The sequence below is a fragment of the Vibrio sp. 10N.247.311.51 genome (assembly GCF_041467855.1).
GTDB lineage: Bacteria > Pseudomonadota > Gammaproteobacteria > Enterobacterales > Vibrionaceae > Vibrio > Vibrio coralliirubri.
This window is the reverse complement of sequence record NZ_JBFSVK010000005.1, coordinates 115,343-173,013: the sequence shown is the minus strand read 5'-3', so window position 1 is coordinate 173,013 and position 57,671 is coordinate 115,343. Positions and strand designations below refer to the sequence as shown.

Below are 57,671 nucleotides of genomic sequence, written 5' to 3'. Positions count from 1 at the left end.
ATAGAATTTGAGCTATGATAATCTGTTATTATTGGGATATTATATACAATAGGTGCAACTATACCGTAACTTTTGTATAATATTTTGGAAAGACCATTAGAAACCGTCATAAATTTAATATCAAGCTTAAAGACTATAGATTCCAACAAAAATAAAACGGCATAATAGATATATCCTTTCAAGGTGATATTATACTTAATTTCATTTAAGTCATGAATATCAAAAACAATCAACACATCACTCTTTCTATTAATCACTTTAGTGAAGAAATAAAAGATAACTAAATTTATTAACATTGCATGTTGATGAAAAATAAACACATCTCCTTCCTGGGCTTTTTTATATAGATTAAAATATACATAAGGAAGCTTATCAATAACAACTTGCTTCGTACTCTCGATAAAACTTTTCTGAAGAATAATACGACTGCTAAACTCAGCGTCGCCTCGACATATATGATAAATCATTAACTTTCCTAGAAGAAAACAAATAAAGAAACAACCAAACCACAGGAAGAATAAGAATCAAAATATTTATATTATTAAATCTAGCCATTTCCCCTTTAGGTAATATAAATATTATTTTCGTAATTACATAAACTATAGAAAAAACAATTATTGGACTACTCGTCCTCATTAAAAAGTAGCGTAAAAGCCAGAGAAAAAGCAGCAGCATCGTAATAAATGTAACCAGCGCTAGCATTCCGCCATTTGCATAAAAGTCCCCAAACAAACTTGGAGGAAAGCCATCCCCGGGGTCCGTCGGGAATAACTTTTGTTTAAATTCAATAGATGTTGGAGTAAAGTCAATACCTTCAGGAACGATAACTTTTAAAGGAGAAAATAAATTAAAGATAGGTGCAATTATAGTTTCACCACACCTATAATCAATTATTTGACCATATGAATGATATATTGCATAGAAGCTAGCATAGTTAGGTAAATTACCCTCATTCAACAGTTTTGCAATAACCAAGTCAAATATGAACTTTGCCTCATCAACAGATAACTTTTCAATCATTCCAACACGATACATATCCGATACATATCTAAATGTAAAAGTCAGTATTGCAACCAAAACTAGCGAAGAAAATATCACAGAGAATCGTTTTATACTTATAGATTTATTAGATACTCTGAGGTAAAAAATTACGACTAGCAAAAAATCTGTCGCGAGTTGAGTCACTCTCGCCTTGGAGAGAACAATTAAAAAGAATATAAGCAAAACGACAAATAAATGTATTTTAGATATCTTACCGGACGAATAAGCTATTATCGTAACAATCAAAGATGCATAAACAAAATTATAGCCTATTGTACTCAAACCTAGCTCAGATATACTTTGGGCATTCAGTTTTAAATGTAAGAAATATTGTAAAACTCCGCCTGAAACGACATTTGTAACATAAAGAAAATTAAGTAAAGCTAGGCTTAAACAAATAAAATTAAACAAAGCAGTGATATTTGAATCCAAATTAATCGAATCAATTTTAACTATATTCTTAGGCGGTGTATTTTGTAAAAAAAAACCGACAATCAAAAAATAATTAAATGCAAGCGTATAATTAATGTATACTTCAATTCGATTTTCAACTGTGCTCCCAATAATAAATGAAGTAATTCTAACATCCTCGAATCCATATATGGTTCTATATATTGCACATAAATAGATAAATACCAAATAAGGCATTAAATAGAGAATTGGATTATAAATCCCTTTGTTAGTGTATATTAGAACAAATACCATGAAAAAGGTTATAATACTTCCAATTGTAATTATTTCATTCACAACTCTTACCTACCATAGATAAGAGCTTTAAATCTAATCTTTTCGAGACAAAATATGTCAAAAAAACATTTTGTATTACAATGAAAGAAAGGTATGAATAAGCAGCCCCTTCAAGACCATAATTGTAAACTGAGTAAGGTAATATTAGTATGGTTAGGGCTGAGATTGTAAGAGAAACTCGCTTTACATCCTTTTCAAAGCTTGTCATGTTCAAAACAGTCCCTACAGACCCAAACAGCACATTTATCCATTGAGCTAAGCACATAATCCATAAAATATTAACGTAGGATCTAAATTCATCTCCAAACATACCAAGTATAAACTCCGGAAAAATGGCAATAGTGAATACAATAGGTAATGTAAAACATAAGCTTAAAACAATCCCATTCCTCATTAACCTGGCTAATTCCCCTAACTCTCCACGTCGATATGCATAACTAAATTTTGGCATTAATATAGAATTTAGAACCACAAGGACAAAACTTATTGTCATAGCAACTCTTTCAATAGCTTTAAAAACTCCAATATCACTTAAACTTAAAAAATATGTACAAACATAGGTAAATATAGATAGTTGAAAATAGCCAATGATTGAAATCCAAAAAAAGTTGCTTGTTTGACTTTCGTCTTTCGGAACAAGTTTAGGTTTATTTGTTTTCCTTTCTTTCGTTATTAAAGCGGTTCCTAATAATGAAAAAATCACACTTGAGCACAAAAAAAGAAAAATCACCATATCAAAACTAACACGAACGCCTGAATACATAAAAGCAAACGATAAAAGCATCGTTAAAAATGATATCATTCCTACTTCAAAAAAACAGGATACGGATGGTAACCCTGCCGCCTTATAATATGACGAACACATATAAGAAATAGAAAAGAAAGGTAAAATAGAAACGAAAATAAAAAAAACTCTTAGATCAAAGCGAACGAAAGTATCTAATTCACTCACGACGCATCCAATAAATAAAATAAAAAGAGAAATTATTATTGAATTTTTGGCGACTTTTTTCATTAATGACACATATAAAATCAAATTCATCCCTTTCGATTTTATATTAGCACCATGCTTTATATAGTAAATATCCATTCCATATCTACTCAATATTCCACACCCATTTAAAATAAGTAGGGATATAGAAAAGGCACCTAGTTTTTCTACTCCAAAAAAATTTGAAATATAAAGACTTAATAATAAGCTTCCACTCACGGCAATTATTCGAGAACACAACGTTGAAACCAGAGCTTTAATCATAACAAACTTACCATAAATTAAGTAATTTCCTAGTATTCTTTTTTGAAGAAAAATTCTCAATTACTTTTCTATGAGCGTTTACCCTAAAACTACTATCATCAAGCAATCTATTTAAGCTTCTTAAGATAGAGTCCTCTAGGTTGGAACTGTTTATATTAAAGACTAGAGATCCCGTTTCTTTTAACATGGAGGGAATTCCCCCTACATCAGATGCAATTATAGGAGTGCCATAAGACATAGCTTCCATTATGGAAACAGGCTGTCCCTCTGAAGAACTTGCGTTTATAAATAAATCAAAGTAATTATCTTCATACAGCTTTTCAATTTCTTTATTAGTCTTATACCCTAGAAATTCACAAGTTAAATTACTAACTTTATCAAAAGCAACCATATCTTGAACACTATTAAGGGTAGGCCCATCTCCAATATGAATCCAAGTCACTTTTTTATTCGTGTTATTTTTGGAAATAATTTTAACAATGGTGTATATAATATCAATATTTTTGTTTTGAGTGCAAAACGAACAAGATAATAATCGAACTTCGTCATTATTCTTTTCTATTTTTATACCTTTTGGAATATTGCTAATTCCTAAAGGAATAATTTCAATGTTCCTTTCACTAACATTGTACTCTTCCATAAGATAAAATTTGGATTCTTCAGATAAGCATACATATTTATCAACATAATACTGAAGGTGATTTTTAAATAGCATGTGATTCTCAACTTGAACTTCTTTATAAAGATCGAAGCCATGAACTCGAGACACCAAATTAAAATCTAGACCCTCTTGTTTAAGAAGGCAACAAGCATAAGATTGAACATCATTCCAAAATGAGTAAACGACTTTTATATCATTTCTAACAACTATTTTCTTTATCTGGCGCTTTATTTTTAAAATGTGTGAAAATTTTAATACAAGGTTACGAATTAACCTTACATTAATTTTTGGTAATTTACTCACCTCAGACCAAAATATGGGGTAGACTATACATTGAATAACGTATATTAGAATATCATAATTGCATTTTTTAGTCGGATATATATTTAATTCACTTATAGCATCTCGCTTTTTCCCTTTCGTTGACATTGGAGAAAGAAATATGTCAACTTGATTACTATTGATTACTTCTTTTAACTCACCTTCAACGAAGGTTTCTCCAACCCCATATGGATAAGAACTAACAAGATATAAGATTTTTTTTTTAGAGCTCATCAATCAATGCCTTTATGCTTTTTTGATATTCTCCATGAGTCATATTAATGGGAATAGAGACCTTATAAATTTTAATATTTTTAAGTGCTGAATCAAGAACTAAACTCCAATAATTCAAAACCCCTTCTATAGTAAGTAATGGTTTCTTTCCTAATGCTATTGAATTGTAATTATGCCATTCAATAAAACGATGAAATTCTATATATTCAGCTGAAATAACAGATATCGCCATATCTCTAGCCATCACTAAATCATTTATTTCTGAGACACAAAACTCGTTGACATCTTCTCTAAATAGATAGAACATCTTTTGCGCTTCTGCTGATAAGCTTATAGAACCATTAAATAGTTCTTTAGGGCAAATTTTTCGCCTAACTTTACTCGGGTTATATTTGTTCTTTAATAAAAAATGTGCTTGATCTAGAACATTCCTATCTTTTAGGATCAACTTTTGGATGCTATTACCTGCACAGTTGTACCCATATATCTTAGGTTTAGCCATATTGCCAAAAGTAATACCATTTTTGTTAATAAGAACAATATCATCACTATGAAAACTATACCCTGCGTCCTTTAATGAAAGCAAAGCAGAAGATTTTCCAACTCCTCCTGTACCTGTAAATAGGTACGATCTATTGTTTTTACAAACTGTCGCAGCATGAATTGGAAAGCAATCACCAAAGAAATAATTCATCGGAACCAATACCAATTCATGTAATATCTGCCCAATCATTTGACTTTGAGTGGCAAACTCCATTGAGATCACTTTGCTAACAACGTCTCTTAATTTGCTTTTCTCTTTCAAATTAACATATACATTGAGAATACTATCTATATACCCCCAAGATATTTCAATATTTCTATATCTTGTTATAAAGCCACTATCGCAATTTGAAAGCAATTTGGGATTGGTAGACTCAATATTAAATAAACTTTTTTTACCAACATTTATAACAATGTCAGTGTGTTCAGATTTACAGTCATGGTATAGGTCAACGCTATCTAATACCAAACCTTCATATTTTTTTGAGGAGTTTATAACTACAGATTTTCCAAAGATTTCTTTTTTCATATAATTACGACTTTAAGTATGGGTGCATTGGTAAACTAAAAACTTCTTTTGCTAATTTTTCAGCCACAGGGAATGCTCCAACACCGTAGCCTAAATACTCGAAGGCAGATTGTTGATGCATACATGTTCGATAATAAATCATAGTTGGTACACCTTTTCTCTGATATTCTTCTATATCATGATCTCGATTTTCAGATCGAACAGTATATTGTGCCCAACTACTTTTATATCCATCAGGAACTTGGGGCAAATTAAGCTTATTGAACAAGTCAAAGGTGTACTTTTTTGCAGTTCTATTTCTTGCTTTCAACTCTTCAGGAAAAACTATTAATTTTTCTAGGAGTATCGCAGCTTGAATAGTGTCTAATCGGCTGTTTACACCAATTCGAATGTTATCGTATTTGTCAGTGCCTTTTCCATGGACACGGAACGAACGAAGCAAGGCCGCATACTCATCATTATTAGTGAATACAGCCCCACCATCACCGTAGCAACCCAATGGCTTAGCTGGGAAGAAACTTGTGGTTGCAATGTCACCAAATGCTCCAGCCATCTTACCATTCAACGACCCACCAAAACCTTGAGCGGCATCTTCAATCAACTTTAAGTTGTACTTCTCAGCAATCGCTTCAATCTCAACGTAGTTTGCAGGTAGACCAAACAAATCCACAGACACAATCGCTTTCGGCACTAGTTTACCTTCAGCAATCACTTGTTGGATGCGCTTTTCTAAGTCTACTGGACAAATATTGAATGTGCTTTCTTCTGAATCCACAAATACTGGGGTTGCGTTCGCGAACGCTATCGTCTCAGCTGTGGCAAAGAAAGTAAACGTTGGGCAGAAAACCGCATCACCCTCTTTAATGTCCAGTACCATCATCGCCAGCGTTAAAGCATCGGTACCATTGGCGCAAGTAATGGCGTGTTTTACGCCAACATACTCAGCTAATTGTTCCTCAAGCTCGAAAACTTCAGGTCCCATAATATAATGACCATGGTCAAGAACTTTATGGATGCGAGCATCAATCTTAGTTTTTAAATGTTGGTACTGTGCAGCTAAATCAATAAATTGCATTGTTATTTTTACTCTTCAACAACAGTTAATATCGAACCATCAAGCTGATAAACAGTTTGAGTGTGAGGGCAGGTAATAGTTAAGTGACCTTCTAATGGCAAATCAAGTTGCTCACCATATTGGCTCATCCAACCAATTTGCTTGGCTGGAACACCCACCATCAGAGCAAAGGGCTTTACATCTTTGTTCACGACAGTACCAGCGCCAATGAACGCGTACTCACCAATCGTAATACCGCACACAACCGTACAGTTCGCACCCAAAGTGGCGCCCTTTTTCACGACAGTGTCACGGTATTGGTCTTTACGTTCAATAAGGGAGCGAGGGTTATAAACATTTGTAAAAACCATGCTAGGCCCACAAAAAACGCCCTCTTCTAAGTGAACATTGTCATAAACAGAGACGTTGTTTTGAATTTTACACTGGTCACCAATGGTCACCTTATTACCAACAAAGACATTTTGCCCCAGAGAGACGCCACGACCAATTTGAGCACCGGAACACACATGCGCCCAGTGCCACACTCGTGAACCTTCGCCGATGTTAGCACCATCATCTACAATGGCAGTTTCATGCTGAAAGAAGCTCATAGCTACTCCAAATGATTAAAGGGAGCATTCACCCCCTTATTATGGATTAAAGACGGATATCTGCTTCGCTGACACTTAAGACATGTTTCACATCGTATAAAACGTGGCTGTCTTTTCCTAAACGACGCAAAGCCTCTGCGCCCATAGCTTTCGTCTCACTATGGTCAACCGCCAGCACGATACCGTCATAATGACCTTCTTTCAGCTCATCAATGAGCTCAATACCATATTCATGACGAACTTCTTCTTTTGAAGCCCAACTATCGTACACATCAACCGACATATTAAAGTCTTGCAGCTCTGTGATGATGTTGATGATTTTTGTGTTACGGACATCAGGACAATCCCCTTTAAAGGTAAAACCTAATATCAGTACTTTTGCTTCATCAATATGAATTTTTTTACTCGCTAGCTTTTTCACTAATTGTGTCGCGACATATTCGCCCATACCATCATTGATACGACGCCCTGCCAAAATAACTTCTGGACGGTACCCCACCTCTTGAGCTTTATGAGTTAGATAGTATGGGTCAACACTAATGCAGTGCCCACCAACCAAACCAGGCTTAAATGGCAAGAAGTTCCACTTGGTACCTGCCGCTTTCAACACTTCTTCAGTATCAATGTCTAAACGGTTAAAAATCTTCGCGAACTCATTAATGATGGCAATGTTCAAATCGCGCTGAGTGTTTTCAATAACCTTAGCCGCTTCAGCAACTTTGATTGAAGAAGCCTTATGTGTACCAGCAGTCACAACTGACGAGTATACCGCATCCACAAAATCAGCAACGGCACCTGTCGAACCTGACGTGATTTTCGTGATAGTTGTGAGTCGATTAACTTTATCGCCTGGGTTGATACGCTCAGGGCTGTAACCCGCAAAAAAGTCTTGGTTAAAAACCAATCCTGACATTTTTTCAATGATAGGAAGGCACACCTCTTCTGTCGCCCCTGGATATACTGTTGATTCAAAAACAACAATGTCACCTTTCTGAATAACTTGAGCCAGAGCTTCAGAAGCTTTCTTTAATGGAGTCAAGTCGGGCGTGTTTTCTTCTGTGATTGGCGTTGGTACCGTTACCACATAGAAATTACATGCTTGCAAATCTTTCAATTGATGGGTGTATTGCAAAAGAGGCGCGCTTGCCAACTCTTCTGGCGAACACTCTAGAGTAGAGTCTTTACCACTCTCAAGCTCTTGAACACGAGCTACATTGATATCAAAGCCCAACGTTGGGTATTTCTTACCAAACTCAACCGCAAGCGGTAAGCCTACATAACCTAGACCGATGATACCGATATTCAAATTATCTAATTTCATTTGTTATCCAAAGTATTATAAATTCAGTGGTAAACCGATTTCTTTACCATCACGGGCAGAGCGATAAGTGCTAATAAGCAGCTCTAGTGATTTTAAGCCTTCACGTCCATCGGTTTCTGGCTCCGCTTTACCTCGTAAAACGTCAGCCACATTTTGGAAATAAGATGGGTGACCAAAACCGTAAACTGATGTGGTCTGATAGTTCGCGCTGTGAATATCTTTGTCGTAGTCGCGCTCATCTTCAAACGTCCACTCTTGAATATCATTCACCGCAACACCACCGATTCTTACCGTGCCTTTTTCACCAAGAATAGTTATCGAGCCTTCAAGGTTTTTCGGATAAGTACACATGGTCACAGCCATAGAGCCCAGCGCACCATTACGCCACTTAATATTCACCACACCCGTATCTTCAACATCAATGTCGCGGTGGGTCGACGTCATGGCGTGGAGTTTCTCTACCGGACCAATTAACCAATGCATTAAATCCACATAGTGTGTAGCTTGATTCATAAAGGCACCGCCATCCATATCCCATGTGCCGGACCATGACGCGCGATCATAATACTCTTGTGGTCGAGTCCAGAATACGTTCAGATGCACCATGTGAATTTGACCAAAACGTTTATCATTTACAGCACGCTTTAATAACTGTAACGTTGAATTGCGGCGATTCTGCTTTACTACGAATAAACGAACGCCTTCTTCATCACACGCACGGACCATATCAAGTCCGTCTTGCCATTTGGTGGCCATTGGCTTTTCGGTAATGACATGTACTTTTGCTTTTGCTGCTTTAATCGCTTGCGAGGCGTGCAAACCACTAGGCGTACAAAGTGTTACTAGATCCAGCGATTCCGAAGCAAGCAGTTCATCAATGGAAAGATAGCCAGATACCCCGTACTGCGACATATGCTCATCGAGTACTTTAGGGTCATTATCGCATACTGCGACCAACTCATATTCCGATTCAAGTTGCTCAATTGAACCAAAATGGTTTTTGGATATACGCCCACAACCTACAACTGCAATGCGGATCTTTCTATCTTTTATCATCAATCTGTCCACTTAATTTATGATTCCTCACCTCAGCCCCATTTAAACCACTGAGACACTTTTTATTCATTTTGAGACAATCTACTTTAGACAATCCCTTATAAAACCTAGATTCTACTTACTTTGTTAAAACTGCCCCAATAGGCCGCAAAAAATACTCACTCAACAGCTTTTAGTGCTATTTCATTGAGATTCATTCTACTTTAGGTACGCTACCGCCCTTAGGTTTGGCTCCTAAAGGCAAGGTGAAACTACTTTTTATGCTGTTTCACACGGTTCTAATTAGCGATAATTTTAGCAAAATAGGCGCATGTTAACTAGTAAAAATATTACCTTGATTGGTCAGCCTGTTACCACGCATTTAACCACCGGCAGCATTGTACGTATTGCAGGTGCTGAGTGCCTATGTGGTAGAGATTTTCTTGTGCTGCGTCGCAGTAGCGCTTTTCTATATCAATGAAGGTGTTGCCGTTTCGGCACAGCGACACGAAGCTGGGGTTGTTGTTCACCACCAATAACGTTTTAAGTTCAGTACGTGTTAGCCCTTATGTGTAGTGGTTAACCAGCGGTTTCAAGAACTCGTCAATTCGCCTTTCCGAATTCGATTCGATCTTTTCATCTTCGTTATCTGTGTTTTCAGTTTTGATTGGCTTAGGTTTTACATCGCTTACTTCGTTGCCCGTAATACTCATTGCAACACTACACCGCCGAAGCAAGATATTGATGTAGCTGAGATTAACACGTGGCATAAAAGGAAAGGTTGGAGCCATATGGGGGATCACTTTGTTATTATTCGCAATGAGGAGGTCGAACTTGGTAAGCCGTTGTCGCAAACTGACTCGCATTTGAAAAGACTCAGAGCAGATGGAGGGGCGGCAAGTGATAGTTAAGCAAGAGATAAATAGCTACGCTAGGCTGAGAATAATATGACAAGATGCTTCGCTCCTCAGTTTTGGAACAACGAAATGACGGCATGTGAAAGAGACTATTAGGGATTGGGTTTGGGTGAACGAGATGCGAAGTGCTAAGAAAGAGAGATAACACTGAGTTCCACAACGCCTCCCTCTGTATTCTCCTATCCTTTCTCGCTATACTCCTCGCCTATAGTTTTTCGCCCAATAACGAATAAGAGTTCAAGATATGCAAGAGTTAGTTCCATTTGTTCAAGAGAATATGATTTTAGCCATCGTATGGATCGGCTTGGTTGTTGCCATCATTGCGAACGTTATCAAGACATCAAACGCAGCCTACAAAGAGATCACGGCAGCGCAAACCACACACATGATTAACCGTGAAAACGGTATTGTGGTTGATATTCGTACTAAGGATGAGTTCAAAAAGGGCCATATTACGGACGCAGTTCACATTTTGCCGTCAGACATCAAAGCAAATAGCTTTGGTAGCCTTGAAAGCCACAAAGCAGACCCAATCATCGTAGTATGCAAGACAGGTCAAACTGCTCAAGAAAGCGCTAACCTACTGGTTAAAGCAGGTTTCGAAAACGTAAGCGTGCTGAAAAGCGGCTTAGTGGCTTGGAGCGAAGCTAACTTACCTTTGGTTAAAGGTAAGAAGTAATTAAAGGCAATACCCGTTAACGACAAGCAGCAAGCTGACCTGATTACACGAATATAACTTTAAGGTTTTGTTCGGCTGATATGACGAACAAAACCTAATTATAAATTTTTAAGGACAAGAAAATGGCTGAAGCAGCACAACAAGACGCACAACAAAACTTCGCAATCCAACGTATCTTCCTAAAAGACGTATCTTTCGAAGCGCCTAACTCTCCGGACATGTTTCAAAAAGAGTGGAACCCAGATGTAAAACTGGACCTAGACACTCAAAGCCGTGAACTTGGCGAAGGCGTTTACGAAGTAATCCTACGTCTAACGGTTACCGTTAAGAACGCAGAAGACACTGCATTCCTTTGTGAAGTTCAACAAGGCGGTATTTTCTCTGCAAGCGAAATGGAAGCTGGCCAACTGGCTCATTGCCTAGGTGCGTTCTGCCCGAACATCCTATTCCCGTACGCTCGTGAAACAATTTCTAGCCTAGTAGTTAAAGGTACGTTCCCACAACTGAACCTAGCACCAGTAAACTTTGATGCTTTGTTCATGAACTACCTACAAAGCCAAGCGCAACAAGCTGAAGGCGAACAGGCTTAAGTCTCACAGTAGAACTTAACTCTAACGAACGCTTAAATAGCTTATGTTATAAGAAGCTTAGCTTTTAAATGCACATCGCAGCTTCTGCGATGTGCATTTTTTATTTACACTGTATTTTGATAGAGAGCTTTTTCTTCATAATTTAGAAAACATCTCAAGAACTCTTCGATTTCCCTCATTATTTTTAGGTGGAAGCATGACAGAAACAACTCGCGCGACAGACGCTTACGGTAAAGACATTGCGATGACAGTGATTGGCGCAGGTTCTTATGGGACATCTTTAGCGATATCTCTAGCGCGTAACGGTGCCAATGTTGTTCTTTGGGGGCATGACCCTGCTCATATGAATCGCCTTGAATCAGAGCGTGCGAACAATGAGTTTCTACCAAATATAGAATTCCCAGAAAGTCTGATCATTGAATCTGACTTAGAAAAAGCCGTGACTTCGAGCCGAGATCTTTTGCTTGTCGTCCCGAGCCACGTATTCGGCGTTGTGCTTAACAGCGTTAAACCTTACTTAGCCTCAGACTCTCGCATCTGTTGGGCGACCAAAGGCTTAGAGCCAGAAACTGGACGCCTGCTTAAAGATGTCGCGCACGATGTGCTTGGTGATGGTTACTCGTTAGCGGTTCTATCAGGACCAACCTTCGCCAAAGAGTTAGCGATGGGCATGCCAACGGCTATCTCTGTAGCTTCACCTGATGAAGTTTTCCTAGAAGAGCTTCAAGAAAAAATTCACTGCGGCAAAACATTCCGAGTGTACGCAAACTCAGATTTCATTGGTATGCAGCTTGGCGGCGCAGTGAAGAATGTTATCGCAATTGGCGCAGGCATGTCGGATGGTATTGGCTTTGGTGCTAATGCACGTACCGCACTTATCACTCGCGGCTTAGCTGAGATGAGCCGCTTAGGTGCAGCTCTTGGCGCACAACCAGAAACCTTCATGGGTATGGCTGGATTAGGCGATCTAGTACTAACCTGTACTGACAACCAATCACGCAACCGTCGTTTTGGTTTAGCGCTTGGTGCAGGCAAAGATGTAGATACCGCACAAGAAGAAATTGGCCAAGTCGTTGAAGGTTATCGCAACACCAAAGAAGTTTGGTTATTATCAGAACGCATGGGCGTTGAGATGCCAATTGTTGAACAAATTTATCAAGTGTTGTATCAAGGGAAAGATGCACACTTGGCAGCACAAGATCTACTTGCACGAGACAAAAAGTCAGAAAGATAATAAGAGCAGATACGCGATTCGAGTAAACGAGATACGAAAATAGTAAAAGCGGATACGAGATACGGGTAATCGAGATGCAAAAAGATGAAGAGCGCCTTCAAACGTTCGACGACAATGCTTTTCGTGACTCGTATTTCGCTACTCTAATCTGTTCTTGTCGCTCTTCGTACCTCGAATCTCGGTTAGTCGCATCTGCCCCTTAAAAATAATGGATGGTAAAATGAAACACTGTGAACAACAAAAAGTTTGGCAATGCATTGTGAAGGAAGCTCGACAGCAGTCGGAGCAAGAGCCTATGCTTGCGAGTTTTTATCATGCCACGATCATCAACCATGAAAGTTTAGGCGCAGCACTTAGCTACATCCTAGCAAACAAGCTAAAGACGGCTTCAATGCCAGCAATGGCAGTGCGAGAAGTGGTTGAACAAGCATTCAAGCAGGACCAATCGATTATTGATGCTGCCGCTTGTGATATCTGCGCGACGGTAAATCGAGATCCTGCGGTCGAGATGTACTCGATGCCTCTGCTTTATCTAAAAGGCTACCACGCCCTTCAAGGTTACCGAGTGGCTAACTGGTTGTGGAAGCAAGGTCGTATTGCTCTTGCCACTTACCTACAGAACCAAATCTCGGTTGCTTGCCAAGTGGATATTCACCCTGCAGCTCGTATCGGTAAAGCGATCATGCTCGACCACGCTACTGGCATTGTGATTGGTGAAACCGCTGTCGTTGAAAATGATGTATCTATCCTTCAAGACGTGACCCTTGGGGGTACAGGTAAAGAAGGCGGCGATCGTCACCCTAAGATCCGCGAAGGCGTAATGATTGGTGCCGGCGCTAAAATACTCGGCAACATTGAAGTGGGTGAAGGGGCGAAGATTGGCTCTTGCTCTGTGGTTCTGCAAGCCGTACCACCTCATACAACAGTCGCAGGGGTTCCTGCCAAAATCGTCGGAAAGCCTAAAACAGACAAGCCATCTTTAGATATGGATCAAGGGTTCAATGGTCGCTCTCAGAACTTCATCCATGGTGATGGGATTTAAGAGCAGATTCGGGATTCGAGTAACCGAGATGCGAAGAACTTAAAAGCAGATGCGGGATTCGATTCAGCGAAATTCGAAAAATTAAGAGCAGATGAATACAACTAAATGACGATAATGATGAAACAAATTCGAGCCATTAGCCGGACTCTTCTGATATCTGCCAGCCTTGGTGTTGCTATTTTGTCTACATCGTCATTTGCCGCCTCTCAAGGGGAACTGAAAGGCGTATCAAGCGAAATATCTCGCCAACAAAAAAACCTGTCCTCACAACAGAAAAAACTCGATAGCCTACAAGCAAGCCTCAAGAAACAAGAGCTATCCATCGCTTCGCTTGAAAAAGCGATTCTAGACAGTAAAAAGCAACTCAATACGGCTAATGCAAATATTGCTAACTTAGACACTAAGATTAAAGCGCTTACTGCTCAGAAAAAAGTCCATACCGATAAGTTAGAGCAACTGATTCAGACTTACTACATGACAAGTCGAGCCAAAGCGTCTTCTCACATCCTCAACACGGGTGTCGAAGAAGATCGTATCAGCCACTATTACCAACACCTTGCCAAAGCTCGCTCCGCAACAATCAAAACGATTGAACAAACTCAACTTGAGCTAGAAGAGAGCCATAAACAGCGTCAACTCGAACAAGAACAAATTGCTACCCTGTTAAAACAGCAAACCACAAAGCGCGATACGTTGGCCAAAACCCAAACACAACGTAAGAAAACCGTTGGTAGCATCAAGAAGAACATCTCGGGTGACAAGAATTACTTGGCAGAGCTCCAGCGAAATGAAACTCGCCTCAAAGCTGAAATAGCGAAAGCCGAAAAAGCGGCTCGCGAAAGACGTAACGCCGTTCCTATGGATGGTTTAGCTAAACGCAAAGGCAAACTACCTTGGCCAATCAAAGACAAAGTTCTGCATAGCTATGGTTCAAGTCAAACGGGTCAAGTTAACTGGAAAGGCATGGTGATCAATGCCAAGTACGGTCAGCAGGTAAAATCGGTTTACTCAGGTACGGTTGTATTTGCCGAGTATCTGCGTGGCTATGGTTTAGTGGTACTGCTTGACCACGGTAAAGGTGATATGACGCTCTACGGCTTTAACCAAGCGCTTTTAAAGAAAGAAGGTGACAAGGTTAAAGCAGGTGAAGCCATCGCGCTTGCAGGTGACACTGGCGGCCAAACACGCCCATCACTGTACTTTGAGATTCGCAGAAACAGCCAAGCTCAGAATCCAAAGAGTTGGCTGGTTCGATAAAGAGCAGATGCGGGATGCGAGTAACCGAGATGCGAAGAGCTTAAAGCAGAATCGGGGGCGAATGTTCCAGAGACAGAAAGGTTAAGAGTAGGTTCGAGGAAAAGGTGCTAATTAATCTTGAGCAACCCAAAAGAGTTAAGAGGCCTTGAACTAGTCACTTACAAAACCTCGTCATTCCAGAATTGAGGAACGAAATATCTGGAATCTCAGTCTCATATATTATTTGTCGTGTTTAATTCACCACAACACAAAGATTCCCTATCGCGCTCGTACCTCGCTGTAGGGAATGACGCAGCTCACCATATACCGCTACTCGAACCTGCTCTTTCCCGATCTTCGTAACCCGTATCTCGCTTACTCGTCTCTTTCTATTTAGAATTCAACGCCCTTACACCATCTTCCAATAATGTCAGTTGCTCAAAACCTTGTGTTGTCGCAATTGGTTTAACGGTCGCTATCATCTGCAACATACCTTGATGTACCACTTGCTCTGTAATTTGCGCTTTTGGAGACATCGCAGACTGATACGCTAACCAGCCCGATGCGATCAAGTGAAGCGACGTGACCATCGACTTCATCTCTGAGTCTGTCGCTTTAAGCAAGTTCAACTCAACAAAGGCTCTCATGATATCCACAAGGTTGGTTTGTAATCTTTCTTGTACTGCCATGTAATCAAGGTGGAGTTTTTCATCACGTGACAAAATTTCAGGTAGGTTTGCATAGAAGAATCGGTACTTCCACATCAGCGTGAAGATAGAATCTAAGTAGGTCTTTAGTAGCGTCAGGCTTTCTTGCTGCCCTTGAATCGGCGTGAACCTTTCGAGCAACTCTGTCGAATAGAGAGTAAAGATATCACGGACAATTTCTTGTTTGTTGCGGAAGTGGTAGTAGAGGTTGCCAGGGCTAATCTCAATATGTTCAGCAATATGATTGGTCGTAATACTACGCTCGCCGTGCTCATTAAAAAGCTCTAGAGCAGCGTAAACAATCTTGTCACGTGTTTTCATTAGTTATTAGTATCCCTATCCGTTTAGAGGTTCAGTATATCGCCACTAAACGGATAGATCGAGCTGTTAACATCTGGTCTAATTAGCATTAGCTAAAATAAAACCAGATCAATCACTGCCAAAGAGGTCTCGCGTGTAAACCTTATCTGCAACGTCTGCGATCTCTTCTACCATTCTGTTAGATACAATCACATCTGATACGGCTTTGAACTCTTCTAGGTCAGAATAAACCTTCGAGTTAAAGAAATGCTCTTCCTCTAATACAGGTTCGAATACGACTACTTCTATGCCTTTAGCTTTCAAGCGCTTCATAATCCCTTGAATCGACGACGCACGGAAGTTGTCCGACCCGGCCTTCATGATCAAACGATAAATACCTACAATTTTAGGCGAGCGCTTAATAATTGAATCCGCAATGAAGTCCTTACGAGTACGGTTAGCATCGACAATAGCACCCACAATATTGTTAGGTACATCTTGATAGTTCGCTAACAGCTGTTTGGTGTCTTTTGGTAAGCAGTAGCCACCGTAACCAAATGAAGGATTGTTGTAATGATTGCCAATTCGAGGATCTAAACCCACACCTTCGATGATCTGACGAGAATCCAAACCATGCGCTTCGGCGTAAGAGTCGAGCTCATTGAAATAAGAAACACGCATCGCCAAGTAGGTATTTGAGAAGAGCTTTACTGCTTCCGCTTCTGTGGAGTGAGTAAACAGTACGTCGATATTCTCTTTTTCTGCGCCTTCAACAAGAAGATTAGCAAATACTTTCGCTCGCTCAGAACACTCACCAACAATAATGCGTGATGGCTGCAGGTTGTCGTACAGGGCTTTGCCTTCACGTAAAAATTCTGGCGAGAACATAATGTTTTCACAGTTTAAATCTTGCTTAACACGCTCAGTATAACCAACAGGTACCGTTGATTTGATCACCATGACGGCATTCGGGTTAACCATCATTACGTCACGAATCACCGACTCTACAGAACTGGTATTAAAGTAGTTCGTTTTAGGGTCATAGTCGGTTGGCGTAGCGATAATGACAAACTCAGCATCTTTGTAGGCCGCTTTATCTGTTGTCGCTCGAAAGTTCAGCGCCTTAGTTGCTAGGAAAGATTCAATCTCATTATCCACAATCGGCGATTGTTTATTGTTCAACATCGCTACTTTGTCTTCAATAATATCAACCGCGACCACTTCATGATTCTGCGCTAATAACATCGCATTGGATAAACCTACATAACCGGTACCCGCAACTGCAATTTTCATGATAATACCTATAATTTCGAGTGCTTACTGTGCACTTACCTAAGACTAATCTGCTCATATCATACTCCGCTTAAGGAATTATTCCACTATCCCGTCTTTGTCATTCCTTGCTATACTCGCGGTAGTTTTATATTCAAAAGAGTAGGAAAAATATGATTATCGTAACTGGTGGTGCTGGTATGATCGGCAGCAATATTGTGAAAGCACTCAATGATGCAGGCCACAACGATATTCTAGTTGTCGACAACCTCAAGAACGGTAAAAAGTTCAAGAACCTTGTAGACCTAGACATCACTGACTACATGGATCGCGACGACTTCCTAACTCAAGTTATGGCTGGCGATGATTTCGGCCCTATTGAAGCTATTTTCCATGAAGGTGCGTGCTCGGCTACCACTGAGTGGGATGGCAAATACATGATGCTCAACAACTATGAGTACTCAAAAGAGTTACTGCATTACTGTGTTGAGCGTGAAATTCCCTTCCTATATGCCTCTTCAGCTGCGACTTATGGCGAAACCGATACTTTCATCGAAGAGAAAGAGTACGAAGGCGCATTAAATGTCTACGGTTATTCTAAACAACAATTTGATAACTACGTTCGCCGCCTAACCGCGGATGCTGCAGCGCATAACGAGACGTTACCTCAAATTACTGGTTTCCGTTACTTCAATGTTTACGGACCGCGTGAAGATCACAAAGGCAGCATGGCCTCTGTTGCTTTCCACCTAAACAACCAAATGAACGCTGGTGAGAATCCTAAACTGTTCGCAGGTAGCGAAACATTCCAACGTGATTTTGTGTATGTCGGTGATGTTGCCGCAGTAAACCTATGGTTCTTAGAAAGCGGGGTTTCAGGCATTTTCAACCTTGGCACCGGCAATGCAGAGTCTTTTGACGAAGTTGCCAAAGCGGTAATTAAGCACCACGGTAAAGGTGAAATCGAAACGATTCCTTTCCCTGAGCATTTAAAAGGCGCTTACCAAGAGTTTACTCAAGCTGACCTTACGAAACTTCGAGCTGCAGGCTGTGATGTGGTATTTAAAACCGTAGCGCAAGGCGTTGCAGAGTATATGGCACTTCAAAACAAATAAGCTTTAATGTTCTATGTAACTTTAATGCTCGATATAACTTTGATACTCAAGAATAACAGCGGTTCAGACAATGAACTGCTGTAGTAGTGATTATGACCCAAAGAAACGATTTTGATCCAAAAGCTTATAATCCCACATTCAACCGAAGTTTCCTAACGCCTAAATTTTGGGGAACTTGGTTAGGGGTTATTGCTGGCTTCCCTCTTGCAATATTACCTCTCAAAGCTCAAAAATGGCTTGCTAAAACCATTGCAGCTAAACTCGCAAAATCTCAAACCGGGCCTGCGCACCGCAGCCGTGTTAACTTTGAACTCTGCTTTCCAGAGAAGACATTTGAAGAGCGCGAAGCCCTGATTGAAAAAACACTGTTTACTGCATCGCTATTTTTCATCCGCTTTGGTTTATTGAGTTTAAAATCCGCTACCTGGCTAAAGAAGCGCTGTCATATCAAAGGCTTAGATATATTACAAGGCCACATTAACGCCAATGATAATGTCATATTGATGGTGCCTCACTCCTGGGCGATTGATGTACCAGCCATTCTTCTTGCGTCTATGGATATGCCAGTGTCTGCCATGGCAAAAAAACAAAAAAATGATGTTACTGATTGGCTTATGCACAAACAACGTGTTCAACACGGTGGCCGTGTATATGAGCGTTCTGGTGGAATAAAACCATTTTTGAAATCAATTCGTGATGGCTATGTCGGATACTACCTGCCAGACCAAGACCATGGCCCCGAACATAGTGTTTTTGTCGATTTTTTCGCGACAAGAAAAGCGACTCTGCCAGGCTTGGGGAAAATAGCGAAGCTATCTCGGGCAAAAGTTCTCCCGTTGTTTGCGTCAATGAATACCGAAGACGGCTCTTTTAATATCGAGATATTACCGGCTTTTGAACTCGATAAAGGCGAAGAGCAAGACGCAAGAACGTGTAATCAAGCTATCGAATATTTCGTTGGAGGCAAGCCTGAACAGTACATGTGGATACTTCAGCTTCTGCACTCTCAAGAAGATGGCAATAATTACTACAACCTCTTCAAACCAAGATACAAAACAGACTGGCGCATAAAGTAATGAAAAAGATCCTAATTATTGGTCCTTCATGGGTTGGCGACATGGTTATGTCTCAATCACTCTATATTGTATTGAAGAAGCTTCACCCTGAAAGCCAAATAGATGTGATTGCTCCTGGCTGGTGTAAACCAATCCTTGAACGTATGCCAGAAATACACCAAGCAATCGAGATGCCTATTGGCCATGGAGCATTTAATTTACTTGGTCGTCGAGAGATAGGTAAATCTTTGCGCGCAAATCAATATGACCACGCCTATATTTTACCGAAGTCTGCTAAGTCTGCCCTTATCCCTTGGTTTGCCAATATCCCACTGCGTACAGGTTGGAAAGGTGAAATGCGCTATGGCCTATTAAACGACCTGCGACCAAATATGAAGTCATTTCAATTCATGGTTGAGCGCTATGTTGCCCTAGCCTATACCGAAAAAGAGATGATTGACTCTTCATCATTGGGTGGCCTAGATACTCTTCCTCGCCCTCAATTATTAATTAATGAAACGGAACAAACAGCAACCATTGCCAAGTTTAACCTAGAGAATGACAGCTCAATTATTGGCTTATGTCCAGGTGCTGAGTTCGGCCCAGCCAAAAAATGGCCGGAAGAACACTACGCAGAGGTTGCTACCAACATGAGCCAAGCGGGCAAACAAATATGGCTATTTGGTTCTCAAAAAGACTTGGAAACTTGTAACAACATCAGAGCATTAGTACCTAAAGAGCTGCAATACCGTATTCATGTTTTAGCTGGTCAAACAAGCTTAATTGAAGCTGTTGATTTATTAGGTGCGTGTGACACCGTGGTTGCCAACGATTCAGGTTTAATGCACGTTGCTGCTGCAGTCGGTTGCAATGTCGTTGCGGTTTACGGTTCTACTTCTCCCAAATACACCCCGCCGTTGGCTGAGAAAGTCGAAATCGTCCATACTGACATCGACTGTCGCCCGTGCTTCAAGCGCGAGTGTGAATTCAAGCACCTGAAATGCCTTACTGAGCTATCTCCTAAGCAAGTGCTCGGTAGCATTCAAAAACTGGAAGCCATTTCGGTCAGCGCATGCTAGTCCGCATCCTTTATACAGCTGTGCTAACACTAGCAGCACCAATCTTGCTGTTTGGCTTATATAAAAATAAACCCAATAAGCCTAAGTTTGGTGCTCGCTGGAAAGAGCATTTTGGTTTCACTCCAAAGTTAGTCAGTGACGTATCTCCCATCTGGATTCATGCGGTCTCTGTTGGTGAAAGCATTGCCGCTGTACCTCTGATTAAAGAGCTAAAGAAACAAGCCCCTAACCAACCCATTTTGGTCACCACAACTACAAGCACCGGGGCTGAGCAAATCAAAAAGCTCGGCGATCTTGTTGAACACCGTTACATGCCTATCGACTTTAGCTTTGCTGTAAAAGGTTTCCTAAAAGCGATAAAACCAACACAGATGCTGATTATCGAAACCGAGCTTTGGCCAAATACGCTTAACGTGGTTAATAAAGCAGAGATTCCAATTACCGTCGTTAATGCTCGTCTATCAGAAAAGTCATGTAACAACTATGCCAAGGTTCAGCCACTATTTAATTTGCTGCATCCCTGCCTAACCAAAATACTTTGCCAAACTGAATCTGACGCTGCACGCTTCGAATGTTTAGGTGTAGATAAAAACAAATTGGCTATCACTGGTTCAATTAAGTTTGATATTCAAATTTCAGACGAAGTAAGAGAAAAAGGCAAAGCACTAAGGACTGAGCTTGGTGCAAACCGTCCTGTATGGATAGCGGCCAGCACTCATAAGGGTGAAGATGAACAGGTGTTGGATGCCCATCAGAAGGTTCTAGAGGCACACCCAAATGCACTTCTTATTATAGTTCCTCGCCACCCAGAGCGATTTGATAGTGTGTTTGAGCTGTGCCAAGCACAAGGCTTTGAAACCGTCCGCCGCACAAGTCAGTCATCACAGTCCGAATCAGCCCAAGTTTATCTTGGCGATACGATGGGAGAAATGTTGATACTAATTGGTGCTGCCGATATCTGCTTTATGGGTGGAAGCCTAATCGGAGATAAAGTAGGTGGGCACAATGTATTAGAGCCTGCCGCTTTAGGGGTGCCAATTATCACTGGACCGAGCTATTTTAACTTCCAGTTAATTATAGAAAAGATGCTTCGAAAAAAGTGCATTGCAATCTCGTTCTCAGACCTTAATTTAGACATAATTCGGCTGATTGAAAACCCAAAACCTCGAAGTCTAATGACTCAAAAGGCTTATTCAATAATAAGCGATAGCATTGGCTCTATCGATAAGACAGTCAAGTCATTGCAACTTTAAAATCTACAACTACCGATGAGGACATCATAGTGCTAACTTACGCGATAATACCCGCTCGTTCTGGTTCAAAAGGACTACCAGATAAAAATATCAAAGAGATTGATAACAAACCTTTGATTTCATACTCAATTGAATTTGCTAAAAGCATTACAGAAATCGACCGCGTATTTTGTAGTACGGATTCTAGTCATTATGCGGAGATTGCCAAACAGTATGGGGCAGAGGTTCCATTTCTTCGTAGTGAGCATGCAGCGGCAGATACTGCGATGGAACAAGACATTCTTGAAGATTTGCGCACATCATTTGAGCAGCAAGGCATTCCTGAACCGGACTTTATTGTATGGTTACGCCCAACGTTTGTTTTTCGCTCAAAATCAGACATCGATAATGCAATTCAGCTAATCAAAAATGATGTAAGTATTTCATCAGTGAGAACTGTTGTAGAATCAGAAAATAGGCTTTATGAGATAGAGAATCATAAGCTCAAAGCCTCATTTGATGATTTAGGCAAGTCAATGATGAGAAGACAAGACATGCCACAATCATACAAAGTATTCAGTACTGATGTGTTTAGGTTTAAAAACAATTCATTTAGGGAAGCATTCTTAGGTAGCAATGTTGTAGCTATAGAGTCCCATAAAATATGCGGTCTAGACATAGATGACCTAATTGATTTTCATATCGTAAAATCTCTAGTAGAAAATTCAAAGGAGCTTGTTAATGAGTTTTTGTCAAAAAATCGTTGATTTAATCAACCTAAACCTCGATAAAATCACCTCGCTTAAAGCGACCAAAATGGAAAAGGCAGATGGTAGTTTCGTATCAAAGGGGGATCTACTAGTTCAAGAATTAGTCTTTGAATATTGCAATGAGAACTTACCTGAGCATCAACTCATTTCTGAAGAGTTTGCGCCCTTCGACAATGCCGAATGGGATGAGTCCGCTTCTTTTGTAGTTTTAGACCCGATTGACGGTACTGAGAACTTTGTAAGTGGACTTCGTGAATGGGGTGTTGGTATATCTATTTATACCAACGGGATGCATCAGGAATCTTGCATCTATCTACCTGAACTAAGAGAAGTAGCTATAACCGGCCAACCATTAGAACGCTTTAATTCAAGAATTCATGGACTGTCCTCATCGCTTAACAAGCAAGATTTAGAAAAGCTTCCAGAAGGATTCGAATACAGAATTATAGGGTGCTCGATGTATAATATGCTTAGTGCGGTTAAGGGAAGCTATGCACGCTTTGAAAATGTGAAAGGGGTTAACTGTTGGGATGTATTACCTGGCTTAAACCTTGCTCTTGAACACAATGTTAAAGCATTTGTAGATGGTGTTCCGTATCAAGGGCAAATACTATTCCCTACAAAGAAATACAAAATTTTACTTGAGGCTTAATATGTCAAATATTACTGATGTACTCCGATATTTCGCTCTCACAGGCAAAAAGAAGATAGCGATCATCGGTAAAGGTCCGTCTTTAGATAACATAGACTTAACTAAGTTGGATGACTTTTTTATTGTAAATATCAACGACTCAGAGAAAGCACTAGCTGGTGATGTCGGCCTATATCATCAAGCTTGGGTAAATGATTATTTACAGAATAAAGGCGGAGAATGTCACTTCTATATTAGTTCTTATGAAGGCTCATTACCGGAAGGTAATTATGTAAAAGTAGAACATGTTTACGAAAACCCTGAACACGCCCGTCCACTTCAAGACCGATTCTTCGACTCAAAATTTATCATAGAAGATGCAACGGTAATATCTGCTCTGAAGCTAGCAAATATGTGTGCTGACCACGTGCGTGAAAAGCTAGATGTTTACCTTCTCGGATTTGATTTTTCTGTTTCTACGGGCTTTTCAAAAAAGTCAGGTGGTCACATTGAGTTTGGTGAACAAGATTATGTAGAGAGTCTGCTAAACAATCAAAAATCTTATTTAGAACTGATACTCTCTCATGAATCAGACTTATCGATAACAGTAAACCACGTGGGCGAAAAAAGTTTCAGCTCGATGAGTGACAAGCAGTTTAACTTTCTTATCGAAGGAGAGACTAACCTCAGCAAAGTATGCGCAAAGGACTCGTCTAATGACAGTTATAGGGGGCCCAATGCAGTAAAAATTGTAGCAGAAATCACGACAAACCATTTTGGCGATCTTGAATTACTCCAAAAGATGATAAAAGCAGCAGCGGAAGCAGGCGCTGATTACATCAAGCTGCAAAAAAGAGATGTCGAGACTTTTTATTCGAAGAAAGAATTGGAAAAACCTTACACTTCACCATTCGGTTCTACATTCAGAGACTATAGGCATGGTTTAGAGCTAGACGCTTTTGGGTTTAAAATGGTTGACAAGTGGTGTACAGAATATGGCATTAGTTGGTTTGCTTCCGTTTTGGATCTTCCTTCCTATGAATTTATGAAACAATTCGAGCCAGAGTTAATCAAGTTGCCATCGACGATCTCGGAACATACAAACTTCCTCAAGTCGGTAGCAAAAGACTTCAAAGGAGACGTGGTGCTTTCTACGGGTATGACCGATAAAAACTATGAGGAATTTATCCTCGAAGAGTTCAAAGCATGTAGACATTTATATCTGCTTCAATGCGTGTCGTCTTACCCAACAATGAATGAAGATGCGAATGTCTCTGTTGTTCGCCATTATCATAACCTGAGCAAATTACACCCTAAAGTCAAACCTGGCTACTCTAGCCACGATGTTGGCTCTTTGTGCTGTCAACTTTCAGTTGCGGCAGGTGGCTTAATGGTTGAAAAACATGTTAAGTATGGCAATACACCATGGGCTCACTTTGACAATGTAGCTATTGACATGCTCACAGGTAATTTCAAAAAGTTTGTCGATGATATGCGTTTGGCTGAACTTTGCTTGGGGAATGAAACAAAAAAAGTTTTGGCATCAGAGCATCATAAGTACCGAAAGTCTTAGATCTTTTCTTACTGCACTAAAACACTATGGCTAGCTAATATATGTATAATTTTAACGATTTATTCAATTTTGACCGACAACAAGCTGCAATATTTTTAATTGATACTGTTAAAAATGGTGAACTGAAACTAATACATCCAACCAAAAGCATAGTTACATATTGCCGCCAAAGCTCTAGATATAGAAAAGCAAACATTCTGCTTTTTTCTGATGAGAACTTACAAAATCACTGGTATTTAGTGCAGATCTATAACTTGGTTGATGGGTATATCTGTGATGGAGATGTATTTAATCCACTAGGTGCTGGCGAGTTATCAGAGCTGGAGAAACTACTTCAAGATACTAATGATTTTTTTGACTTAAAGAGTATGAATACTAAAGTTGAAGGCTTCCTCTTCTCGCAAGAGCGTCCATACCACTATATTTATGACCAATTTGTGAGTTATTTCTACCTATCAGAAATCGATAATATTGATGAGTACGCCTTTACAGATAAGTTCTGCTTTTATCGAGATCTCCCAAGTAATAAAGAGCTACTAATTGCAAATCAAAATGGTTGCTATTTATTTCCTTGCACGAAAGGAAGTCTTTACAATGATAAATCAGCAAAGTCGATGCACAGTTTTATCCGAAGTAACTCGGCCAAAATTGAGAGTAAAAGTTCATTAACCCTTTGGGTTGGCATCACAGCACAAAAGCGCTCATGGTTAGAACAAACAGATGGATTATGTAACATCGCAATAGAGCTATCCAAACACTATTCATCCATAACCGTGCTTGTCGATGGTTGGACTAGTCTTGCCGGTGGAATACCAGATAGCATAAAAGACATTGCCCGTGACAATGCCGTTTTTGATGCGATATCAACAAAACTAAGCTCGCACGACAAAGTTGAATTGGTAAACTTAATTGGTAAAGACTATAAATACAAAGTTGGTTACGCCTTAAGCGCTGATGCTTACATTGCTAACTCTGGAGCAGGAAGTATGGTTCCTCTAATGTTTGCTTCCAAAAAAGGGGTATTGCATTCAAATGGCCAGCTTTACACCTTTGAAAATGCATATGACCAAAGAACTATTCTTGTCCCAAAAAACAAGATTTATTCTGAAAAGAAATCTAAGGATAGTGGCATCTACTCTATAGATTGGAAAGTAATGTATAACCTGTTAGCAAGCCTACTTGAAATAGATGAGAGATTAACCGAAGTAACAGGCCATAGAAGCAAACACTATTTCAATATTAAGAAATTTATATTTAAGAAAAGTATTCAAATCGAAACATTCTTAAAAAAAATAAAATCTAAAATTTCTTAACCTTTTAAACAGCAATCTCGTATAATTTTACGAGATTAATTAGGTATCAGGAGCATTATTTTGAACCTTTTCTTGGTAACATCACCTTTTCAATACATATGTGCTGTCGAAGCAAGATCACACTATAAAACTGAAAATAATATTCTACTGCTTGTTGAGCAACCCTCTGAGCCTGGCCTAAGTCAACAAAAAAAATTGGTTAATGAAAACGACTGGGAACATGTAATAAAAATCCCAAGAAAGAATAGAACTCGAAATCTACCAAAAGTTATAAAAGAAATTTGGAAAATAACAAATAGAGAACAAATCAATAATTTTTTCCATGCTGAATATAATGGGTGGCGCACTAAGTTATTGTTACGCAACTTAAACATAGATAAAGAAGTATATTTTGATGATGGGACATTAACTCTCCATGAATATGAAACGTTAATAAGACCTAAAGTCCCTTATGAAAGAAAACGTTTACTGCAAGACTTCTTACTAAAATTAAGAGGTTGTAAACCTATTGGACTTTTGCCACAATCAAAAAAACTTGAAGTATTTACAATTTTTAATATACCAAACGCTCGACATAAAATAGTAAATAATAGCTTTTCATTTTTAAAAAGCTCTTACGGCTATCCTAATTTATATTCAAAAGATTCTCCTATAGGCTTCATAGGTCAAGGAGCTATAGGACATAAGAGAATGAAAACTATCGATGAATACATTTCAGAATTGAAGGCTTTTAAGAAAAATTACAATAAAGAAATTATTTACTTCCCCCATCGAACTGAGACCATAGAAATAAAAAACAGAATAATTGCGTTAGGTGGAATTACTTATCATGAAAGTGAATATCCATTGGAAATCGAATTAATAGACAAGAAAATAAAGCTATCTGGATTAGTGGGAATAAATTCAACAGCACAATATACCGCGATATTCATCTATGATGGAATGCCTATTTACAATATAGCATCAGAGTTAGATTTAAACTCTCCAAACACATCAATTATAACTAAAAGGGTATATAACACCTTTAAAGAAAGCGGTATTTTAGATATGAATTTATAATAAAAGCTCTCCCTTGGAGAGCTTGTAATTATTCTTTTATATGCTTCATTGCTAACGCAGTTCCAAAGGATAAGTCTTGACTTGCCTTCTTACCTATAACTTCGTCATAATACTTTGGCTCTAAACCGAACCCCGGACGTACACTGCGAATGTTGTCTTCAGTAAATAAATCACCTGCGCTTATATCTTGCGTAACATAAAGAGAGCGGCGAGCTCTAACATTTCCTCGTTCTGCTTCACTTCGTTCGTAACTTACTTTACCCAAAGCCTGCCATACCACCGATGTTGCTTTACAAAGTTCGGTCAATTCTTTAGGTTCAAGTGAAAAGCTATCATCAGGTCCTCCCCCGCTACGATCAAGAGTAACGTGTTTCTCGATAACGCATGCCCCCACGGCAACACTTGCTATCGCGGTAGTGTTATCTAATGTGTGATCAGATAAACCAGCAACAACATCAAAGCGAGAAGAAAAGTCCGGTATAGTCCTGAGATTATACTCTTCTGCAGGTGCAGGGTACCCACTTACGCATTGTAACAATACTATTTCATTACAACCGTTATCCCTTGCTGTATTTACTGCTGCTGTAACTTCTTCAAGAGTAGCCATACCAGTAGATATAATCATTGGCTTACCCGTTTTTGCAACACGTCGAATCAAAGGTAGATCTACAATTTCAAACGAGGCAATTTTATAAGCAGGAGCATCAAGCTCTTCTAGTAAGTCAACAGCTGTAAAATCAAAAGGCGAACTAAAGATTGTAATATCTAATTCCTTGGCCTTATCAAAGAGCAATTTATGCCAATCCCAAGGCATATGTGCATCTTTGTACAATTGATAGAGCGTTTGTCCGCCCCACAACCCGCCAATGATTTGAAAATCGTCCGTATCACAATCGAGGGTTATTGTATCAGCTGTATAACTTTGTAGCTTTATTGCATCAGCTCCAGCTTTCTTTGCCTCTTCCATTATTTTATAAGCACGATTAATATCGCCATTATGATTGGCTGATAGTTCAGCGATAATATATGGAGGATAATTTAAACCAATTTTCCTTCCAGCTATCGAAATACATTTACTCATAATTATTCACTAAGTTGTTAATATTATTAAAGAAGATATTTTCTAACTTTTCCTTGGTCAGGCACAAATCATCGCGAGATAATATATATTTTTTCACCTCTTCTTTTAACTCAACTGGCGAATACTCTGGATAATCAGTTCCTATTGTCAACTTTTTGTCTAAGGTTTCAAATAAGTAACCAACATCTAACGCAAGAGAGGACTTTCTAAAACGCATAAAAGTGAATGATAAGTCTAACATTGCATTAGGGTAATCACGTATGATTTCACCCGTTGCAAAGAGATCTGTATATCCACCATGCAAAAATACGAAATTTGTACCCGGACACAATTCACATAATTTAGCTATATGATAGTGCACCGTATTTTTTACAGGACCTACAGGTTTTCTTAAAATCGTACAGACGTAGACAATGAGACCTACAGACGCCGCTAATTTAGCAACCCTTTGTAACTGAGGGCTTTCTATGTCAATGCTACTAAAACGTGGATGAACCTTAATACCAACTGCACCGTATTGCTTCTTCAAGTTCAGTAATAAGCGCTTGATTTCGCAATCCGAACGTTGGAGCCACTCTTTTTTTACACTAAAGACTAACGAACAAAAAGGTAATTCTTTTTTAACAGTATTACCAATATAATCATAATCATCATCGGGCATGGCAGCTATTATAGCTTTTTCTACATGCCCGTCCTGATAATACCCTTTAAGCCTTGAATAGGACGCTACTTTATCTGTTTTATACCAAGATTCATCTTCTTTAATATGCGTCAAAGAATCAAAAAACCGTATCTCATTCAACACTGATCTTCACCTTTACAGATTCCTCAACTTTCCTGAGCAATTCTTCATATTTCAGCTGCGTTTTACCTTTCACCATAGCATATCCCATTCGATCAGCATCAGTAGTAGCCTGTTTCATCACCGTACCTTTTTCAAAAAGGCTCGCACTTTCTACATTTTCAATCGAAGGGATATAAAACTCTTCTAAAGTGCCTTCAATGCTCTCAAAAAAACGAATACAACTTGGTAAAACCTCTAACTTTGTTGGCGCATCTATATTATCGGAGAGTGAAAAATCGATGCTTGTTTTTAAATAAGGGTAGCCGGTACAAAACTCAATGTATTTTTCTGAAACGGCAAAGCCAGCTCCTCGCCCCGCAATCTCGACAATCCAAACTTGCTCGCACTCATCAACAATAACCTCGGCATGACTGACACCATTTCTGTATTCCAACAGCTTATGCCCTTTTGACACTGTATCAACAATTCTCTTTGACATAACGTCACTTAGGTTAGCTGAAGCTAGCTTGTTAGCCACAGTACCGTTTGTGCCGTGAACTTTATGCTTTTCAGTGATAACTAGAGGATAAGTCTGACCATCAACAACAATACTTTCGAGTGTGTATTCTTGCCCGTCAATGTAACGTTCAACAATGGCTTTTTTAGATTTAGAATAATCAGTAGCAAACTTAATAGCGTTTTCCAAAGCCTGCGCGTTAGGCTCCTTGATTACAGTGATCCCTCGACTTCCAGCTGAATCCACTGGCTTGACGATTACCGGTTCAAACTGTAAATCCACTGGAATTTCAAATCTCTTCTCCAAGTCAATAATGACAAATTCTGGGGAAAAAGGTTCTGAACTCCAAAAGCTTCTCTGTAATGACTTATCTGTAAGTTTTTTTGCCATTTCGAAGTTTAATCCAGGGAGGTCATAATGGTCTCGGATTAGAGCAGCAGATAATTGTCCAGCTTCACTAGCGATACATAGAACTCCTTTTGGAGAAATACCTTGTTTTTCAAAAAACTTAATGACTGCCCTTAGTGTTTTTTGCTCATCGGTTATATCTACAACTAAAGCCTCATCCGCAAGCTCTAGACCCTCAGCTTTATCATTGCCATCGACAGCTAAAGTTAGATAACCTCTTTTTTTTGTTGCCGTAATCGCAGCTAATTGCCAACGTCCAGCCCCAATATGTACAACCCATCTGGACATTGCTTATAACCCCTTGCAACTCTGAGAGATCGTCTTTACTGCATATTCGATATCAGCCAGACTCTCTGTTCCAAAAGACAATCGAATAAATCCATCTGTAGTGCGTCCGTATGCGCTACCGGGAACTACAGCAATATTATTCTTGTTAAGTAACTCTAAAGAAAACTCTTCAGAGGATTTTCCACTCTCTGAAATATCTACAAAGAAGTAAAAAGTACTAGAACCAGGCAATGTTTTTAGATCGTACTTTTTAAATAGTTCAACAACATGGTCACGCTTATTAAGAAGTTTTTCAATTTCTTTGGTGCATACTTTATGGATATCTCTCAAGTACTTCGCTAAATACATCTGTAATGGTGTTGGTGCGCAGGTTATTATGTGTTGGTTGAGCTTAACAACTTGTTTAACAAGCTCTCGATTAGCCACAAGATAGCCAACTCTCCAACCTGACATACCAAAGTTTTTCGACATAGAATTAACAACAATTAAGTTATCAAATTCATTAACCCAATTACATGCAGAAATAAAGCCACTATTTGAACGTACAAAATTACTGTATGCTTCATCTACGAGCACATAAATATCACGCTTTTTAGCTGCTTGAATTAGGTAACGTAAACCTTCTTCATCATAAACCCATCCAGCTGGATTATTAGGATTATTAATCACAACCAATTTACTATTTTCAGTAAAATAGTCTTCGAATTCATTAATAGATACTGTGTATGGAATATATGTAGTTTTAGCGGAACACAGAGTTGCCTGGTCCTCGTAACTTAGCCACGCAGGCTCATGTAGCAAAACTTCATCGCCATCGTTCAACACAGCTAGCATTGAAGCATAAGTTAAAACCTTTGAGCCCGCAGAGATAATTATGTTATCAATTATCAAATCTGAAACTTTATCAATCTCTTGCATGTAGCTCACGAGATTTTCTCGAAGTTCAGGCCAACCAATAGAATCCGAGTAATGATAGCCTCGGTCAAAATCGATAGTTTCAAAGCCAAAGTCTGGAATATCGAAAAAAGCTTCTCCCAAAGACAGAGTTATAACTTTTTCTCCATTCCTTTTTTTTTCATAGACTTCTTGATTAATTGCAATAGACTTTGCTTCTCTAAGCTGACTTAATTTACGGCTAAACATTGTTAAATACCTTTTCCAACTGTGTAATAAAACGCTCTACACCTTTTCCATCCACATAACATTGTGCTCTACAAGAATAATCGCTCAACAAAGCAGCATCATGACTAACTTCATAATACCTTGTGATGGCTTGCTCTACAGAGCATGCCAACCAAGCAATGCCTTCGTTATCCAAAAATCGACCAACTCGTAACTGATTATCCGCAATAGCGACTAATACACTAGGCACTCCCAAACAACAACGCTCCCAAGTAGAACCGCCAGGAGCTCCTATGGCTAATCGCGAGTTGAGGTATAGTTCTGCTATATTAGTGGGATTTACAAATAAGCGCCCATGGGGTAAAAATTGCATTAATCTTTCCACATTATTTTTATGTGAATTTATTGGCCCGATGATGACATCAACTTTTAATTTGTCTCGGTTGTCACTTTCTATGAGAAGTTCGAGGAGCTTTCCTGTGTAATTAAACTCATCACCACCACCCATAAATATAATAAGATCACGACGCCTAGCACCTATGGGAAGAGGAGATAAAGAAATAAACTCATCTCTTAACAAGATGTAAGAGCTACCCACCAACAACTTACAATCACTTGGAGTAAGTTTTTTATATTTGGTTGACCAACCGTCATATATGTTTTGATCAAGTAATAGATCTGCATCATGTTCTCGGTCTGCTAGATCATCAATAACTGCGATGTTTCTAACTGAACGTCTAAGTTTACTTTCCCACTCTATATCTATACCGTAATGGTCAACAATCAACCAATCAGCAATACCAAAATACTTCGTAATCACCTTTGAAGTTTCTAAAGCATCGCAATACGTTCCCCCCTTCAACCAATTACTATGCTTGAGATTAGAGCTGCTGGTTTCGTTTACCGACAAAGCAAAACTATCTACCTTACAGCCTGAATTTATTATTCTTTCTACAAATGTTGAGGGTATGTCATTCCCAATGAATAAAACATCATGCCCGAGTGAAGACGCTTTTGTTGCAATAGCCAAGCAACGCATAATATGTCCCATTCCAATCTCATTAGAACAATCTACTCGGATAGCAATTTTCAATTAACTTCCTTAAAAGCACTAAAGAGCTTTAAGGCAATATCCCAATCTTCAGGATTATCTATGTCAATCACCCTGTAGCGCGGTATCAAGTAAGGGATTGATTGTTCAGAAAATACAGGTATACCATCAAGAAATGACTCTGCTCTTCCCCAATAGAAAAGCCCAGTATCATGATAGCCCTCTTCTAAATCTTGAGATCGTGTATTTAGGTGTTCCGGTTGAAACATTTGGACACGATTCTCTTGATTAAGCTTTAGAGCTCTTTGGATAGGGTAAGCAAAGGAACAAACAGGAAAGCAAAAGTGTGCGTTTGATTCTTCAAGCTCTCTAAATGAACGACTAATATCGTTACTTGATATCAGTGGTGCTGTAGGGTAGATACAACATAAATACTTTACCGAATAGCCTTCGGACTCAAAGTACTTTAGAGCATGCTCAATAACTGCTGCTGTAGTTGCATAATCATCAGATAACTCACTAGGGCGAATGAAAGGCACAGCTGCACCATAGGATACAGCTACAGCTGCAATTTCATCATCATCTGTTGATACGATGACCTTATCGAAGCATCCAGATGCCAATGCGGCTTCTATAGAGTACGCAATGATCGGCTTTCCGTTAAAATCTTTAATATTTTTTCGTGGGATGCGTTTGCTACCCCCACGAGCCGGAATAATCGCTATTTTCATTATTCACCTTTTAGAATATCAGTTAATACTTCCACAACGGTATTCTGTTGCTCTTCCGTCATCCCATGGAACATAGGTAAAGAAATCGCTTCACAATAATACTGTTCTGACTCTGGGAAGTCACCTTCAGAGAAACCTAAGTCTTGATAGTAAGGCTGTATATGCACCGGGATATAGTGCAGATTCACACCAACACCGCGCTTGCGCAACGTATCAAACACTTGTGGGTGACTGAGCGATATGTCGTCCAGTTTCAAACGAATAACAAATAAGTGCAATCCCGAATAGGTATCAGGAAGCTGATAAGGCAGGATTAATGGCAGGTTCTCTAACCTAGTATAATAACCTTGTGCTAACTCATGACGAGCAGAAACAAACTCATTCAAGCGCTTCATTTGACTTACACCCAACGCAGCTTGCAGCTCGGTCATGCGATAATTGAATCCAAGATCAAGTTGTTGGTAATACCAACCACCGTGAGACTCACCACGCATCAACTCTGGATCACGCGTAATACCATGACTACGCAGCAACGCCATTTTATCAGAAAGTTCTTTACTATTAGTAAGAGCAGCACCACCTTCGGCAGTAGTCACAATCTTTACTGGATGGAAACTAAACACCGTGATATCTGAATGTTCGCAATTACCAATCGGTTGGTCTTGATATCGGCCGCCAATCGCATGCGAAGCATCTTCAATAAGCTTAAAGCCGTACTCTTTGGCTAACTTACCAATAGCGCCCATATCACATGGCTGCCCGCACAAATGCACTGGTACAACGACCTTTGGCAGCTTGCCTTCGGCTTTTGCTTTAATTAACTTCTCTTCAAGATGTTTAGGACACATGTTGTACGTCTTAGGATCAATGTCGACGAAATCTACTTGCGCACCGCAGTACAAGCCACAATTTGCTGATGCTACAAAAGTAATAGGAGATGTCCAAAGCCAATCTCCTTTGCCTAAACCCAAAGCGAGACTAGCAATATGTAGAGCAGAGGTTGCACTATTCACTGCTAACGCATACTGAGCACCAGTATGTTCTGTTAACGCTTTTTCAAACGCAGGAACTTGTGGTCCCTGAGTTAGGAAATCAGATTTAAGAACATCAACTACACTATCGATGTCTTGCTGACTGATATCTTGCTTGCCGTATGGAATCACTGTTTTACTCACACTGTAAATTTAGGGTCAACATGTTCTTTGATTAGGTCGCGTAGACCTTCAATCGTTTCCCACTCAGTATTGGTGCCTGAGTTGTATTTAAAGCCAAACGGCACTTTTTCAGCTTTATGATGGTCCATATACTCTTTTTCTGTATAAGTGAATGAAACAGAAGGTAGAATCGCGTAATAACGACCTAGATCAATCGTATTAAGAGAGTCAGTGTCAGTAATCATTTCTTCATGTAGCTTCTCACCTGGACGAATACCAACTACTTTTGTTTCAATTCCTGGAGCAATCGCTTCTGCGATATCTAAGATTTTATATGATGGAATTTTTGGTACGAAAATCTCCCCTCCTAGGTGGTTTTCCAGTGCATACATCACCATATTGACACCATCTTGAAGAGAGATATTAAAGCGGGTCATCTCTTCATGGGTAATCGGTAAAACGCCTTCTTCTTTCTTTTGCATGAAGAATGGAATAACAGAGCCACGAGAGCCCATCACATTGCCGTAACGAACTACACTAAAACGAATATCTTTCGAACCTTTAATATTGTTCGCAGCAGCAAACAGCTTATCTGAAGCCAGTTTTGTTGCCCCGTACAGATTGATTGGTGCACAAGCTTTATCGGTAGAAAGTGCTACAACATCTTTGACACCACACTTTAATGCAGCATTGATTACATTTTCTGCACCATCAACATTCGTTCTAATACATTCTGTCGGGTTGTATTCTGCTGTATCGACCTGTTTAATTGCCGCCGCGTGAATAATTACATCAACACCTTCACACGCCTGTATCATGCGCTCACGGTCACGCACGTCACCAATAAAAAAACGTAATTGAGGAAAGTCCTTGTGTGGATATTGCTGCTTGATTTCAAACTGCTTCAGCTCATCACGAGAAAAGATAATGATCTTTTTTACTTCAGAGTAACGCTCTAAGATTGTTTTAATAAACTGCTTGCCAAATGAACCCGTGCCACCTGTGATTAGGACCGTTTTTGAATTCAACATAATATTGTTCTTCTCCGCTCAGGCCTAAAGCCTGTACCTCAAATAGTATTGGATGATAATTGCGATATGCTAGCACTTCCCCCCACCTCTTGCACTAGGTGAAACCGCCTAAACAGTATTCTAAAATGCTAGCCTACGAAGTAGTAATCGGGCTAACTAAAGTTTCAAAATCTGCTGGATGCCAATGAATTTTTCTATTATTTAGCTCTTTCTCAAAAGAGCGCCTTAATCTCTCTAAATTTTGCATTTTCCACTCACCATGCTCCTGTTGAGAACACTTATCGAAATCGATAATCCACACCTTTTCTTGTTCATCAATTAAGATGTTATGAATGTTCAAGTCAGTGTGGTTCACATTAGCATTATGCATCTTGGCAATTTCTTGCCCTATTTTCTGATACATATCTTGTGACAATGGTTTTTCACGCAAAATACTAACCAAATCTCTGGCATTAGGAATTCTTTCACTCAAAAGGTCCGCTTGATAGGTTAAACCATTTTTTACCGCTCTGGCGGCTATAGGGCGAGGTACGCTAACCCCAGATTCAATCAAAGTCAGAAGCAGGTTAAGTTCTTGAGCGCTACGAGTTTGCTCCCATCCGGAGAACCAGTAATCTTCTTTCACAAGTTTGCCAAACAAACCACCACGGCGATAATGACGAAGGGCAGCTTGCATTGTATCAAGCTGAACAAACCAAGTAGTTCCTCGCCCTGAAGCACTGCCCAGAACTTTTTTTTGATCTTGCCAATAGGCAACATCGAACAATTGTAGCGAAGGATCTTGAATGATTTCATCATCAAACCAAATCATACGATTATCTTGTCGATAACTCTGAATCATGACATCAACACTCGCGGTTTATGTAAATATAGATAAATGTTAATCACAGTATACTACCTGTAAATCTAATAAATTTTGGGGCACTATGATAATCAACAGGACTAATAATTCTCAATAAACTTGTAGTGTGCGACTCCATACAAAACTATTTAACTCTTAAGCCCAGCTCACACCTGCATAGTATCCAGTTGCTTTGATAATACATATTAAGCTTGTATTACTCATTTACCGAGTTCGATGCCTACAATCACTTTGTTTCTAACATAATAAAGAACTCATTAGCACTCAGTATAGCAGCTGTGTATTTTACATTTCTCAGGGATGTCTGCATAATTTACATGCACCTATTTATCGAATCAGACAATAACTATGCTCACTTCAACCCCGTCTTCACTTTGTATATTGCGTTTATCTGCACTTGGTGACGTATGCAACACCATCGCCACAGCCCAAGCGATTCAAAAACAATGGCCAGACACTAAAATAACCTGGATTACAGGTAAGCTAGAAGCTCAACTACTCAAAGCGATAGATGGCATTGAAGTGATTGTTTTTGATAAGAAGCGTGGAATTGAAGGCTATAAAGCTCTGTGGAAGCAGCTAGGGGATCGAAAATTTGATGCCTTGCTTCATATGCAATATGCGATTCGAGCAAGTGTAGCTACCTTGGGTATTAACGCAAAGTATAAGCTGGGGTTCTCCCCTGAACGCAGCCAAGATTTTCAAACGTTGTTCACCAACGTCAAAGTGCCTTCTCCAGCGTCTCTTCATGTCGCCGATGGTCTAATGGCATTTGCTCATAAAATTGGTGTACCTCAATCTGAGCTATCTTGGTCTTTGTCTTATTCTGAAGAGGACAAGGCTTGGGCGGAAACAAAACTAGACTCAGAGAAACCCAACTTATTATTGGTTCCCGGAGCGAGTAAAGCATACAAGAACTGGAATGCTGAAGGCTATGTCGATGTCATTAATCATGCGCGAAATAATGGCTGGAACGTCATCCTGGCAGGTAGCCCAGCAAAGATAGAAGTTGACCTAGCCAGCGATATTCAAACACTACTTCAAGAGCCTTGTTTAAACTTGGTTGGTGAAAGCTCCATCATGCAAATGTTATCGTTGATAGACTTAGTGGATATTGTTATTGCCCCAGATACTGGTCCAGCTCATATGGCAAGTGCGATGAAAACGCCAATTATTGGCTTATATGCCCACCATAACCCTATTCGTGTAGGTCCTTATAACTACTTGAAGTATGCCGTATCTGTCTATGAAGAAGTTATCTTTGCAGAAACGGGAAAAAATAGTCAAGAATTAGGTTGGCGAACTCGAGCAAAAGATGAAAAGGCAATGGACAGGATTTCCAGCGATAGCGTTGTGACTATGTTTGATCAAGTTGTCGAAGATTTGTATCCGCAATACCTGTAAACTCTACCTTTAGAATAGTGTTCAAGAAGGAATCTACCTTGTCTAAACCCACTTTAGCCGTTGCCTTAATCGTAAAAAATGAAGAGAAGCACCTTAAAGCTTGTCTAGACACAGTAAAAGATTGGGTCGATGAGATTGTTCTTCTAGATTCAGGTAGTACTGACAGCACTGAAGAAATCGCTAGGCAATATACCGATAAGTTTTACACCAATTTAGAATGGCCTGGGTTTGGTAAACAGCGTCAACTTGCTCAAAACTATGTAGAATCAGATTTTATACTTTGGCTTGATGCCGATGAACGTGTCACAGATGAATTACGTAAAGGTATACTCAATGCAATCAGCCAACACAGAGATAAAAACATTTATCGTGTGAACCGACTGACAACAGCCTTTGCTAAAGAGATTCGTTACTCAGGCTGGTCACCTGATTGGGTTGTACGTTTATACAAAACATCAGAAACGAAATATAACGATGCGCTAGTTCACGAAAGCGTTGTGATTCCCGATGGCTTTAAAGTAGTTTCATTGAATGGCCGATTGAAGCATTTTACTTACGAAAAATTGGGCGAGTACACGCGTAAAACCCAACTGTATATGCAATCTTGGGCAGATCAACGTGAAGGTAAAAAGTCGGCCTCACTTTTTAGCGCATTTACACACGGCTTCTTCCGTTTCTTCAAAATGTACATTATTAAACGTGGCTTCTTAGATGGTCGACATGGTTTTTTACTTGCTGTACTGAGTGCAAACACAACCTTCACTCGCTATGCCGATCTGTGGTTGCGTGATTACGTCAAAAAACACAATTAAAGAGCAATAACATGAACATTTGCCACGTTAACTTAGCTTCTGGATACCATGGCGGCGAGAACCAGACACTGCAGCTCATTAAGCAGCAAGTAAAGCTCGGCTATCAACTGACTGTCGTTGCAAACCCGAAGAGCCCTTTCGTCGATGCGATAAAAGCGCTAGGTGTTAAAGTGGTATTGGCTAACCATTTTACCAAAGTACACTCAAAGTCTATTACCAACGACTGTGCTTTGATCCATGTGCATGAAGGGCGAGCTATCTATTGGGCTTTGATTCAACATATGCTTTACGGAAAACCATATATTGTTACTCGCCGAATAGATAACGCATTGAAAAAGAAATGGCTGGCAAACTTAGCCTATTCAAAAGCATCCGCTGTAATAGGTTTAAGTACTGAAATAGTTCAGAGAGTGAAAGATGCTTACCCAACCTCAGTAACATACAAAATCCCAAGTTCACCAGTTACATACCCTGTTGACGCACTCGCTGTACAAGCAATTAAAGACCGCTTCGCAGACAAGTTTGTAGTGATACATGGAGCAAACATGCTGAAACATAAAGGTTTCAATGTCACTGTCGACACAGCAAGACTATTGGAGAAGTCAGCACCCTTTATCCATTTTTGTTTGCTAGGTGATGGCTCAGAGAGACAAGCACTTGAGTTACAAGCCAAAGGTCTGACTAACATCAGTTTCGAGGGCAAACAAAGCAACATGGGCGACTGGTTTGCCGCGGCAGATTTGCAAGTGCACCCTTCCTATACCGAGGGGCTTGGTTCTGTCATTTTAGAAGGCATGGGTTCTGGTTTGCCTGTTATAGGCACTAGTGCAGGTGGCATCCCTGATATTATTGACCACAACTCCAACGGCTTACTTGTAGAGCCAGGTAATGCACAAGAGTTATCGAATGCAATAATGAAAGTAGCACAAGATGAAAAGCTTAAACAAGACTTCATCACCAAAGGGCAAGAGAAGCTGAAGTTGTTTGATATCAACTACACTGCTAATCAATACGTAGACGTTTACGAGAAAGCTTTACGATGAAAAAAGTCATATACCCTGGAACGTTCGATCCAATCACTAACGGCCACCTGGATATCATCACGCGTGCTGCAAACATGTTTGACCAAATTGTTATTGGTGTCGCGGCAAGCCCTTCTAAAAAAACACTTTTTAGTCTGGAAGAGCGCGTAAAACTAGTTGAAGAATCAACCGCACATTTAAGTAATGTATCGACAGCTGGTTTTTGTGGTTTGCTCGTTGATTTTGCACGCGATCAAAAAGCAAATATATTGGTGCGAGGATTAAGAACAACTGTCGATTTTGAATATGAGTTTAGCCTAACAAGCATGTATCGTAAATTATTGCCTGGCGTTGAAAGCGTGTTCCTAACACCAGCAGAAGAGTACGCCTTCCTATCTTCAACCATCGTCCGCGAAGTGGCAATCCATGGTGGAGATGTGGAACAGTTTGTACCGAAATGTGTTCACATAGCTATCAAGAAAAAGGTGGCCCAATGAGTTTTAGAAAATTCAAATACTACTTATCTAATGGCCTTCAGGTCTTGGTACCAAATACGATCCGAAGAACACTGGCTAACAGCCTCATACAGGCAACACCATTAAACTCTTACATCCGAGATAGAGTCGATTACTACAACAAGCTTGATACACCGTTCAAACTGCCTGAGAGCGAGTCTACTTACGTGGGAGAATATAAAAAGATTGGCGGAACTACGTATTACTTTGATCTTCATAAAGTTGTGAAGTCTTTTCCATCAAAGCATTTTTTTCAGTTTTTGAATGGGGACATTCGTCATATTCCAGATCATCCTTGCTTTCTAAAAAGTCGCCCGGTAATTGAAGGTAATAAAAACGCTGTATTGCTGAAACTAAATGAAGTACGCCATTTCTATTTTATTGATGACAAACTTTCTTATAGACAAAAGAAAGATATTGCAGTCTGGCGAGGCGCCGGTCAGAAAAAACATCGAAAGGTCGTCTTAGAACAGTTTCACAGTCATCCGATGTGCGATATAGGGAGAACACACCCAATTGAAGATTCTCCTTGGGAGAAAGGCTTTTTATCTGTCGAGCAGCAACTCGAGTGTAAATTCGTTTTGGCGATAGAAGGAAATGATGTTGCTACAAACCTTAAATGGGCAATGTCTTCTAACTCTCTCGTGATCATGTCAAAGCCGAAATATGAGACTTGGTTTATGGAAGGGCGGCTCGAAGCAGGGATTCATTACGTCGAAGTTGCAGATGATTACTCTGACTTAATTGAAAAAATGGAGTACTACATCGCACACCCAGAAGAAGCTGAAAGCATTATCAAAAACTCACACGCATGGGTCGACCAGTTCCGAGACCAAAAGCGAGAGCGTCTAATTTCATTATTGGTCGCAAAGAAATACTTCGAGAAATCAGGACAAATATAACCAGCCCTCTTCCCTCTCAAGCACTATTTCTGACATTCCTTGCAAAAAAACGTATTGCGCTGCCCTATTTTAAGCTCTTGAATCAGAGCTTCACAGTTAGGGCATTTTTCGCCTGCTTTGCCATAAACTTGCAGTTCTTGAGCAAAATACCCCGGCTTGCCATCTGCTTGTGCGAAATCTTTTAGGGTAGTACCGCCTTGCTTGATGGCGGTAGCGAGCACTTGTTTGATCTCTTTGGTTAACAAGGCCCACTCTTCTTTTGTCACTTTACTTGCCGAGCGCAAAGGACTAATACGTGAAGCAAATAGCGCTTCGTTGGCGTAGATATTTCCGACACCCACCACCACTTTGTTGTCCATGATGAATTGCTTTACGGCAACTTTGCGTTTTTCTGCCTTCTCAGTTATGTAGTCGGCATTGAAGTCGTCAGTGAGCGGCTCAGGGCCAGATCCCAGTAGCACAGGATGAGTTTCGTCAGGAGCAGACCATAACCACGCACCAAAGCGGCGAGGGTCGTTATAACGCAGCACTTTGCCGTTGGTGAGCTTAAGATCCACATGATCGTGTTTGGCTGCCGGGAAATCGGCATCTAATACGCGCAGTGAGCCAGACATACCAAGGTGAACAATGGCAGTGCCAGTATCCGTCTCAATCAATAAGTACTTTGCGCGACGCGAGATAGAGCGAATCACCTGCCCTTCTAATGCTTTTAGCTCTTGTGGGATATCCCAACGCAGCTTCGGCGTGCGAAAGGTAAGCGTTTTAATGGTCTCACCGACTAAATGAGGCGAGATCCCCATGCGGCTTACTTCGACTTCGGGTAATTCAGGCATAGTCAGTCGTCCGATTTAGGTGGTTTGTCTGATATAGATAGCTTGTCTGATTTAAATGAAGGTTTCGAGCTAAAACTTGGAAACAGGTAGCTCTCTTCGATAGACACCGCCAACCACTGATCATTCCAGTTTTTTAACAACCAGAACTCAGGCAATTGATAATAGGTAATACGCTGGGGCTCTTCTTGGTCTTCATACCATACTTCGATGGTGTGTGGTGTATTTAACCGAGGCGTAAGGTCTGTGTAGGTCTGTGAGTCGACTTCCGTACCCACAAGCTCTTTCCAACGTTGTGACAGCTCTTGTGCATTGGTAGCTTGAGGGAAGTCTGTACCTTTGAACTGGTAAACCCATTGATTATCTTGTTGAATGACAGACCACTTAGTAAAGTGCAACGCTTGAAGCTCTGCTTTTGGATTCAGGAGATAAGGATAAGGGCTATCAACCTGAGGCTCAGGTTCGATAAGGTACGCTTTGATCAATGTTGGAAGGTTTAACACGCCAATAAAAGCGATCACACTGAACATGAGTATGTTGTTCCACCGGCGTCCACGATATCTCATCTGATTCTGCTCATCTAACCTATTGAGTAATCAGTATATCGTGAAAGTGGCAGTACTTTCTATGTTACGCGGTTTTCTATCTATCAGGCGCTATATTAAGTAAGAATAATAGAGTTACTCAAATTTTAGATATAAAAAAACCCAGCGATTAAACTGGGTTTTTCAATTCTTTCTTCTACTGAAGAAGAGCAAAAAAAGCATCAATTACTTGATTTTAGCTTCTTTGTACATAACGTGTTGGCGAACTACTGGATCAAACTTTTTGATCTCAAATTTGCCTGGCATGTTACGCTTGTTCTTATCAGTTGTGTAGAAGTGACCAGTACCTGCAGAAGATACTAGACGAATTTTCTCACGAATGCCTTTAGCCATTGCTTAATTCCTCTTAAACGTTTTCGCCACGTGCACGGATATCAACAAGAACAGCATCGATGCCTTTCTTATCAATGATACGCATGCCTTTAGCAGTTAGACGTAGTTTAACAAAACGTTTTTCGCTCTCTACCCAGAAACGATGAGTTTGTAGGTTCGGCAGAAAACGGCGCTTAGTAGCATTGCGTGCGTGTGAACGGTTGTTACCCGTTACTGGACGCTTACCAGTTACTTGGCATACTCGGGACATGAATGTCTTCTCCAATCGTTTCAGCTCGATATCAACCTTGGTGGCCGAACCTCTCTATCAATTAAAATAGAAGGTAAAAACCGTTATGGAAAATCCATACAAGGCTATCAAAGGTCGCGCATTATACTAACTTGACACGCATTGCTCAAGACCCGAACAGATCCTTTTTACGGATTTCGTGATCTTTTTTTGTGCAGCGCAGCTTGCTTGAGTAATCAGAGCTGATTTTAGGTCTAAAAATGTGGGCGGAATAATAGCAGATTTAACGCAACTAACAACCTAAAATGTGATTCAAATCCATCCACGCTCTGCAAAAGAGACAACTTCGCCATCTCCAACGACAAAATGGTCGAGAACTCGGATGTCCACCAGCGCTAATGCGTCGGTTAATCGGCGTGTAATCCGCCTATCCGCTTGGCTGGGCTCAGCAACACCCGAGGGATGGTTATGAGCCAAGATTAATGCCGCCGCATTGTGATGAAGTGACCGTTTAACCACTTCCCGCGGGTAAACCGATGCGGCATCGATGGTACCTTCAAACATCACCTCGTCCTTTATTACCCTATTTTGGTTATCGAGGAACAATATATAGAAGGCTTCTCGCTGGCGATCACGCAACATGCTCGAAAGATAAAGCTTAGTATGAGTAGGACTAGTGAGCGCATCTCCACGAGATAACGTCTCTGCTAGATAGCGCTGTGTCATCTCTAACACAGCCTGTAATTGAACATACTTGGCCTGCCCCATCCCTTTATGGGCACAAAACTCTTCCTGCGTTGCTGAAAAAAGATGACGGAGAGAGCCAAAATCTTTGATCAACTTGTCAGCGAGCTCCAACACGTTCATTCCTTGTGTCCCTGTTCGCAGAAATATCGCGAGCAGTTCCGCATCACTCAAGGAATCAGGCCCTCGACTCAATAACTTTTCTCTCGGCATCGATTCAGCAGGCATTTTATCTATTGGCATATAAAAGCTAATCACTTGTCATAAACACGACCCACCACCTTAATGAGATCGTAATCTGAGATCCTTCGATAGAGATAAAAGGAAACGAGTCACTAGCAAAACCGTGTAATTGATAAGTTTGATAACACCAACTTGATGAGCGTCAAATCTGTTCTAATTCTGCTTCTAGGCACTAATCCTTTGTTCTGATATCGTAAGTCCCAGAGAAATTAAGGAACAGAATCATGCAAACATTGGTTAATCAACTGGATAACGCTGACCTACAAGGCCTAGCTGGGAAAAAAATCCTACTTGGCATTAGTGGTGGTATCGCTGCGTATAAATGTGCCGAACTGACTCGACGCTTAATTGAACGTGGAGCACAGGTACAAGTCGTGATGACAAATGCAGCCAAGGAGTTCATCACTCCTCTCACCATGCAAGCCGTCTCTGGAAGGCCAGTGTCTGATAGTTTACTTGATCCTGCTGCTGAGGCCTCCATGGGACACATCGAGCTCGCAAAGTGGGCTGACTTGGTATTACTAGCACCAGCAACCGCTGATCTGATTGCTCGCATGACAGCTGGTATGGGTAACGACCTACTGACCACTTTGGTTTTAGCAACCGATGCGCCAGTTGCGGTATCTCCAGCAATGAACCAACAAATGTACAGCCACCCTGCGACTCAAGAGAACATCGCCACACTAAAACGTCGTGGTTGTGAAATTTGGGGGCCAGCAGCTGGCGAGCAAGCGTGTGGTGATGTAGGTATGGGGCGTATGTTAGAGCCAATGCAGCTCGTGCATCGCTGTGAAGACTTCTTCCAACCTAAGCCGCTTACTGGCCGTTCTGTGCTTATTACTGCGGGCCCGACTCGTGAAGCGATTGACCCTGTGCGTTACATTACTAACCACAGCTCGGGCAAGATGGGCTATGCACTGGCTGAAGCAGCCGCTAAACAAGGCGCAACGGTGACTCTAGTCAGCGGCCCTGTATCACTCGCGACACCAAATAAGGTTAATCGTATCGATGTCGACAGCGCTCAGCAGATGTTTGATGCGGTTGCAGCAAACGCTTCTCAACATGATATTTTCATCAGCTGCGCCGCGGTTGCCGATTATCGCCCTGAGACCATTGCAGACCAAAAGCTTAAAAAGGTTGATGGTAAAGACGACATGACCATTCAAATGGTTAAGAACCCAGACATCGTCGCTTCTGTCGCTTCGATGACGGAAGGACGCCCATTTACTGTCGGCTTTGCAGCAGAAACTCAAGATGTTGAGAAGTACGCACGCGGTAAACTGGAAAGAAAAAACCTCGATATGATCTGCGCCAACGACGTCTCTGTCGAAGGTCAAGGCTTCAATAGCAGTAGCAATGAACTACACCTTTATTGGAAAGGCGGCGATAAATCTCTGCCACTGGAAAGCAAAGACACACTTGGTTTCCAGATCCTCGATCAGATCCAACAGCTTATTGATGCATAAACGCACAAATTTGCTCTGACAATCTGCTGACACCTCTCGATTCTGTTGACCTAGGGCTCACAAAACTAGGAAACAGAATTGAATGGTGTTTATAATCCTTCTTCACTCAATCCTCATCTTTAGGAAAGGAAGTAAATAGATGGCTGGTACTCGAAAATCAAACCGTCGTGAAGAAATCCTACAAGCTCTCGCACAAATGTTGGAATCGACCGAAGGTGCTTCTCGTATCACAACGGTAAAGTTGGCCAAGCAAGTTGGTGTTTCTGAAGCTGCGTTATACCGCCACTTCCCAAGCAAAGCTCGTATGTTTGAAGGCCTGATCGAGTTCATTGAAGAAGCGTTGATGTCTCGAATCAACCGTATTCTGGATGAAGAGAAAGACACGCTAGAGCGCATACGCCTAGTGCTACAACTTATCTTAGTTTTCTCAGAACGTAACCCAGGCCTGACTCGAATTTTGTCTGGTCATGCTCTAATGTTTGAAAATGAACGCCTGCGTGATCGCATTAATCAACTTTTCGAACGCATTGAGACGCAACTTCGCCAGATCCTGCGTGAAAGAAAGCTTCGTGAAGGGAAATCATTCCCGGTTGATGAGAAAATCTTAGCCGCTCAGCTGCTCGGTCAAGTTGAAGGCAGCTTGAATCGATTTGTTCGCTCAGACTTCAAATATCAACCAACAGAAAACTTTGATGCTTATTGGGCTCTGCTAAGCGCTCAGATTAAGTAACAATCAAATTAAGTAGCAATCAAATCTTAAGTGATGGTTATGACGACGAAAACTTCTCCGACAAACAGCACTGCACAACACGTTATTACTAAGCCACCTTTTACTCTGGCATTACTCCACCCTAAATACTGGGGAGTATGGTTCGGTTTTGGGTTATTGGCGCTTATCGTTAACGTTCTCCCTTATCGCCTCTTACTGCTGTTAGGCCGATCGTTAGGCTCTTTGGGCGCTCGTTATGGTAAAAAGCGTGTAGCGGTCGCAACACGTAACTTGGAGCTCGCCTTCCCAGATAAGCCAGCAGATGAAGTCGCGGCAATGGTCAGTGAGAACTTCAAGAACACCGGTATGGCACTCATCGAAACGGGCATTACTTGGTTCTGGCCAACGTGGCGTTTCAAGCGAATCCTAGTAGATAAAGACACCCAAGCACTGCGTACACACAAAGCCAACGGCAAAGGTGTTCTTCTATGCTGTGTGCATGCCTTAAATCTAGAGATCACTGCGCGAGCAATGGCTGTTCTCGGAATTTCAGGTTTAGGTGTTTATCGCCCGCACAACAATCCGGCTTATGAGTTCATTCAATACCGAGGTCGTACTCAGAACGGCAATCGCCTGATTCACCGTAAAGACGTGAAGCGTATGATTCGAATCCTGCGTCAAGGTGAGATCCTTTTCTACCTGCCGGATCATGACTACGGCCGTAACAAGTCTGTGTTTGTGCCTTTCTTCGCAGTAGAGGATGCATGTACCACAACAGGCACCAGTATTCTGGCTTACACTAGCCGATGTGCACTTGTTCCGGGTTCTGGCTTTAGAAATGCTGATGGCAAATATGAGATCATGGCCGATGAATCGATCGAAGATAACTATCCACAGAAAGATGAGAAAGCGGCCGCTGCCTACATGAACAGCTATCTTGAGAAGATTATCTTAAGAGCACCAGAACAGTGGATGTGGCTGCACAAGCGCTTTAAGACTATGGAAGGCCCAGAAGCTGAACGCGGCATTCGTTATAAATAATTAATACTGAACCAAAAGAAGAGGGGCTGATGATTCATCAGCCCCTTGTGCATTCTATAGCTATTACAAATTGTATTAGATGCCGTATTGAGCGCGGTACGCTTTTACTGACTCTAGATGTGCTGCGTCAGTGCCTTTCTCTTCAAGGAAAGTCACCAAGTCAGTCAGGCTAACAATTGAGATGATTGCACAACCGAAGTCACGCTCAACTTCTTGAATCGCAGACAGTTCACCTTTGCCTTTCTCTTGACGGTCGATAGCAACAAGCACGCCCGCTAAATCAGCGCCGTTTGCTTGGATGATTTCCATCGACTCACGAATCGCAGTACCAGCAGTGATCACGTCATCGACTAGCATGATGCGACCTTCAAGCGCGCTACCGACAAGGTTGCCACCTTCACCGTGGTTTTTTGCTTCTTTGCGGTTGAAGCAGTAAGGCGTGTCCACATCGTGGTGATCTGCCAGTGCAACCGCTGTCGTCGTTGCAATTGGGATACCCTTGTATGCAGGGCCAAATAGTACATCGAACTCAATGCCAGAATCAGCCAATGCTGCTGCGTAGAAGCGACCTAAACGCGCTAAGTCACGACCTGTATTAAACAATCCAGCATTGAAGAAGTAAGGGCTCTTACGGCCAGACTTTAAAGTAAACTCACCAAACTTAAGTACTTCTTTCTCTAGTGCAAATTCAATAAATTCACGTTGATATGCTTTCATGTTTTTCCTCTACGTTTATTCAATAAAACTTAACTTACGCTCTGCACTACTCTTTCGAGTTTTACAGACAAAAAAATAGCCCCTTAAAAAAGGAGCTATCTAATAATTATTCTGCTAACGCCGACTTCTGCGCTTCAACAATATCAGCAATACCCTTATTCGCCAGGGCTAAAAGCTGCATCAGCTCTTCGTGGCTGAACGGTTCGCCTTCTGCTGTGCCTTGAATCTCAATCATCTTACCGTCTTCCGTCATTACAACGTTCATGTCGGTATCGGCTGCTGAGTCTTCAACGTACTCAAGGTCACACAGTGCTTGTGCACCAACGATGCCCACTGAAACTGCCGCTACGTGGCCTTTCATTGGGTTTTTTTTAAGTTTGCCGCTTGCTAGTAGGCTATTGATAGCATCAGCCATTGCAACGCTTGCACCTGAGATAGACGCAGTACGAGTACCGCCGTCTGCTTGGATAACATCACAATCGACAGTGATCATGATTTCACCCATTACTTTCAGATCAACAACAGCACGTAGGCTACGAGCGATTAGACGTTGGATTTCCATCGTACGACCACCTTGCTTGCCGCTCGCCGCTTCACGACGGTTACGAGTGTGCGTTGCACGTGGCAGCATGCCGTATTCAGCGGTTACCCAACCCTTTCCTTGGCCTTTTAACCAACGCGGTACATTTTCTTCTACCGTCGCATTACATAGAACTTTAGTGTTGCCGAACTCAACTAATACAGAACCTTCAGCATAAGCTGTGTAGTTACGAGTAATTTTAATTGGACGAATTTGATCTACAGCGCGGTCATTTGGACGCATTGGTATCTACCTTATTAACAGTCTGAAGTGATTTACTATCGAAAGAGTGCATCACCTAAGAAAGGGGTGAGACAGTTTTGATTGGGGCAAGATTATATAGCAGTTTACCGTGCAAATCTATTTACCGTTCAAAGCTATTTATCACGAAAGGCTATTTATAGTGAAAAGCGACAGGCTTCGAGAGCACACCATATCGTGATACTATGCGTGCGCGTTATTTTCAGAATGATAAAAGACAGGAAAATTCGATGATTTATAGTATGACCGCGTACGCACGCAAAGAAGTAAAAGGCGATTGGGGTACAGCAGTATGGGAAATCCGTAGTGTAAACCAACGCTACCTAGAAACTTACTTCCGTATGCCTGAACAGTTCCGTGGTTTAGAGCCAATCTTGCGTGAGCGTTTCCGTAAGCGTCTAGCGCGCGGTAAGGTTGAATGTAACCTACGCTTTGAAGCAAATCCTGCTGCAAAGGGCGAGCTAAGCATTAACGAAGGTTTGGCTCAGCAAGTAATCAATGCGGCGAACCAAGTAATGACGATGACAGGCGAAGAGAGCCGTTTGAACCCATTCCAAGTCATGAACTGGCCTGGTGTGATGGAAACGCCAGAACAAGACATGGATGCTATCAACAAAGACCTGCTAGACGCATTCAACGATGCTATCGCAGAGTTCATTGATGCTCGTGCTCGTGAAGGTGAGAACATGAAGGCGCTAATCGTACAGCGCTTAGATGCAATCACTGAAGAAGTAGTGAAAGTTCGTGCGCGTATGCCTGAAATCCTAGAATGGCAACGTGAGCGTCTTCTTACCAAATTTGAAGATGCGAAAATCGAACTTGAAGGTTCTCGTGTTGAGCAAGAGCTTATCCTACTGGCACAGAAGTCAGACGTAGCAGAAGAGCTAGACCGTCTAGACTCTCACGTGAAAGAAGCGAATGCAGTACTGAAGAAAGGTGGCGCTTGTGGCCGTAAGCTAGACTTCATGATGCAAGAGTTCAACCGTGAGTCAAACACGCTAGCGTCTAAGTCTATCAGCACAGACATCACGGCATCAGGCGTAGAGCTTAAGGTTCTTATCGAACAGATGCGTGAGCAGATCCAGAACATTGAATAGTAATTATAATTGTATTTAACTACACTTTAGCTATTAAAATACAACAACTTAGATTAGATCACTTTCCATCACCGTATTCCTCAATACACCATTAACCACCACAAACTGGTGGTTAATGTGGTGGGTATGATAGACTCACCACAAAGGCAGGTGGTGGGTAAGAAATTCTCACCGAGATCATGCACGATTAGAGGTGGGTTATGGGTAAGTTGAATGTTAAGAAAGTAGAAGCGCTCATTAAGGCTGGTGGCGAGAAAACACAGCGTCATGCTGATGGTGAGGGTTTATACCTAGTGGTCCCAGCTTCGGGCACCGCAAGTTGGATGCTTCGCTTTACCTCCAATAAAAAACGCCGTGAAATGACGCTTGGTAAGGTTAAAGATCTTACTTTAGCTAATGCCCGTCTCGAAGCCGTAACTAAGATGAAGCAAGTCCGTGAAGGCTTTGATCCCCTCTTGCAGCGCAAGCGTACCGAACAAGAAAGTATTAAAACCGTTAACGACTTATTTGAAGATTGGTACCCAACCTTAGTTAAACGCCTTAAACACCCTAATATCCCCAAGCGGGTTTACACCAAAGATATCGCCCCACATATCGGTGACATCTCACTCGATAAAATTACCGCTCGTGATATTCGCACAACAATCACTGCGATTAATGATTCCGGTCGCCCAACCATCGCCAATGACGCTCTAGGTCACTGTAAACAGTTATTTAATCACGGAATGAAGCTTGACCTTCTGCAAGGCAATCCAGCCTCTGCATTTACTGTGAGAGACGCTGGCGGCATAGAGCAAAGTAAAGATCGCTTCTTGACTGAAGATGAACTAAAGCAGTTCTTTAGTATCGCTAGAAAGAACAGCACCAACTTTAGCCGCGATAACTATCTAGCTTGTGCATTATTGATTTGTTTAGGTGTGCGTAAATCTGAATTGTGTGAAGCTAAATGGGAAGAGTTTGAGCTAGAGAATGGCTTATGGCACTTGCCAAAGGAGCGTAGTAAAACCAATGTGGGTTTTACTATTCCATTAGCACCAGAAGTGTTGGAGTGGCTCGATGAGTTGAAGATAAGGGGATTTGGCTCTGATTACGTGTTTCCGAGTAGAAGAGCCAGCAAGAGCCCTCACATGGGCCCTGATACACTTAACAGAGCAATTACAAAGCTATTTGGTCATGAAGCCGGTAAGAAGAAACAACCGCCTAACTTGATGGGCGGCATGCCACACTTTACTGTACATGACCTACGCCGCACTTGCCGTACACTACTGGCAAAACAAGGCACTCCCGGCCATGTGGCCGAGAGATGCTTGAATCACAAGTTAAAGGGTGTTGAAGGTATTTATGACCAGTATGATTATTTGGAAGAGCGGAGAGAGGCTTTAACTCGTTTAGCAAGACACTTTATGTCTTTCTTAAATAACTGACTCTAAATCAAACGATTATTTGCAGTGTATAGGGATATGTCTAGCCCATCAAAATCACTGTCATCAGTCAAAATATTTACTATTTCATAACTAGACATCGACTCGATATAAAAAGCATCGTAAGCATCCAGACAGTGCTGATTTAAAGTTATAAGAGCGTTTTGTGATAAGGCCGAATTTAGTGTAATGTCGAGAGGAGATGACATTTGGGTGATTTGCTGCCAAGCATTGGATACTTCTTCCATCACTCTCTTTCTATGATCTGTTTTTTTCCTAAAACTTTTACGAGAAATGTCTTCAGTTTGTTTTGATTGGAATATATCGTATTCCGTTCTCTCTATGATGTTAGCCAACTCCGATAAAGCTAAAGGACTATGATAAATACTTGCACCTTCATCTAGTATTTTTTCAATAAATTCAGGATATATTTCTAGTTGGTATCTAGCTGGTGCATTTTGAGTTTGTATCTCATTAGAAGCAGCATATGTGAGCCAGAACCATACATTTGTATCAATGAAAAATTTGTCTGAATGATGTAGATCGACTCTATTTTTTATGTTAACAATTCTAGTCATACCCATCACTCTTCATGCTTGTTCAATGTATCAGTCACTTTGCTTTCTCCACTGTAATAATGGATTGCATTTTGGATAACAGTGTTGAGTAAACTTAGTCCTATATCATTACAATTTACTATCTTCATTCTCTCCATTAACTGCTCAATAGTCATGTCCTTTAGTAGAACACCTACTGATGCATTGAAAAATGGTGATGCAAATAAAGACACACCTGAAAAATCAATCTCTACGATTTGGCCTTCTATCAACGCCGAGGAAATAGCGTTATTCAATTTTGTTCCGCTCTGCATTGATATTGCATTTTTACCAACCAAATCAAAGACTTTAACGTTTAACATTGGCAACTCCTAAAAAAATTTAACCTGAGAAACATCTTCAGATTTAAAGCGGTAATGCTTATTATCACAATTGATTTTAATACTTACTAATGTGCCGGGAAAGTTATGCTGAGAAACACCTATATCAAAAGCGTTCCCTTTTGAGATTTTAGCATAAACCTTATTGCTATAAATCCTCATCTCTCCCTCATTAATTCTAACAAACTCGCTCAATAGATCGAAACCTAAGCCTCTTGGCATACCTTGCTTCACACTATCAGTACCTGTAGAGTTTCCTTTAACTAACGCCCATTGCATAGCATCAATATCACTCTCAATGTCACCATTGAACCGCCTAACATTCTGTACTATTCCAGGACCAAAATCCAAAACACTAAGGCTAAGCGTTTTTTCCTTTCGATCATACTGTCCGCAACTATAGACACCTAGCTGTTTTAAATCTTGGATCGCAGCCCCATGTCCATACGCATTCATGAAAATTTCAAATATTCTACTGACAATTTCATTTTTTAGCATATCACTAAGTTTAACTTTATCATCAGATAGCCACTGTTCATTTAAATGTTCTGCGATATTATCTTCATCCAAATGAGTCGTGTGCTCCCGATAACCTATATAATCTCCCCCTGCATAGCCTTCGAAATTCTCCTGAGAAAAGTGACTAAGAAAATTATTAGATATAAGTCGGCTTCTGATTAAGTCACTCATAGAGTTGACATCAAACATTACACCGGCAGTTGCGAATGATTGGCCATCAAAAATAGAAATTAAAGACCTAGCTAGTTTTGTATTTTGAAAGTTGACGTACCTTGCTAGTCCTCCCAACATGACTACCCCATGATGATCTAACCGAGAGCATTTACTAAAATCAAAGTCAAAATTTCTCTTAGGGTCAGACGTTATAGTCTCCATGATTTTGAGAATTTGGCTAAAACCATTGTCATCATATTTAATATTAGGGACGGCAACTTTAATCTTATTCATAAGCTTTCAACAATATTCCTTGATATCCCTATAGAGCTGAACTCTAAGGTTTAAAACGATTAAATATTTGAATCTCATTCTTCCCCCGTATCGTGAACAGGTTCAATAAGCCCTCGGGAGCGCCACCGGTTTCCGTTAACTAGATCCTCAAAAGGTACCCCATTAGATAGTGTTAAACTATCAGCATGATCTGTCACTATGATTTGAGGACTAAACCCGTTATCCAACTCTAGTTCACTACAATAATTTGAAAACTGGCTAAACAAATTTTCAACAGCTTTGATATCTTCATCTACATGCCTTTCTTTTTTTGTTCGCTGCTCAGACTCTAGACTCTTTTGCTCTTCGAAAGTATCAGCATTATCACGGTTAAAGTTCGGAAAATAAACTTGAGTAGGTTGATCGAAAAACAGAATTGAAGGGATAGCGCAACTATTCCCCTGTAGCGAAAAATATTTATGTAAGGCTAGAAATAAAGTCACATGACAGTACAACCAGTTTGCGCCGCTCCCCATTGATCTTAAGTGAATTTTTTCATTTGTAGGGGTTAGGTGATACAGGTCGAATGTTTCGAATGAAAAGTGGAGATTGATAGGCTTGTAGCTAGCTTCAAATTCGAAATAGCTACCAATATCAGCCATATATGTGTTTACATCAGCTGATGCCTTTTCTAACCCTTTTTGCACATCATATTTTTTAAGGTCTCTTGTGATGTCTTTTATCTGCTTGCTAAGATCTTTAACTTGCTTTTCAAGCTCTACATCATCGGCCATATTTAATGTATCGATCAGTGCAAATAGTTTAGCCTTCTGCATCAAAATACTTTCATACAGACTCTTTTGCTTCACTAACTGCTTTTCTGTTTTCTCAATTTCCATTACTTGCTGATTTAACTCAGTAAGTGCCCGGCTAACAGCCTCTGTCTTACGCTTCACATCAACTAAAGACGATTCAAATTTTGCTTTCATTGGGCGGGCTTGAGCAAGGTTTCCTGATACTTTAAGAATAGCTTTCTGGAGTTTCTCTGCACTTTCTCGCAAATTATCTTTTTCGGTGTGACAAAATGGACAAACTGAAGCAGATATGTGTACATGTCCAGGTGAGCTAAATTGTTTTACGTTACCGACGAAAAGCTCTTCTTCTTGAATGTGCTTATTAATTGAAGCAGTTTGACGCTGTAGTTTCCTGAGTTCAGCAGTTTTTTTGTTACGCTCCAGTTTAAGCTGGTTGTACCGCAGTGTGATAGCGTCTGAATTATGGTTAATTTTTTCGGGTACGATAATGCTATCAAGTTGATCTTTTCCATCTTGAGGATGGCGTAATAACTTGTCTAATGATAATGGTTCCTCCTTAAACCCCATCAGCGCATACAACTGGTTTAAAACCGGACCAACATTTAGTTTATACTTTTCTGACGTACGTTTGTTAGTCTCTTTCTGGCGCTCCAAACGTCTGATATCCATACTTAATCGTTCTTTCTCTTGCTTTAAGTGAAAGAATTTTTGATCGACTAAGCCTAAAAATATCTTGGTATGCTCAATTGCCTGATCTCGTTTTTCTTTTTCATCAAATCGGTAGAATAACGCATGTTTATTAGCTACAAGATTTTGGTGCTGGAGCATAAATGATGAAAAGCTACGTATGGATGGAGTCGCAGCCTTAGCATTATTGCGTCGATTAGCCCTGGCAGCCAAAGACTCATCCACATCGTCTATATCCAAGAAAAAACCTCTTAGATGCTTCTTAAATTCATTTAATGGACGGAAATAGTTGCTATTGAAATAATCACGCACAATATCGGCAGAGTTAAACGACTCAACACGACGAAAAAAGGCTTTAGTCGCGATATCAGGATCACGAGCAATAACCATATCTTGTTCATTGACAGCAAGCGCAACATAATAAATAGCTGCATTTGTGGTAATGACACCTTTGGGAATAGTGTTTTCACCACTACCAAAGCAATAGTCAAATATTTCAATTAAGGCACTTTTACCAGTCGATGACTTACCAGTGACAACATTGAGCCCCTTCTTAAAACTAACTGGATGCTTATTTCCCAGCTTATCAATAACACCAATCTCATGAATTAATGTCTTCATCGTGGCTTTACTCCTAAAAATGCATAAATCTCGACTACTGAATGTCCACTAAGTAATCGCCCTAACTTCTGCGCATTTTTTTGACTTGTAAAGGTTGAATTAGCACCATCACATGCACAAAGAGACAAACGTTGTTCGTTTACAGATAACCAATCATTGATTAAACAGTACTGAATACATTGTTCAGTTAAAGTTTGAAATCCATCAATGCGTTCTTGCAGATCATAGAGCTTGCTCCGGTCATCAAAAACCGACCAAATAGTGCTTCTTTTGTTAGAATTGAATAGCTTTCGACTAAAAAGAGGGTGACTGCATAGTGGGATAACCAAAGGGGCGAGTAGTAAACTATCCTCCGATTCATCCATAGCCGTATAAAATGAGGCAAGAAACTCACCATACTCAAACGGGTTGTACTTTAATTCGTATAGGGCGTCGACAATACTACTCATGACTCCACCCTCCATTCTAAGCCACGTTCTTCGTCATCCATTGCGTCATGTATCAAGCCGTTTTTGTATTCAATCGGTGGTATATCATTACCCATATTTAAAGGCTGCTCACCTATGGTTTTGTTATACAGCAGTTTCGAACTTTTAATTGCAGTTGCATCTGTTGCTTCAAGTTGCGCACTTGAATGAGCAAGTTTATATTTTTTAATCAATTGGTTCTGATAAGCCACTGTTTTATCTTTATATAATGGATATTCATCTAATTGCTCAAGCAAAGAGTTTTGTAATTCAAGCCAATTACCGATGGCATCAGGTATCATTTCGTGATGCTCAATTTCAGTAATTTTTTGCACGAACGGCCTATCTTGGTAGACTTCCAGTTCCAGTTCAGATGCCTCATGCCCCGTAAAGGCAGGAAAAGTGAACTCCTTTTTGCAAAGAAGCGCAGTTAGCTCTTCGCACTTTGCAGAAAAATCTTGATGCTTGATACTCCAAGATTGCTGCGTTGCTTGCGCATATACAAAACCAATAAGCCCATGAAGATAACTTTTCAAGTTATTCTTCGGAATACCCACAGGCTTTGAAAGCACTTGTTTTTCCAGCACTTCTCCATTATCTGCTAGTGTAAATAACGTGACTTTAGCAAGTACACTTTCAAGAAGTAGCTCATCAACACCCATTACAGCTTGCTGTAGTTTGATAATCTCTGAAGGCTTCTCAGCATTAAGCTGTTCTTCCGTACGTTCTGAAAAAATCGTTTTTAGTATGTCCAAGCGCCTTGCTGCACTTTGTGTGTTCCAGTCCCTTAAGCGAGTTGTTGTACCAAACGCTTGGGTAGTATGAAGAACTAAAGCACCGTACTGGATGTGTTCAAAATCTGAAGCGAGCCAGTTTTTAAGCGTTTTCCAAAGATTTTCATGATGATCCGTCAGTGGCGCCGCATAATCTTTTACTTCGGTTTGTACTGATGCCAAAGTATCAGGCGAAATAAAACTAACATCGCCATCCTTTTCGAACCAAATCGACTGACCATCTTCAAGTAAAAAACATTTATGTAACCCAATTAGCACTTGATAATGAAATGCTAATGCGGTTGTTAGAGCTGCATTTTTTGTTTGGCCACTACTCACTATCTCTCCTTAGAACCGGCCTTTAAAGGCTGGTTTTAAACTATTTCTGACTAGAGACCCCCCCCCTCACTAAATCTTTTACTGTGATATGCCATGGTAGGTATCTTTCTATAGCATTGGGCACCTCTTGATGCCTCATCATTGACATTTAAAGCCCTTAAATGTCAATGGTTAATATAACTTCTTTAGCGTTGGCTTTATAGTAAATTTAAAGTTCTGAGATCTCGATTTTACTCACCATCCAATCTTCAACCTCACTTTCAAGCCAAGCTTTACGCTTCCCCATCACCGCAATATTTTTAGGAAAGTCACCTGTTTTAATCAGGTTATAGATACTGCTACGGCAGAGTGTTGTTTTTTCCATTACTTGTTGTAGTTTTAAAAATCTCATGATGAATTCCGGTTAGTTCAACTCATGAGATAACGAGAATGTGCAATAAAAAACGTCTCTTCATAAACGCTCACATTCCAACTTTTTTAACACACATATCACTCCTATGTATCCACCAGCATAGGAACTCATTATGTCCACCTCGATTATTCAATTAATTTCAATTGTACGCTTTCATCCGACACCAGATGCCCAAGCTACTCATACAATCAACTCACCTTAAAGCCTAGCGTGCAGAGCTTCGTCTCTTGCTATCAAACAGAGTGAGAGTGACTTGTTTCAACATCGTTATACCGTCACCTCTATTTTGATCCGCTTAGTTAAAGGTGCGCACGATGAGTAAAACCACTCATGTGAGCACTCGCCAGCATATGGTATTAGCGCTTGAGCTATACAAGCGCATACCGTATTGGCATAAAGTCACGGCTTCTGATCTCAAAGCACAGCTTCAGGAGATCGGTATTGATCGAGATATTCGAACGATTCAACGTAACCTTGATGTGTTGCTTGAGTATTTTGATATTGACCGAGATACCCGTGATAAACCTTATGGATACCAACGAAATCCAACTAAAGCTTT

Annotated in this window: 59 protein-coding genes and 2 pseudogenes (2 of these 61 running past the window's edge); 26 read left to right on the top strand and 35 right to left on the bottom strand. The window is 40.5% G+C overall.

Translation table 11 applies throughout. The features are described 5' to 3' along the window. The 10 genes and pseudogenes from AB6E85_RS06995 to AB6E85_RS06950 form a co-directional block, all read right to left on the bottom strand. Positions 1 to 467 carry the start of a glycosyltransferase gene (locus tag AB6E85_RS06995; RefSeq protein ID WP_372141999.1) on the bottom strand. 532 nt of this gene lie to the left of the window's left edge, so the window shows 467 of its 999 coding nt (coding positions 1–467); its start codon is at positions 465 to 467; its stop codon lies off the left edge, out of view. Beyond that, positions 436 to 1,788, bottom strand: coding sequence for a hypothetical protein (locus tag AB6E85_RS06990; RefSeq protein WP_372141998.1), 1,353 nt, complete (start codon positions 1,786 to 1,788; stop codon positions 436 to 438). The genes AB6E85_RS06995 and AB6E85_RS06990 overlap by 32 nt, the downstream gene beginning before the upstream one ends. Continuing rightward, entirely contained in the window at positions 1,781 to 3,043 is a 1,263-nt protein-coding gene (locus AB6E85_RS06985) for a lipopolysaccharide biosynthesis protein (protein ID WP_372141996.1), read from the bottom strand. The genes AB6E85_RS06990 and AB6E85_RS06985 overlap by 8 nt, the downstream gene beginning before the upstream one ends. Positions 3,044 to 3,050: 7 nt before the next feature. After that, the gene (locus AB6E85_RS06980; protein WP_372141995.1) at positions 3,051 to 4,259 is read right to left on the bottom strand and encodes a glycosyltransferase; all 1,209 of its coding nucleotides are present in this window, start codon (positions 4,257 to 4,259) and stop codon (positions 3,051 to 3,053) included. Then, on the bottom strand, positions 4,249 to 5,331 hold the full coding sequence (locus AB6E85_RS06975) for a hypothetical protein (protein WP_372141994.1): 1,083 nt from the start codon (positions 5,329 to 5,331) through the stop codon (positions 4,249 to 4,251). Before AB6E85_RS06975 ends, AB6E85_RS06980 begins: the two co-directional genes overlap by 11 nt. 4 nt (positions 5,332 to 5,335) lie before the next feature. Further along, positions 5,336 to 6,406 (bottom strand): DegT/DnrJ/EryC1/StrS family aminotransferase, encoded by a 1,071-nt coding sequence (locus AB6E85_RS06970; RefSeq protein ID WP_372141993.1) that lies wholly within the window; start codon positions 6,404 to 6,406, stop codon positions 5,336 to 5,338. A gap of 8 nt (positions 6,407 to 6,414) precedes the next feature. After that, the gene (locus tag AB6E85_RS06965) at positions 6,415 to 6,996 is read right to left on the bottom strand and encodes an acyltransferase (protein WP_140367237.1); all 582 of its coding nucleotides are present in this window, start codon (positions 6,994 to 6,996) and stop codon (positions 6,415 to 6,417) included. Between the two features lie 46 nt (positions 6,997 to 7,042). Then, positions 7,043 to 8,317: a Vi polysaccharide biosynthesis UDP-N-acetylglucosamine C-6 dehydrogenase TviB gene (gene tviB / locus AB6E85_RS06960; RefSeq protein ID WP_372141992.1), complete on the bottom strand. Its 1,275-nt coding sequence runs from the start codon at positions 8,315 to 8,317 to the stop codon at positions 7,043 to 7,045. A 15-nt stretch (positions 8,318 to 8,332) separates the two neighbouring features. Continuing rightward, a complete protein-coding gene (locus tag AB6E85_RS06955; RefSeq protein WP_372141991.1) occupies positions 8,333 to 9,373 on the bottom strand; it encodes a Gfo/Idh/MocA family protein in 1,041 nt (346 codons plus the stop codon). Between the two features lie 350 nt (positions 9,374 to 9,723). Continuing rightward, positions 9,724 to 9,969: pseudogene (locus AB6E85_RS06950) on the bottom strand (hypothetical protein); the annotation flags it as partial. Between the two features lie 93 nt (positions 9,970 to 10,062). On the opposite strand from AB6E85_RS06950, the pseudogene AB6E85_RS06945 reads away from it, so the two are divergent. The 6 genes and pseudogenes from AB6E85_RS06945 to AB6E85_RS06920 all read left to right on the top strand — a co-directional run. Further along, positions 10,063 to 10,224, top strand: a pseudogene (locus AB6E85_RS06945) (N-acetylmuramoyl-L-alanine amidase); the annotation flags it as partial. 289 nt (positions 10,225 to 10,513) lie between these two features. After that, the gene (locus tag AB6E85_RS06940) at positions 10,514 to 10,948 is read left to right on the top strand and encodes a rhodanese-like domain-containing protein (protein ID WP_012603060.1); all 435 of its coding nucleotides are present in this window, start codon (positions 10,514 to 10,516) and stop codon (positions 10,946 to 10,948) included. Positions 10,949 to 11,070: 122 nt separating this feature from the next. Further along, on the top strand, positions 11,071 to 11,538 hold the full coding sequence (gene secB, locus AB6E85_RS06935) for a protein-export chaperone SecB (protein ID WP_050648496.1): 468 nt from the start codon (positions 11,071 to 11,073) through the stop codon (positions 11,536 to 11,538). Positions 11,539 to 11,734: 196 nt separating this feature from the next. Further along, the gene (gpsA, locus tag AB6E85_RS06930; protein WP_372141990.1) at positions 11,735 to 12,772 is read left to right on the top strand and encodes an NAD(P)H-dependent glycerol-3-phosphate dehydrogenase; all 1,038 of its coding nucleotides are present in this window, start codon (positions 11,735 to 11,737) and stop codon (positions 12,770 to 12,772) included. A 220-nt stretch (positions 12,773 to 12,992) separates the two neighbouring features. Further along, complete coding sequence (gene cysE / locus AB6E85_RS06925) at positions 12,993 to 13,814, top strand: serine O-acetyltransferase (RefSeq protein WP_009847961.1); 822 nt, start codon at positions 12,993 to 12,995, stop codon at positions 13,812 to 13,814. Positions 13,815 to 13,919: 105 nt separating this feature from the next. After that, entirely contained in the window at positions 13,920 to 15,071 is a 1,152-nt protein-coding gene (locus tag AB6E85_RS06920; RefSeq protein ID WP_372141988.1) for a murein hydrolase activator EnvC, read from the top strand. A gap of 368 nt (positions 15,072 to 15,439) precedes the next feature. Here AB6E85_RS06920 and AB6E85_RS06915 read toward each other — a convergent pair whose 3' ends face one another. Next, complete coding sequence (locus AB6E85_RS06915; RefSeq protein WP_081230172.1) at positions 15,440 to 16,078, bottom strand: TetR/AcrR family transcriptional regulator; 639 nt, start codon at positions 16,076 to 16,078, stop codon at positions 15,440 to 15,442. 108 nt (positions 16,079 to 16,186) lie between these two features. After that, a complete protein-coding gene (locus AB6E85_RS06910; protein WP_372141987.1) occupies positions 16,187 to 17,350 on the bottom strand; it encodes a nucleotide sugar dehydrogenase in 1,164 nt (387 codons plus the stop codon). Between the two features lie 152 nt (positions 17,351 to 17,502). Between AB6E85_RS06910 and rfaD the strand changes: the two genes are divergently transcribed. The 9 genes from rfaD to AB6E85_RS06865 all read left to right on the top strand — a co-directional run bounded on the left by rfaD (position 17,503) and on the right by AB6E85_RS06865 (position 27,156). Continuing rightward, a complete protein-coding gene (rfaD, locus tag AB6E85_RS06905) occupies positions 17,503 to 18,444 on the top strand; it encodes an ADP-glyceromanno-heptose 6-epimerase (protein WP_372141985.1) in 942 nt (313 codons plus the stop codon). An 89-nt stretch (positions 18,445 to 18,533) separates the two neighbouring features. Then, positions 18,534 to 19,520 carry a lauroyl-Kdo(2)-lipid IV(A) myristoyltransferase gene (gene lpxM / locus AB6E85_RS06900; protein WP_372142061.1) on the top strand — a complete coding sequence of 329 codons (987 nt, stop codon included), beginning with the start codon at positions 18,534 to 18,536 and terminating at the stop codon, positions 19,518 to 19,520. Further along, a complete protein-coding gene (gene waaF / locus AB6E85_RS06895; RefSeq protein ID WP_372141983.1) occupies positions 19,520 to 20,578 on the top strand; it encodes a lipopolysaccharide heptosyltransferase II in 1,059 nt (352 codons plus the stop codon). The genes lpxM and waaF overlap by 1 nt, the downstream gene beginning before the upstream one ends. Next, positions 20,572 to 21,831 (top strand): lipid IV(A) 3-deoxy-D-manno-octulosonic acid transferase, encoded by a 1,260-nt coding sequence (gene waaA, locus AB6E85_RS06890; protein WP_372141981.1) that lies wholly within the window; start codon positions 20,572 to 20,574, stop codon positions 21,829 to 21,831. The genes waaF and waaA overlap by 7 nt, the downstream gene beginning before the upstream one ends. Before the next feature lie 29 nt (positions 21,832 to 21,860). Continuing rightward, positions 21,861 to 22,577, top strand: coding sequence for a cytidylyltransferase domain-containing protein (locus AB6E85_RS06885; protein WP_372141979.1), 717 nt, complete (start codon positions 21,861 to 21,863; stop codon positions 22,575 to 22,577). Beyond that, on the top strand, positions 22,552 to 23,232 hold the full coding sequence (locus AB6E85_RS06880) for an inositol monophosphatase family protein (RefSeq protein ID WP_372141977.1): 681 nt from the start codon (positions 22,552 to 22,554) through the stop codon (positions 23,230 to 23,232). Before AB6E85_RS06885 ends, AB6E85_RS06880 begins: the two co-directional genes overlap by 26 nt. A gap of 1 nt (position 23,233) precedes the next feature. Further along, positions 23,234 to 24,784 carry an N-acetylneuraminate synthase family protein gene (locus tag AB6E85_RS06875; protein ID WP_372141976.1) on the top strand — a complete coding sequence of 517 codons (1,551 nt, stop codon included), beginning with the start codon at positions 23,234 to 23,236 and terminating at the stop codon, positions 24,782 to 24,784. Between the two features lie 41 nt (positions 24,785 to 24,825). Beyond that, positions 24,826 to 26,097 carry a hypothetical protein gene (locus AB6E85_RS06870; RefSeq protein WP_372141974.1) on the top strand — a complete coding sequence of 424 codons (1,272 nt, stop codon included), beginning with the start codon at positions 24,826 to 24,828 and terminating at the stop codon, positions 26,095 to 26,097. A 60-nt stretch (positions 26,098 to 26,157) separates the two neighbouring features. Beyond that, a complete protein-coding gene (locus tag AB6E85_RS06865) occupies positions 26,158 to 27,156 on the top strand; it encodes a glycosyltransferase 52 family protein (protein ID WP_372141972.1) in 999 nt (332 codons plus the stop codon). A gap of 28 nt (positions 27,157 to 27,184) precedes the next feature. On the opposite strand, the gene pseI is transcribed toward AB6E85_RS06865, so the two are convergent. The 9 genes from pseI to AB6E85_RS06820 form a co-directional block, all read right to left on the bottom strand. Next, the gene (gene pseI, locus AB6E85_RS06860; protein ID WP_248873024.1) at positions 27,185 to 28,237 is read right to left on the bottom strand and encodes a pseudaminic acid synthase; all 1,053 of its coding nucleotides are present in this window, start codon (positions 28,235 to 28,237) and stop codon (positions 27,185 to 27,187) included. Beyond that, positions 28,230 to 29,042 carry an amidohydrolase family protein gene (locus AB6E85_RS06855; protein WP_248873025.1) on the bottom strand — a complete coding sequence of 271 codons (813 nt, stop codon included), beginning with the start codon at positions 29,040 to 29,042 and terminating at the stop codon, positions 28,230 to 28,232. Before AB6E85_RS06855 ends, pseI begins: the two co-directional genes overlap by 8 nt. Beyond that, positions 29,032 to 30,234, bottom strand: a complete 1,203-nt coding sequence (locus AB6E85_RS06850) for an acetyl-CoA carboxylase biotin carboxylase subunit family protein (protein WP_372141970.1) — start codon at positions 30,232 to 30,234, stop codon at positions 29,032 to 29,034. Before AB6E85_RS06850 ends, AB6E85_RS06855 begins: the two co-directional genes overlap by 11 nt. A 3-nt stretch (positions 30,235 to 30,237) precedes the next feature. Beyond that, positions 30,238 to 31,377: a pyridoxal phosphate-dependent aminotransferase gene (locus tag AB6E85_RS06845; RefSeq protein ID WP_372141969.1), complete on the bottom strand. Its 1,140-nt coding sequence runs from the start codon at positions 31,375 to 31,377 to the stop codon at positions 30,238 to 30,240. After that, positions 31,370 to 32,449 (bottom strand): UDP-2,4-diacetamido-2,4,6-trideoxy-beta-L-altropyranose hydrolase, encoded by a 1,080-nt coding sequence (gene pseG, locus AB6E85_RS06840; RefSeq protein WP_372141968.1) that lies wholly within the window; start codon positions 32,447 to 32,449, stop codon positions 31,370 to 31,372. The genes AB6E85_RS06845 and pseG overlap by 8 nt, the downstream gene beginning before the upstream one ends. Then, positions 32,446 to 33,138 carry a pseudaminic acid cytidylyltransferase gene (gene pseF / locus AB6E85_RS06835; protein ID WP_372141966.1) on the bottom strand — a complete coding sequence of 231 codons (693 nt, stop codon included), beginning with the start codon at positions 33,136 to 33,138 and terminating at the stop codon, positions 32,446 to 32,448. The genes pseG and pseF overlap by 4 nt, the downstream gene beginning before the upstream one ends. Beyond that, positions 33,138 to 34,313: a UDP-4-amino-4,6-dideoxy-N-acetyl-beta-L-altrosamine transaminase gene (gene pseC, locus AB6E85_RS06830; RefSeq protein WP_372141964.1), complete on the bottom strand. Its 1,176-nt coding sequence runs from the start codon at positions 34,311 to 34,313 to the stop codon at positions 33,138 to 33,140. Before pseC ends, pseF begins: the two co-directional genes overlap by 1 nt. Then, complete coding sequence (gene pseB / locus AB6E85_RS06825) at positions 34,310 to 35,323, bottom strand: UDP-N-acetylglucosamine 4,6-dehydratase (inverting) (RefSeq protein ID WP_372141963.1); 1,014 nt, start codon at positions 35,321 to 35,323, stop codon at positions 34,310 to 34,312. Before pseB ends, pseC begins: the two co-directional genes overlap by 4 nt. Positions 35,324 to 35,456: 133 nt before the next feature. After that, the gene (locus AB6E85_RS06820; RefSeq protein ID WP_372141961.1) at positions 35,457 to 36,164 is read right to left on the bottom strand and encodes a 3-deoxy-D-manno-octulosonic acid kinase; all 708 of its coding nucleotides are present in this window, start codon (positions 36,162 to 36,164) and stop codon (positions 35,457 to 35,459) included. A 369-nt stretch (positions 36,165 to 36,533) separates the two neighbouring features. On the opposite strand from AB6E85_RS06820, the gene AB6E85_RS06815 reads away from it, so the two are divergent. Genes AB6E85_RS06815 through AB6E85_RS06795 form a run of 5 tightly spaced genes read left to right on the top strand, consistent with a single transcriptional unit; the run spans position 36,534 to position 40,840 of the window. Beyond that, positions 36,534 to 37,589 carry a glycosyltransferase family 9 protein gene (locus tag AB6E85_RS06815; protein WP_372141960.1) on the top strand — a complete coding sequence of 352 codons (1,056 nt, stop codon included), beginning with the start codon at positions 36,534 to 36,536 and terminating at the stop codon, positions 37,587 to 37,589. A 38-nt stretch (positions 37,590 to 37,627) separates the two neighbouring features. Beyond that, positions 37,628 to 38,401, top strand: coding sequence for a glycosyltransferase family 2 protein (locus AB6E85_RS06810; protein WP_372084420.1), 774 nt, complete (start codon positions 37,628 to 37,630; stop codon positions 38,399 to 38,401). A gap of 11 nt (positions 38,402 to 38,412) precedes the next feature. Continuing rightward, a complete protein-coding gene (locus AB6E85_RS06805) occupies positions 38,413 to 39,444 on the top strand; it encodes a glycosyltransferase family 4 protein (protein ID WP_372141959.1) in 1,032 nt (343 codons plus the stop codon). Then, on the top strand, positions 39,441 to 39,920 hold the full coding sequence (coaD, locus tag AB6E85_RS06800; protein ID WP_372141958.1) for a pantetheine-phosphate adenylyltransferase: 480 nt from the start codon (positions 39,441 to 39,443) through the stop codon (positions 39,918 to 39,920). The genes AB6E85_RS06805 and coaD overlap by 4 nt, the downstream gene beginning before the upstream one ends. After that, complete coding sequence (locus tag AB6E85_RS06795; RefSeq protein WP_372141956.1) at positions 39,917 to 40,840, top strand: glycosyl transferase family 90; 924 nt, start codon at positions 39,917 to 39,919, stop codon at positions 40,838 to 40,840. The genes coaD and AB6E85_RS06795 overlap by 4 nt, the downstream gene beginning before the upstream one ends. Positions 40,841 to 40,863: 23 nt before the next feature. On the opposite strand, the gene mutM is transcribed toward AB6E85_RS06795, so the two are convergent. The 5 genes from mutM to radC all read right to left on the bottom strand — a co-directional run bounded on the left by mutM (position 40,864) and on the right by radC (position 43,824). After that, positions 40,864 to 41,673 (bottom strand): bifunctional DNA-formamidopyrimidine glycosylase/DNA-(apurinic or apyrimidinic site) lyase, encoded by an 810-nt coding sequence (mutM, locus tag AB6E85_RS06790; protein ID WP_372141954.1) that lies wholly within the window; start codon positions 41,671 to 41,673, stop codon positions 40,864 to 40,866. A gap of 2 nt (positions 41,674 to 41,675) precedes the next feature. Next, a complete protein-coding gene (locus AB6E85_RS06785) occupies positions 41,676 to 42,236 on the bottom strand; it encodes a hypothetical protein (protein ID WP_372141953.1) in 561 nt (186 codons plus the stop codon). A 204-nt stretch (positions 42,237 to 42,440) separates the two neighbouring features. Next, complete coding sequence (rpmG, locus tag AB6E85_RS06780; protein ID WP_002535344.1) at positions 42,441 to 42,608, bottom strand: 50S ribosomal protein L33; 168 nt, start codon at positions 42,606 to 42,608, stop codon at positions 42,441 to 42,443. A gap of 13 nt (positions 42,609 to 42,621) precedes the next feature. After that, positions 42,622 to 42,858 carry a 50S ribosomal protein L28 gene (gene rpmB / locus AB6E85_RS06775; protein ID WP_004728407.1) on the bottom strand — a complete coding sequence of 79 codons (237 nt, stop codon included), beginning with the start codon at positions 42,856 to 42,858 and terminating at the stop codon, positions 42,622 to 42,624. A gap of 291 nt (positions 42,859 to 43,149) precedes the next feature. Then, positions 43,150 to 43,824, bottom strand: coding sequence for a DNA repair protein RadC (gene radC / locus AB6E85_RS06770; RefSeq protein ID WP_248368828.1), 675 nt, complete (start codon positions 43,822 to 43,824; stop codon positions 43,150 to 43,152). Positions 43,825 to 44,048: 224 nt separating this feature from the next. Between radC and coaBC the strand changes: the two genes are divergently transcribed. The 3 genes from coaBC (at position 44,049) to lpxL (ending at position 47,040) form a co-directional block, all read left to right on the top strand. Further along, positions 44,049 to 45,290 (top strand): bifunctional phosphopantothenoylcysteine decarboxylase/phosphopantothenate--cysteine ligase CoaBC, encoded by a 1,242-nt coding sequence (gene coaBC / locus AB6E85_RS06765; RefSeq protein WP_372141952.1) that lies wholly within the window; start codon positions 44,049 to 44,051, stop codon positions 45,288 to 45,290. Positions 45,291 to 45,429: 139 nt separating this feature from the next. Beyond that, entirely contained in the window at positions 45,430 to 46,020 is a 591-nt protein-coding gene (gene slmA, locus AB6E85_RS06760) for a nucleoid occlusion factor SlmA (protein ID WP_004741428.1), read from the top strand. Between the two features lie 39 nt (positions 46,021 to 46,059). Next, positions 46,060 to 47,040, top strand: coding sequence for an LpxL/LpxP family Kdo(2)-lipid IV(A) lauroyl/palmitoleoyl acyltransferase (gene lpxL / locus AB6E85_RS06755; RefSeq protein ID WP_372141950.1), 981 nt, complete (start codon positions 46,060 to 46,062; stop codon positions 47,038 to 47,040). 75 nt (positions 47,041 to 47,115) lie between these two features. Here lpxL and pyrE read toward each other — a convergent pair whose 3' ends face one another. Together pyrE and rph are read right to left on the bottom strand one after the other, a co-directional pair. After that, complete coding sequence (pyrE, locus tag AB6E85_RS06750) at positions 47,116 to 47,757, bottom strand: orotate phosphoribosyltransferase (protein WP_017059267.1); 642 nt, start codon at positions 47,755 to 47,757, stop codon at positions 47,116 to 47,118. A 106-nt stretch (positions 47,758 to 47,863) separates the two neighbouring features. Next, entirely contained in the window at positions 47,864 to 48,580 is a 717-nt protein-coding gene (rph, locus tag AB6E85_RS06745) for a ribonuclease PH (RefSeq protein WP_019826449.1), read from the bottom strand. A 248-nt stretch (positions 48,581 to 48,828) separates the two neighbouring features. Between rph and AB6E85_RS06740 the strand changes: the two genes are divergently transcribed. Together AB6E85_RS06740 and AB6E85_RS06735 are read left to right on the top strand one after the other, a co-directional pair. Continuing rightward, positions 48,829 to 49,695: a YicC/YloC family endoribonuclease gene (locus tag AB6E85_RS06740; RefSeq protein WP_048607657.1), complete on the top strand. Its 867-nt coding sequence runs from the start codon at positions 48,829 to 48,831 to the stop codon at positions 49,693 to 49,695. Between the two features lie 200 nt (positions 49,696 to 49,895). Further along, a complete protein-coding gene (locus tag AB6E85_RS06735; RefSeq protein ID WP_371711840.1) occupies positions 49,896 to 51,119 on the top strand; it encodes a tyrosine-type recombinase/integrase in 1,224 nt (407 codons plus the stop codon). Positions 51,120 to 51,121: 2 nt separating this feature from the next. Here AB6E85_RS06735 and AB6E85_RS06730 read toward each other — a convergent pair whose 3' ends face one another. The 7 genes from AB6E85_RS06730 to AB6E85_RS06700 all read right to left on the bottom strand — a co-directional run bounded on the left by AB6E85_RS06730 (position 51,122) and on the right by AB6E85_RS06700 (position 57,091). Beyond that, positions 51,122 to 51,694 carry a PIN domain-containing protein gene (locus tag AB6E85_RS06730; protein ID WP_016792878.1) on the bottom strand — a complete coding sequence of 191 codons (573 nt, stop codon included), beginning with the start codon at positions 51,692 to 51,694 and terminating at the stop codon, positions 51,122 to 51,124. 5 nt (positions 51,695 to 51,699) lie between these two features. Next, on the bottom strand, positions 51,700 to 52,035 hold the full coding sequence (locus AB6E85_RS06725; RefSeq protein ID WP_016792877.1) for an STAS-like domain-containing protein: 336 nt from the start codon (positions 52,033 to 52,035) through the stop codon (positions 51,700 to 51,702). Between the two features lie 9 nt (positions 52,036 to 52,044). After that, positions 52,045 to 53,019, bottom strand: a complete 975-nt coding sequence (locus AB6E85_RS06720; protein ID WP_114634197.1) for a hypothetical protein — start codon at positions 53,017 to 53,019, stop codon at positions 52,045 to 52,047. A gap of 74 nt (positions 53,020 to 53,093) precedes the next feature. Further along, positions 53,094 to 55,121: a DUF3732 domain-containing protein gene (locus AB6E85_RS06715; RefSeq protein WP_371711839.1), complete on the bottom strand. Its 2,028-nt coding sequence runs from the start codon at positions 55,119 to 55,121 to the stop codon at positions 53,094 to 53,096. Further along, on the bottom strand, positions 55,118 to 55,570 hold the full coding sequence (locus AB6E85_RS06710) for a three component ABC system middle component (protein ID WP_123285175.1): 453 nt from the start codon (positions 55,568 to 55,570) through the stop codon (positions 55,118 to 55,120). The genes AB6E85_RS06715 and AB6E85_RS06710 overlap by 4 nt, the downstream gene beginning before the upstream one ends. Then, positions 55,567 to 56,700 carry a hypothetical protein gene (locus AB6E85_RS06705; protein WP_371711838.1) on the bottom strand — a complete coding sequence of 378 codons (1,134 nt, stop codon included), beginning with the start codon at positions 56,698 to 56,700 and terminating at the stop codon, positions 55,567 to 55,569. Before AB6E85_RS06705 ends, AB6E85_RS06710 begins: the two co-directional genes overlap by 4 nt. Before the next feature lie 208 nt (positions 56,701 to 56,908). Then, a complete protein-coding gene (locus AB6E85_RS06700) occupies positions 56,909 to 57,091 on the bottom strand; it encodes an AlpA family phage regulatory protein (protein ID WP_371711837.1) in 183 nt (60 codons plus the stop codon). 335 nt (positions 57,092 to 57,426) lie between these two features. Between AB6E85_RS06700 and AB6E85_RS06695 the strand changes: the two genes are divergently transcribed. Beyond that, on the top strand, positions 57,427 to 57,671 hold the beginning of the coding sequence (locus AB6E85_RS06695) for a helix-turn-helix transcriptional regulator (RefSeq protein ID WP_371711836.1). Its footprint extends 757 nt past the window's final position; only the first 245 of its 1,002 coding nucleotides appear in the window; it begins with the start codon at positions 57,427 to 57,429; its stop codon lies beyond the right edge, outside the window.

Bases quoted from the DNA above. Each gene is read 5' to 3' on its own strand.
- AB6E85_RS06940 (WP_012603060.1), top strand. From the start codon at position 10,514: ATGCAAGAGTTAGTTCCATTTGTTCAAGAGAATATGATTTTAGCCATC.
- lpxL (WP_372141950.1), top strand. From the start codon at position 46,060: ATGACGACGAAAACTTCTCCGACAAACAGCACTGCACAACACGTTATT.
- AB6E85_RS06725 (WP_016792877.1), bottom strand. From the start codon at position 52,035: ATGTTAAACGTTAAAGTCTTTGATTTGGTTGGTAAAAATGCAATATCA.
- waaA (WP_372141981.1), top strand. From the start codon at position 20,572: ATGCTAGTCCGCATCCTTTATACAGCTGTGCTAACACTAGCAGCACCA.
- AB6E85_RS06850 (WP_372141970.1), bottom strand. From the start codon at position 30,234: ATGTCCAGATGGGTTGTACATATTGGGGCTGGACGTTGGCAATTAGCT.
- gpsA (WP_372141990.1), top strand. From the start codon at position 11,735: ATGACAGAAACAACTCGCGCGACAGACGCTTACGGTAAAGACATTGCG.
- cysE (WP_009847961.1), top strand. From the start codon at position 12,993: ATGAAACACTGTGAACAACAAAAAGTTTGGCAATGCATTGTGAAGGAA.
- rph (WP_019826449.1), bottom strand. From the start codon at position 48,580: ATGCGTCCAAATGACCGCGCTGTAGATCAAATTCGTCCAATTAAAATT.
- rpmG (WP_002535344.1), bottom strand. From the start codon at position 42,608: ATGGCTAAAGGCATTCGTGAGAAAATTCGTCTAGTATCTTCTGCAGGT.
- AB6E85_RS06720 (WP_114634197.1), bottom strand. From the start codon at position 53,019: ATGAATAAGATTAAAGTTGCCGTCCCTAATATTAAATATGATGACAAT.
- AB6E85_RS06875 (WP_372141976.1), top strand. From the start codon at position 23,234: ATGTCAAATATTACTGATGTACTCCGATATTTCGCTCTCACAGGCAAA.
- AB6E85_RS06955 (WP_372141991.1), bottom strand. From the start codon at position 9,373: ATGATAAAAGATAGAAAGATCCGCATTGCAGTTGTAGGTTGTGGGCGT.
- AB6E85_RS06870 (WP_372141974.1), top strand. From the start codon at position 24,826: ATGTATAATTTTAACGATTTATTCAATTTTGACCGACAACAAGCTGCA.
- pyrE (WP_017059267.1), bottom strand. From the start codon at position 47,757: ATGAAAGCATATCAACGTGAATTTATTGAATTTGCACTAGAGAAAGAA.
- pseF (WP_372141966.1), bottom strand. From the start codon at position 33,138: ATGAAAATAGCGATTATTCCGGCTCGTGGGGGTAGCAAACGCATCCCA.
- pseB (WP_372141963.1), bottom strand. From the start codon at position 35,323: ATGTTGAATTCAAAAACGGTCCTAATCACAGGTGGCACGGGTTCATTT.
- AB6E85_RS06970 (WP_372141993.1), bottom strand. From the start codon at position 6,406: ATGCAATTTATTGATTTAGCTGCACAGTACCAACATTTAAAAACTAAG.
- AB6E85_RS06985 (WP_372141996.1), bottom strand. From the start codon at position 3,043: ATGATTAAAGCTCTGGTTTCAACGTTGTGTTCTCGAATAATTGCCGTG.
- AB6E85_RS06845 (WP_372141969.1), bottom strand. From the start codon at position 31,377: ATGTTTAGCCGTAAATTAAGTCAGCTTAGAGAAGCAAAGTCTATTGCA.
- pseI (WP_248873024.1), bottom strand. From the start codon at position 28,237: ATGAGTAAATGTATTTCGATAGCTGGAAGGAAAATTGGTTTAAATTAT.
- waaF (WP_372141983.1), top strand. From the start codon at position 19,520: ATGAAAAAGATCCTAATTATTGGTCCTTCATGGGTTGGCGACATGGTT.
- radC (WP_248368828.1), bottom strand. From the start codon at position 43,824: ATGCCAATAGATAAAATGCCTGCTGAATCGATGCCGAGAGAAAAGTTA.
- coaBC (WP_372141952.1), top strand. From the start codon at position 44,049: ATGCAAACATTGGTTAATCAACTGGATAACGCTGACCTACAAGGCCTA.
- coaD (WP_372141958.1), top strand. From the start codon at position 39,441: ATGAAAAAAGTCATATACCCTGGAACGTTCGATCCAATCACTAACGGC.
- rpmB (WP_004728407.1), bottom strand. From the start codon at position 42,858: ATGTCCCGAGTATGCCAAGTAACTGGTAAGCGTCCAGTAACGGGTAAC.
- AB6E85_RS06820 (WP_372141961.1), bottom strand. From the start codon at position 36,164: ATGATTCAGAGTTATCGACAAGATAATCGTATGATTTGGTTTGATGAT.
- AB6E85_RS06980 (WP_372141995.1), bottom strand. From the start codon at position 4,259: ATGAGCTCTAAAAAAAAAATCTTATATCTTGTTAGTTCTTATCCATAT.
- AB6E85_RS06815 (WP_372141960.1), top strand. From the start codon at position 36,534: ATGCTCACTTCAACCCCGTCTTCACTTTGTATATTGCGTTTATCTGCA.
- AB6E85_RS06710 (WP_123285175.1), bottom strand. From the start codon at position 55,570: ATGAGTAGTATTGTCGACGCCCTATACGAATTAAAGTACAACCCGTTT.
- AB6E85_RS06920 (WP_372141988.1), top strand. From the start codon at position 13,920: ATGACGATAATGATGAAACAAATTCGAGCCATTAGCCGGACTCTTCTG.
- AB6E85_RS06735 (WP_371711840.1), top strand. From the start codon at position 49,896: ATGGGTAAGTTGAATGTTAAGAAAGTAGAAGCGCTCATTAAGGCTGGT.
- AB6E85_RS06730 (WP_016792878.1), bottom strand. From the start codon at position 51,694: ATGACTAGAATTGTTAACATAAAAAATAGAGTCGATCTACATCATTCA.
- AB6E85_RS06700 (WP_371711837.1), bottom strand. From the start codon at position 57,091: ATGAGATTTTTAAAACTACAACAAGTAATGGAAAAAACAACACTCTGC.
- AB6E85_RS06910 (WP_372141987.1), bottom strand. From the start codon at position 17,350: ATGAAAATTGCAGTTGCGGGTACCGGTTATGTAGGTTTATCCAATGCG.
- AB6E85_RS06805 (WP_372141959.1), top strand. From the start codon at position 38,413: ATGAACATTTGCCACGTTAACTTAGCTTCTGGATACCATGGCGGCGAG.
- tviB (WP_372141992.1), bottom strand. From the start codon at position 8,317: ATGAAATTAGATAATTTGAATATCGGTATCATCGGTCTAGGTTATGTA.
- AB6E85_RS06715 (WP_371711839.1), bottom strand. From the start codon at position 55,121: ATGAAGACATTAATTCATGAGATTGGTGTTATTGATAAGCTGGGAAAT.
- AB6E85_RS06740 (WP_048607657.1), top strand. From the start codon at position 48,829: ATGATTTATAGTATGACCGCGTACGCACGCAAAGAAGTAAAAGGCGAT.
- AB6E85_RS06880 (WP_372141977.1), top strand. From the start codon at position 22,552: ATGAGTTTTTGTCAAAAAATCGTTGATTTAATCAACCTAAACCTCGAT.
- rfaD (WP_372141985.1), top strand. From the start codon at position 17,503: ATGATTATCGTAACTGGTGGTGCTGGTATGATCGGCAGCAATATTGTG.
- AB6E85_RS06915 (WP_081230172.1), bottom strand. From the start codon at position 16,078: ATGAAAACACGTGACAAGATTGTTTACGCTGCTCTAGAGCTTTTTAAT.
- secB (WP_050648496.1), top strand. From the start codon at position 11,071: ATGGCTGAAGCAGCACAACAAGACGCACAACAAAACTTCGCAATCCAA.
- mutM (WP_372141954.1), bottom strand. From the start codon at position 41,673: ATGCCTGAATTACCCGAAGTCGAAGTAAGCCGCATGGGGATCTCGCCT.
- AB6E85_RS06785 (WP_372141953.1), bottom strand. From the start codon at position 42,236: ATGAGATATCGTGGACGCCGGTGGAACAACATACTCATGTTCAGTGTG.
- AB6E85_RS06965 (WP_140367237.1), bottom strand. From the start codon at position 6,996: ATGAGCTTCTTTCAGCATGAAACTGCCATTGTAGATGATGGTGCTAAC.
- AB6E85_RS06975 (WP_372141994.1), bottom strand. From the start codon at position 5,331: ATGAAAAAAGAAATCTTTGGAAAATCTGTAGTTATAAACTCCTCAAAA.
- slmA (WP_004741428.1), top strand. From the start codon at position 45,430: ATGGCTGGTACTCGAAAATCAAACCGTCGTGAAGAAATCCTACAAGCT.
- AB6E85_RS06795 (WP_372141956.1), top strand. From the start codon at position 39,917: ATGAGTTTTAGAAAATTCAAATACTACTTATCTAATGGCCTTCAGGTC.